This is a genomic window from Lacticaseibacillus thailandensis DSM 22698 = JCM 13996 (genome assembly GCF_001436135.1).
Taxonomy (GTDB): domain Bacteria; phylum Bacillota; class Bacilli; order Lactobacillales; family Lactobacillaceae; genus Lacticaseibacillus; species Lacticaseibacillus thailandensis.
This window is the reverse complement of record NZ_AYZK01000002.1, coordinates 1-57671: the sequence shown is the minus strand read 5'-3', so window position 1 is coordinate 57671 and position 57671 is coordinate 1. Positions and strand designations below refer to the sequence as shown.

Genomic DNA, 57671 nt, shown 5'->3' with positions numbered 1-57671 from the left:
TGACCGCGCTGGCGCAAACGTATTTCCACTTCAACGCCAGCATGTACTGGTTCCTAGCACTTCTGTTTACGGTCCGTTACACGTTGCAGGGCCTGGGTCAGACGTTGGTGCCAACGCTGGCAGGGGTCTTCGAACTGGTGATGCGGATCTTTGCGGGTGTGATTTTGGTTACGAGTCTCGGCTTCACGGGGGCGGCGATGGCCAACCCGTTGGCCTGGATTGGCTCGGTGTCCGTTCTGATTGCCAGTTATCTGCGGACGATGCGGCGGTTGAAAGAGCAGGAGTTGGCGAAGGCCGCAGCACAATAAGTAAATTACGGCGAGAGTTGCTCACTAATTAGGTGGGCAACTTTTTGGCTCCTAAAGGATATGGAGAGATATGCTGCCTTAGTCACGAGAGTGTCAGTAGGTGGATTGTCGTGGAGCCAGTTCGGTGTCTCTTTGTGGCAGCCGGCGTTCCCGTGCATTGGGCAGGCGTCGCCAACTAACGACGCATACCACTAATCATCCAGTGGTCGGTGTGCAGATGATGCGGTATGATGGTAGCAATGAATAACATCGAGGAGGCACCATCATGCTGGAACAAGCATACCTAGATTTGGCCCGCCACATTCTTGACGATGGCCATTATAAAGATGATCGGACCGGGACTGGCACCTATAGCATCTTTGGCTACCAAATGCGGTTCAACCTGCAGGAAGGGTTCCCGCTGCTGACCACCAAGAAGGTACCTCTCGGGCTGATTAAAAGTGAATTGCTGTGGTTCCTGCACGGTGATACCAACATTCGCTTCCTCCTCCAACACAAAAATCACATCTGGGATGAGTGGGCCTTTAAAAAGTGGATCGAGTCGCCGGAGTACCACGGTCCGGACATGACTGATTTTGGCCGGCGGCACCTGGTGGACGCGGATTTTAACGCCCAGTACCAGGAACAAAAGCGTGCCTTTGACGACCGTATCTTGCACGACGACGACTTTGCCGCCCACTATGGGGATCTGGGTAATGTGTATGGCAGTCAGTGGCGTGCTTGGCGTACCAGTACTGGTGGAACAATCGACCAGCTTGGGCATGTAATCGAACAAATTAAGCACAACCCCGATTCTCGGCGGCTGATCGTGTCCGCATGGAACCCGGAGGACGTGCCGACGATGGCGCTGCCACCATGCCACACCATGTTCCAGTTCTACGTGAATGATGGCAAGCTGTCACTACAGTTGTATCAACGTTCGGGAGACGTCTTCCTGGGCGTTCCATTTAACATTGCCAGCTACGCGCTGTTGCTCTCGATGGTGGCGCGAGCAACGGATCTGCAGGTGGGCGACTTTGTCCACACGCTAGGGGATGCCCATATTTATAAGAACCATTTAGACCAGGTGCGTGAACAGTTGAGCCGGACGCCGCGGCCAGCACCGCAGTTGTGGTTGAACCCCGACAAGCATGACCTCGATGAGTTTGGCATGGATGATATTAAAGCGGTCAACTATGACCCGCTACCGGCCATCAAGGCTCCGGTAGCAGTATAATTAACGGCGATAACGCGACCAACGGAGTACGAGGAGATGACGGGGTATGGAAACAGCCTTTATTTGGGCGCAGGACCGCAACCGGGTAATTGGGCGTGACGGCAAACTGCCGTGGCGGTTAGCCGATGACCTCAAATTTTTTAAGGCAACAACGTTAAACCAGGCGGTGATCATGGGCCGCCGCACCTTTGCCGGTATGGGCAGTCGGGCCCTCCCGCAGCGGCAAAACATTGTGTTGACTCACCAAGCTGATTTTCAGGCTCCGGATGGGGTCGTCGTGGTGCACTCTATGGAGGCCGCGCTCAATGCCGCTAACACGGGCGACCACGATGTCGCCTTTGTTATCGGCGGGGCGGGGGTGTTCACCAGCTTTTTAACCGCGGTTGGCAACCCCGACAAGCTCTACGTGACGCGGATACATGGGGCGTTTGAGGGGGATACCAAGATGGTCCTCCTCCCGTGGTCGCAGTACCGGCGTGACTCGGCGCGGACGGTTATAGCGGCGGACCCCAAGTTGACCCATACGTTCGAGCAGTGGGTGTACGCACCGCAGCCACCACATACCAGTGAGGGCTAGTCACAAAACATGTGTTTTAGTAAAGAAACAGGGGTGGGCGGCCGGCCTGCCCCCGTGCTGGTAAAATTATGGTAGCGTCATAACTCCGATAATAAAGGATGGTCAACAACATGAAGAAGCTTTTTTGGGCCCTGGCGGCAGTGGTCGTGGCCGTAATTGGTTTGGGTACGCAGCACGTAGCGGCTGCCACCGATAGCGCCTGGGATAAGCCAGTGGTGACGTTAGGGTCATCACTCACAAGTAGTCAGCGGCAGGGTGTCATTGACACCCTGACCGACGCCGCAGGGACGGGTGACAGTTACAACACGCTGACCGTTGACGGGGCGACATTGGTGAAATACCTGAACCCGAGTGGTGATAACTTCACCACCAGTTCAGGGGTCTGGTCGTCCGCGTTGGTACAAAAAACCAGTAGCGGCGGTATTAACGTCAAGATCGTCAACTATAACGGGGCGAACAACATCACCACCATTACCGCTGACCAGTACCGTAATGCGGCCGTTACGGCGGGGGTCACTAACGCCAATATTTACATCACGAGTCCGGTCTCAATCGACGGGTCCGGCGCGTTGGCGGGGGTGTACGCTGCCTTTGCAGCTAATGGCAGTACGTTGAGCCAGTCACAGGTGACGGCTGCCCAAGACGAGGTCAACACTCTGAGTAGTATTACCCAGGCCAACAAGAACAAAGACGGTTATAGTGACAAACAACTGAATAACGCCATTGCGGGCATCAAAAAGCAAATGGCGACTGACAGCAACAACGGTCAACAGACGCTCTCCTCAAATCAGATTGGGAACATTGTGGACAGTCAGTTGAAAAATAATAATTTAGGCACAATTATCAACAACAACCAGCGGACCCAGATTATTAACCTGATGGTCAAGATCCAAAATTCGGGGGCCTTGAAGGGTAGCGGTTTTAAGCAACAAGCCAGCGACCTGGCCAACAGTATCCAGAGTTCCGCCAAGGGCTTGTTCAATAAGATCAAGGGGTCGGTTGGCAATCACGATAGTAGCTGGTGGAGTAGCCTCTGGCAGCGCATCGTCAACTTTTTTACCAGCATTTACAATTGGGTATTGAGTTTGTTCTAACTCGATACCGGTACCAACCAAAAGCCACCAACGCAATCAACGCGTTGGTGGCTTTTTGGTATTGGCTCAGATTCAGCCGATTTTTACCAAAGTTTTACGGACTGCATACAAAGGTTACCCAAAGGTTGTGTGGGTCTTTACACGTGCTAGCTACACTAACAGTGTAGTCAATCGACGGGTTGGGTTTCCCGAAAGGATGTGGGTCGATGAGTATGGGGATGGATGATGACGACGTGAACGCAGCGCTCATCCGGATGGCGGCGCGGGCTAGCCACCAATTGGTGCTGGCCGGCGGTGCGTTTTTACGGCAAGACCCCGCGGCGGCGCGGTTGGTTTTCAATACTGATGCGGAACTTAACGCGGTGGAGGCCCGGATCGACCGTGCGGCGTTACGGGCGGCGCTGAGCGATATGCGGCAGGACTGGCAGGACGTGGCCACTTTACTCAAAGTTACGGATGCGCTCGAACGGGTAGGCGACCACGCCGTCGTGCTGGCCGCAATCACCACCAGTAGCTTTACCCAGCCGGGACACCCCACGGACAGCCAAGCGGATGTGTGGTTGACGGCGATGTTGAACCGCGTAGGCAAGACGCTGGGGATGGCAGTTCATGCTTTCGTGCGCCGTGATGCTAGCGTGGCACAAGAGGTCGCGTTGAGTGATCGCGAGGTAGACCGGCTGAACGTCCGCATTCAGGCGTTGCTGGGGCCAATCACGCCGGGTGAACCGGCACTGGCAGTGGCCCGCCTGTTGGCCCAAAGCGGTGATTGCGCCGTTAGTATCGCGGAACTGACGGTGTTACGGGCTACCGGCAAGTTGATTTCGTTACAACCCGGCGACGACCCGGCTGGAGAATAGAACCACACGTAGGGATGGGGTGGTGATGTTGATCTGGATGTGGATAATTGGGGCCATATTCGTGATGGTGCTCACTGGCTGGGCCATGTGGGGCACCGCTGACGGGTTGATCGACCGGCACGCGGTCACCCGCCAACTGGACCGACCGCCCCGGCGCCACGGACCACACGGGGGGAACAATTGTAGCCAGTGATAGTGGGTAAACGTGGATGAAATTGTAGATAAAAATCACCATGTCGATCAAACGTCGACATGGTGATTTTGGTGTAGGTGACGTCACCGTACCGTCTTTGTGCAAACCAGCTCTGGCTATACGCGGCTAGTAATCTCAAGACTAGCCTGCGCCAGTACGTGTCCTGGCAGGGCGTGACGAAGTTCGTTCATCCAGAAGCCTTCAGGCAGGTCTAACGTGGCGTTCAGCGCGTACATGGTAAACGTGTAGTCGTGGTCAGCGTTAGGTGGCGTTGGTCCAGTGTAGCGCTGGTAGATCTCGGGGTCGGTATTATTCACGTACCGCCCAGCGTTCGAATTGCGGCCCTGGACGAACTGTCCGGCGAGGTCGCGGCTCGCGTTGGCGGGTATGTTGGCCAAACTTAACGGAATGTCGGCGGCAATCCAGTGAATCCACATGAAGCCAGAGACCGGGATGGCATCATAGTCTGTCAGGGTCAAGGCTAGCGCCACAGTGTCGGCCGGAATATCGGTGACTTGGAACGGAAAACTGGTTACGGGAAAGCCGTTACGCATATCATCGCCCGTAGCGTACTTACCGTACTTGTCTGGTAGGTAGCCGTTAGGTGTATCAACAGCAATGTGCATTATGTGCACCTCCTTTACTCGGTACCTTTATTATACCCGTTTTTAGCATGCGAACGCGCCCTTGCCGAGCACGTTAATCGGCGCTGGGGCGGGGGATGACGCTGACTAAATTGTTGCCACGGTAAGTGGCGACTAGGTCTAGATTATGGCCGTGCAGCATCTGCGGCAATAGTGGTTTCAGGTCGGGCACGATGCCCTGATTGTCGGTGAGGGTGACCCAGTCCGGGTCCAGTGCGGCCAGAATGCCTTCCCGCGTATCGCAGGGCAGGTGCAAGCGCTCATCGGTGTCAACGACGTAGAGGTACATGATGCCAATACGGTCACCGTCGACGACCCAGTCGAGGGTACCCACAAAGTCAAAGGTGGGTTCGGGGAGTTCCGCGCCGGTTTCTTCAAAGGTCTCACGCATGGCGCCATGCCGCTCCGTTTCCCCTGGTTCAATTTTGCCGCCGATGAGGTTCCACATCCCCCGAAATGGTGGTTGACGCCGGTTAATGCCAACGACACCTTGAGGAGTCCGTAACGCAATGACAGTGTAACGTTTCATTTTTGGTTGTCCTTTCGTAATAGCAGGCGGTCCGGCAACAGCCAATTGGTTAGAATCAGTACGTCGATAATCAAGGTGAGTGGTGGCCAAATCCATCCGACGCCGATAGCGACCACGTTGCCGGTGATGGACCATTCACTTTTGCGTAGGGTCGTGGTTAGGATCGGGTTAGCGCCATTACGGAGTATGCTGGCCACCATGAGGGTGAAGACCACGTCGGCGATGAGGAGCACTACGCCGTAGAGCTGTTCGGGTACCAGCGCGATCAGGTTGGTGTCACCAACCCAGGCCGTGGCAAACGGAAAGAACGATAGCGCTAATAAGAACATGGTGTTGAGCCACAGCGTTGCGCGGGAAACCGTTTGTACACGGCTGAAGAGGTAATGGTGACTGTGCCAATAAACGGCGACGGTGACAAAGCTGGCCAAGTACACGACAAACTGGTGCCAGGTACCGAGTAACGCGTGCAGGTCATCGCCGTGCGGAACGTGGAGTTCCAAGACCATGACGGTAATAATGATGGCAATGACGCCATCCGTGAAGGCTTCCAAACGTGATTTGTCCATACGCACACCTCACTGGTAGCGGTGCTTACCGCTCGCTATAGGTAATATCGAACTGATCGAGGACGTCCTTAACGGGCCGCTGGTAGAGGGCTTGTAACGCCTCACTGGACGCCGCATCTTTGGGTAATGACAATACAAAGGCGGTTTGATGGTCGGTGTTACCCTGAGCGATAAAGCCGGTCAGGTCGTCGCCGTCGACGCTTAACGAGGTCTCGCTCAGCGTGTAGAGCTGGGTCAGTTCGAGGCGCAACTGGCGCTTGGACAGCACTGGTGGCAAGACCACAAAGTCGGGCAGGCTCAGCTGGGCGTACCCCTGGTCGATCAGGAATTGTTCAAAGCTAGCGAGAAGTTTGACCTCGACCCCCCGTAACCGCCGCGGGGTGTCAGTTTCATGTTCGCTGATCAAGCCAAAGAGATGCTCCGCTGCAGCCATCGCCGCCGGGTACCGGTTTCGCCAAGCACGCAGTGTGTTGTCTGGTTGCGGCATCTGGTGCACGTAAACGAGGCCGTCAAGCAACAACAGGGTACGGAAGGCAATCATGTCGTCAGGGTGTTGCGGATCCTCATCATCGAGTTGTTGTTCAAAGCCGGCGATGACCGATTGGTCCACGCCGTCGTTGAGCAGGCCATTTTCACGCTGCCAGGCCACGACCATCACGTGTTGTGCGGCCATTTCGAGTAGCTTAGCGGTGGAGATGCGCATGGCGTCGTATTCCTGGTCGTCGCTGTGGAGGGGCATTTCCATCATTAGGTAGCCCTTCATGTTCATCATGAAGTGAACGAGTTCGTGGCTCAAGGTGTAGTCCACGTCGGTGGTGTCGGTAATGTGCACGACCACTTGGCCGTCCTTGTTGACGGTCAGGTCACCCTGGTCGTGGTTCAGGACACCACTGCTGGGGCCTTCCGCGTTGACCTGGACTTGGTGCCCGAGGACGCGGCTGAGTTCATCTAATAATCCTTGTACTGGTTCTGCGTAATCCGCCATTATGTTACCCCTCATCTTTGCATTCTTTGTTACGACCATTGTACTGCAACACCCCAGCCACCTCCATCACACCAACCCAGCTACCACCGGTGAGGCCTGCATAGAACGTGCTGGGTATGCGTGGTATACTGGTCACAATTACGACTGTGCGCATTCGCTTGCGGCACAGAGCGTTACAATTACATCTCTGGAGGCTAGGCTCATATGTCTACAAAACCAACGTACTACATCACAACACCAATTTATTATCCGTCCGGCAAACTGACCATCGGGAACGCCTATACGACCATCGTGGCCGACGTTTTGGCCCGCTACAAGCGGCAGACCGGCTACGACGTCTTCTTCCTGACTGGGACCGACGAGCACGGATTGAAGATTGAGCAGAAGGCGGAAAAGCTGCACCAGTCACCGCAGGAGTACGTCGACGGGATGGTCGTGGGGATCAAGCAGCTATGGCAGACCCTCCACATTACCAACGATAAATTTATTCGCACCACGGACCCGGAGCACGTCAAAGCCGTGCAAAAGATCGTCCAGCGTCTGATCGATCAGGGTGACGTTTACCTCGGTGAATACACCGGCTGGTACTCCGTGGAGGATGAAGAATACTTTACTGAGACCCAGTTGGCCGAAGTTTACCGTGACGATAACGGTAAGGTTATCGGCGGCAAAGCACCGTCGGGCCACGAAGTACAGCTAGTCAAGGAAGAAAGTTACTTCTTCCGTATGAGCAAGTATGCTGACCGGCTGCTCAAGTACTACGAGGATCACCCCGACTTTATCCAGCCGGAGTCCCGTAAGAACGAAATGATCAACAACTTCATTAAGCCGGGCCTGGAAGACCTCGCCATGAGCCGAACCAGTTTCAACTGGGGCGTGCCCGTGCCGGGTAACCCCAAGCACGTGGTCTACGTCTGGGTGGACGCCCTGCTCAACTATATTACGGCGTTGGGTTACGGTAGTGACGATGACAGCCTGTTCAAGAAGTACTGGCCGGCAAACGTCCAGTTTGTCGGCAAAGAAATTGTGCGGTTCCACACCATCTATTGGCCCATCATCCTGATGGCGTTGGGTATTCCGATCCCACGGAAGGTATACGGGCATGGATGGCTACTGATGAAGGATGGCAAGATGAGTAAGTCCAAGGGCAACGCTGTGTACCCCGAGACTTTGATCAACCGCTACGGTTTGGACGCGCTACGGTACTACATGATTCGCGCGATTCCGTTTGGCCGCGACGGGGTGTTCACGCCGGAAGACTTTGTTGATCGGATCAACTTTGATCTGGCAAACGACCTCGGAAACCTGCTGAACCGGACCGTTGCCATGATCAACAAGTACTGTGATGGCCACATTCCTGCGTTGAGTGCCGGTCGGACTGATTTTGATGATAGCCTAGAGGCCACCGCCAAGCAGACGGTAGCGGATTACGCCACCCAGATGGACAACTTGCAATTCTCTGACGCGATGGATACCGCGTGGAAGCTGGTGGCACGGGCCAATAAGTACATTGACGAGACGGAGCCATGGGTACTGGCTAAAGATGACAGCAAACGCGACCAGTTGGCGTCCGTCATGGCGCACCTGGCTGAAAGTCTGCGCGTGATCGCGGTCCTGGCTAAGCCGGTGCTGGTTAAGGCCTCAGGTGACATCTTTGACCAGTTGGGATTGGACCAGAGCGCGGCTGACCAGCAGCTGCCGGAGTTTGGTCACTTACCAGCGGATGCCACCGTTGTGAAGAAGGGGCAGCCCATCTTCCCCCGGCTAGATGTGGAGACCGAGGTGGCCTACATCAAGGGCGCCATGGCCAAGAGTAAGGACAAGAAGGTTGAGGGCAACAAGAAGAAGGCGGCCGTTGCGGCTGCTGGGACCCGCAAACCGGAAATCAGCTTTGATGACTTTGATAAAACCGAGATTCGGGTGGTTGAAATTTTGGCCGTGGAACCAGTCAAAGGCTCCAGCAAATTGCTCCAGTTCACGCTGGACGCTGGTGACGAGGGCAAACGGACGATTCTGAGCGGTATTCACAAGTACTATCCGCACTACCAGGACCTCGTGGGAAAGAAAGTCATGGCCGTCGTCAACATGAAGCCACGCAAGATGCTGGGCATCGAGAGTCAGGGGATGTTACTGTCGAGTGAGGACTCGGCGGGGAAGATCACCTTACTGACGATCGACCCGAGCGTTGCCAACGGGGCACTGTTAGGCTAATTGTGTAGGCAAACAAAAATCCTGTGCGTAAGCACGGGATTTTTTCGTGGCCGATTGACTATTTATCCGCATCCGGTTTACAAAGCAATCTGGCGGGTGTCGATCAAGTGGCGCAAGTCGTTATCAATATTGGTCAGTGTTTGCCGTGGGTTGGCCTTGAAGGCCTCTGCGTACGAGGCGGCTGGCGTCCTGATAGTGGCCACCTGCTTACCGTTCATGTCGTCAATGGTAATCTGGTTACCGCTGAGGTGTGCGCTAAAGTAGCTGCCTTCAGTGGCTTCGTCCATGTAGTCCTGGGCGGATTGCTGTAAACCCTTGTTGATGACGTCGGTTGCCGTAGTCGGGTGGCCCGCTGCAGCTGCGGCCTGCACCATGCTGGCGACTTGATCCATATCTGTCGGAATATTATTCACAGTGATCATCCTTTCACTCGTTCGAACCCAACGTTTAACACGCTTAGTTTACCACGCAGAACGACGAGTTTTTCACCAAGTTGCTGTCACCGTAGTTGGTAGGTTTCGGGGAATGCTGTACAATGGGTCAAGATGAACGGAGCGGGGTACAAAGAAGCGGAGTAACTATGCAAATTTTTGATTCCCATACACATTTAAATGATCCGGCTTACGCCAGGAAGGAGGACGCCTGCGTAGCGGCAGCCCACGCACTGGGGGTCGACGAAATGGCCATTGTGGGGTCGGACACGACGCTTAACGCTGGGGCAGTGCAGTTAGCGGCCCGTTACCCGGGGTTAGTCGCCATCGTGGGCTGGCACCCTGAATCGGCGAAGGACTATACGCCGGCTGCTGCAGCGGAGTTGCGAACCCAGCTGGCGCTACCCCAAACGGTAGCGATTGGCGAAATTGGCCTCGACTACCACTGGGATACATCGCCCCGGGCGGTGCAACGCCGCGTCTTTGTCCAGCAGTTGGCGCTGGCGGACGAACTCGACATGCCAGTATCAATTCATAGTCGTGACGCCTTTATGGATACGTACACGCTACTGAATAACAGCCAGATTCGCCGCTTTGGCGGGGTGATGCATAGTTTTACCGGTGACGCGGTGTGGGCCCGGCGGTTTTTGGCGCTGGGGATGTACGTCTCGTTTTCCGGCATTGTCAGCTTCAAAAATGCGGCGCCAGAGCATGACGCGGTACGGGTAGTGCCCGATGACCGGCTGCTGGTCGAAACCGACGCGCCGTACCTGACACCGGAGCCATACCGCGGCCAGACCAACCAGCCCGGGTTTACCCGTTACGTCGTGGAGGCGGTGGCCCGGTTGCGGGGCACGACACCAGAACACATTGCCGCGGTCACGCAGGCCAACGCCCACCGGTTGTTTGGTTTAGGTAATTAGGAGATTGAATGAAACGTATACAACAAATCATCGTCGTTGAGGGTCGGGACGACACCAAGCGGTTGCGCGAGGCATTCGGCGACGTTGATACGATTGAAACGCACGGTAGTGCCATTGACGACGCTACGTTGCGGCGGATTCAGCACGCCCAGGCTACCCGTGGCGTGATCGTGCTGACGGACCCCGACTTTCAGGGGCAGCGGATCCGCAAGAAGATCATGGCCGCCGTGCCGGATGCCCAGCACGCTTTTTTACCGCGTGAGCAGGCCGTACCGGCACGCAGCGGTGGGTCACTAGGCGTGGAACACGCGCGGGTAGCTGACCTGCAGGCGGTGTTGGGGCACCTATTTACCCTGAGCACCGCGGCCCCCGAGGTCATTACGCGTGAGGATCTATGGACGGCCGGATTGTTGGGCGGCCGGGATGCGCAGCGGCGGCGTGAGCTGTTGGGTGACGAACTCAACATTGGTTATGCCAACGGTAAACAGCTGTTGCGGCGACTGCGGGCCTTTGGCATTACCACCAACGAGTTTGCGGCGGCCCTCCGTCGCGTTAATGAAAGGATCAAGCATGACTGATATTCCCCGTATTGCTACTCCGGCACGCACCCATGCCATCATGGAGCGTTTCGGCTTCCACACTAAAAAACACCTGGGGCAAAACTTTTTAACGAACCTGGACGTGTTGAGTGGCATCGTGCGCGCGGCGGCCATCGATGACCATAGCGACGTGATTGAAATTGGCCCCGGCATCGGCTCGCTCACTCAGTACTTGGCCGAAGCGGCTCACCAAGTGTTAGCGTTGGAGATTGACGCAGCGTTGTTGCCGGTACTGGCTGACACAATGGCACCGTACCCCAACGTGACGGTGGTGAATCAGGACGTGTTGGCGGCGAACCTGCAGGAGTTGATCAACACCCACTTTGATGGTCAGCACGACGTCAAAGTGGTGGCTAACCTGCCGTACTACATCACTACACCCATTTTGATGCACCTGATGCGCACGACGGTGGACTTTAGTTCGATTACCGTGATGATGCAGGGGGAGGTTGCCGACCGCTTGACCGCCCAACCCGGAAGTAAGGATTATAGTAGCCTGTCCATCGCGATTCAGAATCAGATGACGGTGCGTGTGGCCATGACGGTCAATCGACATTCCTTTGTGCCGGCGCCCAACGTGGATTCGGCCATCATTGTGCTCCAACGGCGGCCGCAACCCCTCGCGATGGTTAATGATCCGGCCGGTTTTGACCGGCTGGTCCGGGGCAGCTTTGCTTCACGGCGCAAGACGCTGTGGAACAACCTCCAGCAGCTGTACGGCAAGGCGCCAGACGTAAAGGCAGCCATGACCGCGGCCCTGGCGGATAGTGGTATTGAACCGGGGGTGCGAGCGGAGCGGCTGACCATCACCGACTTTGCGCTACTCTTCAATAATTTACAGAAACACCATGTTGCGTGAGCAGAAAAAAATCAGACCAATTTTGTAATCTTTCAGTGAAACCCACTCATACCGGGATGCACCGGGCCCTTGCCACACTTGCAATTAGGGCCTTTTTGTGCTATCATAACTAACCGAAGGGGTGAGCACATGCCAATAACACTTGCTAGTATCAAGAACAAACTTGACTCTAAAATCGGTGAGCCAATCACCGTGGTTGCCCAGGCAGGGCGGAAGAAAGTCACCCGGCGCAACGGTATTTTGCGCGAAACTTTCCCAGCCATTTTCGTGGTGGAACTGAATCAAGAAGAAAACGACTTTGAGCGGGTTTCGTACAGTTATGCAGATCTGTTGACTAAGTCAATTGAAATTTCGTTTGATGAGGCTGCTTCGGCTTAGGTAGGATGACTACCTGGCGTGGTGAAGCCAGCAACAACATGCATTACGGCTGAGGGCCGACACCAACATTCTCGTTGGTGTCGGCCCTTTGTGTTAACCGAATGTGTGCAACGGTGCGCCCACATGGTGGCGCGAAAGGAGCGAATACAACATGGTAACGGTAACGGGACAGCGGGTGCTGGTGATTGGTGGCACGTCGGGTTTTGGCCAGGCGGTTGCCCAACTTGCCCTCAATGAGGGTGCCCAGGTGACAATCATTGGCCGTACGCAGCAACACCTAACGGCCGCACTGGGCAAACTCACGGGAGCGCAAGGTGTCTGTCTGGATGTAGCTGATGGGAACCAGTTACAAAGTTGGCTGGCTGATCAGGCCAACTTTGACCACGTGGTGTCGACTCTCGGTGGCGCCATGGGTGGCGGCTTTTTGGATCACACCGACGACGAAGAGGTTGCGGCAGTGGCGGGTAAGTTTACGACGGGGATGCGGGTCGCGCGGCGCGTGTTGCCCCACCTGAACGAGCAGGGCAGTTTAACGCTGACCGCCGGCGCTGGTGGTCGCCCGTATAATGCCTCGGGCGCCGTGGTGGGCAACCAGGCGCTGATGACTTTGGTGCAAGGACTGGCCGTGGAGGTTGCGCCGCACCAACGCGTTAACGCCGTGGCGCCGTACTGGACGCCAACGGGTTTGTGGCGGAACCTGAGCGACGCCGAGGTCGCCGCGCAGGTAGAGGCCCAAGCGCAGCAAATTCCGCTGGGGCGCGTGGGCACACCGACCGAGGTGGCAACGGCCTACCTATTCTTGATGCACAATCACTTCATCACCGGCCAGACCATCTTTGTGGATGGTGGGGTGTCCGCACTGTAAACCCCGTCAGTGGGCCAGCACTTGGTTCGTGCAAAGTTGTGCATAATTGCGTATACTAATGCTAACAAGCACGACAATGAACAGGTAAAGACTGGTGAGGGTTATGGAAATTACCCAGAAAGCTCCGGCCAAAATCAATCTTAGTCTCGACGCGCTGTACCGCCATGGCGATGGTGAGCACGAGTGGCGCATGGTCATGACGAGCATCGACCTGGCGGATTACGTGTCCATACGCCCGGGTGCCCGTAAAATCAGGGTCAGCACGGACAGCGGCTTTGTCCCTGAGGATGCGCGCAACCTCGCGTTCCAGGCGGCCCGTATTTTGCGTCAAGAGGCTGGTATTAATGCCGGTGCATCAATCTACATTGAAAAACACATTCCCGTAGCGGCGGGCCTGGGCGGTGGCTCCGCGGACGCCGCGGCGGTTTTGCGCGGCCTGAACGAACTGTGGGGGCTGCACTACAGCCAGGAACAACTTGCACGGATCGGTCTCAAAGTGGACTCGGACGTGCCCTTTTGTGTGTATTCGCAACCGGCACTGGTTACGGGTCGTGGCGAGCAGGTGACGCCGCTAGGCACCCTGCCCAGCTTTTGGGTGGTTCTGGTAAAGCCGGCTATTTCGGTCACTACGGCCCGTATTTTAAGCATGGTGGACTACGACCAGGTTCTGCACCGGCCGCAAACTGACCGCGTGCTTAAGGGTATCACCCAGCGCAACTTTGACCTGATGGTGTCCGGGATGGGCAACGCACTCGAAGACGTGACTGCCACCCGGTTCCCGGTGATCAAAGAACTTGAACAGCGTCTGGTTAAGTATGGGGCCAGTGTGGCACAGATGAGCGGCACCGGGCCGACCGTCTTTGGCTTGTGCCCCACCCGTTCGCGGGCGGAGCGCGTCTACAACAGTATGCGTGGTTTCTGCAAGGAGGTGTATTTAGTGCGGCCATTGAGACTGGGTTAGCACGCCCAGCGCTGATGGACCAGTAATGCGGCCACGACGGCGCGTTCGTTTGAATGATGCAGGTGGTGGGGGACTACCAACGTATCATTGAGATTAACGCCCGACCGGCGCGGTCGTGCCGAAGAAGTGGAGGAGAAGATGAATAAAGAATCTTCAGGGCGGCACGCGACCGCTGACCATTTTGCCTGGGGCACCTTTTTGAACACGGGTTACACCATCGTGGAGTTGGTATTGGGAGCCATGGTGGGCTCCGTGGCGTTGATTGCGGACGCGTTGCACAATTTGAGTGACGTGCTGGGCCTCGTGTTGGCGTGGGGCGCGGAGCTGTTGACGCGGCGGCACCCCACGTTACGACGGACATACGGCTTGAAGGGTACCACCATCCTGGCGGCGTTGGTCAACGCACTCATGTTGGTGATTGCCATGGTGTTGATCGTGGCGGAAGCTGTCAATAAACTGCATCATCCAGCCCCGGTCGCGGGGTGGTCCGTGGTGCTGATCGCGGGCGCGGGGGTCCTCGTCAACGGGGCCACGGCGCTGCTGTTTGGTCGGGGCAACAAGGACCTCAACGTGCGGGGGGCCTTTTTGCACATGGCTGCAGATGCCGGCGTGTCGCTAGCCGTGGTCGTCGCCGGTATCATCATGATCGTCACCGGGTGGCGCTGGGTGGACCCGGTAGCCTCGTTAGTAGTGGCGGGCGCAGTGCTCGGATTAACGTGGGGATTGTTACGTGATGCCCTCAACATGGCGTTGGCGGCGGTTCCCCGTAGTATCGACACCCGGCAGGTGGAGGCAGTCATTGCGCATTGCCCGAGCGTGGTGAGCTACCACGACCTGCACATCTGGGCCATTAGCACGGCCGACACGGCACTGACGGTACACGTGCGGCGGAACACCCACGAACATAACGACGCGTTCTTGGACGAACTCGCTGCACGAATCCGGGAACAGTGCGGCATCACCCACATCACCATCCAGGTCGAGTACGGCAATAATGACGGTGATAACGACTACTAGTCTACTAGTCACTACACCGGGTGCCAGTGGGAAAAAACCGTCGACGATAGGCGAACATTGTTGAATAATGGGTGGAAATGGCTAGCGTAAAGACGGATATTCGGTTATAATCGATTGATAAAATACGTAAAACATTGAAACTCAGAGGAGATAACAACATGAAAACCCGTCGTAGTGATCGACTGATTGATATGACCCGCTACTTGTTAGAGCGGCCCCACACGCTGGTGCCCCTAACCTTTTTTTCGCAGCGCTATGAATCAGCTAAATCGTCCATCAGTGAAGACCTGGCCATCATTCGCCGTACTTTTAAGCAGCGGCAAACTGGCATTTTGGAGACCGTCCCTGGGGCCGCTGGTGGCGTGCGCTACATTCCCATGATTGGCATCGACGAAGCTAACGAGTTTATCAGCGAGATGGCTGGTCGCTTGGCGGACACTGACCGGTTACTACCTGGTGGGTACGTGTACCTCAGTGACCTTCTCGGCACGCCGGAAGTTTTGCGCCAAATCGGTCGCCTAATTGCGACCCAGTACCTGGATTCCCGCGTGGATGCCGTCATGACGGTGGCCACTAAGGGAATTCCGATTGCCCAAAGTGTCAGTCAGTACTTGAACGTACCGTTTGTGATCGTGCGGCGTGATTCTAAGGTGACGGAAGGCTCCACCGTATCCGTCAACTACGTCTCGGGTTCGTCGGACCGTGTCCAGAAGATGGAACTCAGCAAGCGTTCCTTGCGTGCCGGCGAAGGCGTCCTGATCGTGGACGACTTCATGAAGGGCGGCGGCACCGTTAACGGGATGAAGAGTCTGATTGAAGAATTTGATGCTGAAACGGTCGGCGTTTCCGTCTTTGCCGAAGGGACGTTCAACGGTGACCACATGGTCGATGATTACACCTCGCTATTGAAAGTTGACACGGTCGACGGTAAGGAAAAGAGCATCCACGCGGCGGCCGGGAACTACCTGCAGCGCAACGAGGATCTGCTCAAGGAGTTGGGTAATTAATGTCATCCTACTTGGAACCCATCAAGACGGCCATCTTCGTCTTTCCGTTCCTGGCTGCTTTGCTGAGTTTACCGTTCGTCATTTTGCAGTACCGACGCTACGGCAGCTTTTTGTGGAGCCGTACTATCGTCCTGTTTTTCTTCGTGTTTTACATGCTGTGTGCATACTTCCTGATTATTTTGCCGTTGCCACCCATCCACGTGGTGGCGGCATTGCAAACGCCGCGGTACAACCTCGTACCGTTGATGTTTGTGCGGGAATTCATGAAGTATTCTGGGTTTGAGCTCACTAATTGGCACACCTGGTTGGCGACGCTTAAGCAGCCGTCGTTCCTGCAACCTGCGTTTAACCTAATGCTGACCGTGCCGTTTGGCTTCTACATGCGCTACTACTTTAGGCGCTCGTGGTGGCAGGCAGTGTTATTGACGTTTGGCCTGAGCCTCTTCTTTGAACTGACCCAGTTGTCGGGGTTGTACCTGATCTACCCCCGGCCTTACCGCTTGTTCGATGTGGACGACTTGTTGATCAACACCACCGGCGGGGTCCTCGGTTTTGGGTTGACGCCCCTGATTGCGGTGGCCTTTCCCAACCGGGCCCGGATGGATGCTCAAAGTTTTGCCCAGGCTGACCGGGTCGGGCCACTGCGGCGTTTTGCGGCGTGGCTGGTCGACTTTGTGATTATTCGGGGTCTGGTGGCGTTCTTGTTGAGTGCCGTACTCCGGTGGTTGGGTCACGCCGGGCTGGCGGCAAGCTGGCTGGTGACGTACCTGGTGCCAGTCCTGTGCTTAATGTACCTGACTCCGCTGTGGTTGCACGGCCAGACGCTGGGCAAAAAGTTGTTACGGATACGCATCGTGGGCGTGAATGGGACGTCACTGTCGTGGTGGCGGCTGGGGTTACGTCAGGGTGTACTGTACCTGATTACGCTGCCGCTGTTGCGGGTCTGGACGCACGAACTAACTGGTGTATTGGCTAATGTGGGTGCCCGGACGCAGCTCAACTTGCTAGCGTTGGGCCTACTCAGCGTGGGCGTGCTGTTCGTGGTCTGGAACCTTTGCTGGCAGTTGTTGCGGCGTCGGGAGCGGTTGTTCTACGAAGCGTGGGCGGGTACCGAACAAGTGGCGCTCAAACCACGCACCGCGGTACCAACACCAGTTGCGCTAACGCCAGACGCGCGGCAAAGTGATGGTAGTAAATGATACTCAGCAACGATAATTGAAATGTACTGTGAGGGACCACCTGGGCGGGGTCCCTTTTGTTGTGTGGTTGGGACGTTAGAACGGAGATGGCAGGGCCTATACCAATTACGGCAAGTGCGCGGTGACTATGCTATCATTACAGGTGACACCAAAACCAAAACTTACAGGAGCGAGAGTATACATGACAGCAAAATACACGATTATTTTAGCCGCGGGTAAGGGTACGCGGATGAAGAGCAAGCTACACAAGGTGTTGCACCGTGTTGCGGGCAAGTCGATGGTCGACCACGTGTTGACCCAGGTAGAGCAAATTCATCCCGAAGCCGTGGTCACTGTGGTTGGTCACGACGCTGAGGCGGTCAAAGCTGAGTTGGGGGACCGTACGCAGTTTGCTGAACAGAAGGAACAGTTGGGGACTGGGCACGCTGTTTTGCAGGCTGAAAGCATTTTGGGTGGTCGCGACGGGGTGACAATGATTGTCAGTGGTGACACACCGCTGTTGACTGCCGCCACGTTTGAGAAGTTGTTCGCCTACCACGCGGACAAGGGCGCCAAGGCCACAATTTTGACGGCGGCAGCGCCAGATCCGACTGGCTATGGGCGCATCATCCGTGGCGATTTGGGTACCGTCCAGAAAATCGTGGAACAAAAGGACGCCACGCCGGAAGAAGCCAAAATCAACGAAATTAACACCGGCGTGTTCTGCTTTGACAACAAGGCTTTGTTCTCGGCCTTGCACGAAGTGACGAATGATAACGCGCAGGGTGAGTATTACCTGACGGACGTGATTGAAATCCTGAAGCGGCGCGGTGATGTGGTGGCCGCATACAAAATGCCAGACTTCAACGAAAGTATGGGCGTGAACGACCGGGTGGCTTTGGCCGCCGCGGCGAGTGTGATGCGCGACCGGATCAACGAGGAGCACATGCGTGACGGGGTGACCCTGATTGACCCTGAGCGGACGTACATTGATGCGGACGTGCAGATCGGCAACGATACGGTCATTGAGCCGGGCGTTTACCTGAAGGGTCAGACCGTGATTGGTAATGATTGCCACATCAGGTCGGGTTCGACCATCGTCAACAGTACCATTGAAGACGGCGTGACCGTCACGAGTTCGACGATTGAGGACAGTATTATGCACAAGAACAGTGATATTGGTCCGAACAGCCACCTACGTCCACAGAGTGATATTGGTGAGGGCGTCCACATCGGGAATTTCTGTGAAGTGAAGAAGGCCACGATTGGCGCTGGCACCAAGGTGGGGCACTTGACGTACGTGGGTGACGCGACCCTGGGCAAGAACATCAACGTTGGCTGTGGCGTGGTCTTTGTCAACTACGATGGGGTCAAGAAGTGGCATACGAACGTGGGCGATGACGCCTTTATCGGCAGCAACTCCAACATCGTGGCACCGGTGGACGTGGCGGATCACAGTTTCATTGCGGCGGGTTCGACAATCACGAACGACGTGCCGTTCCACGCCATGGCGATTGCCCGGTCACGGCAGACGACGAAGCCAGATTATTGGGACCGGCTGCCATTGTCCGACTCGGAGGACTGGCAGTAGCGAGCGCAACGCAGGCCGTTGTGGTTACGGTAGTGTGTAGCGCGGTTAAATCAAATAAGTACAGGGTGGCCCTTAAGCATTGTGGCCACCCTTTCTTATCTACGCCAGTTGGTTGATGGTAAAGAAAACAATAGTTTGATCACTAAATGTCCGTACTGGCGCCACTAATCGCATTAATTGGGCGCGTTTGCTGTGGGGGCGGTCTTCGTCCTGACACTCTGATTGTCACACCTCAGTTGGTGGTGTACTTTCATGTCTTGCCGGCCCGTTCCTAACCAACTTTTTATGGCATTTGCGGTGTTGAACCAAGGAACTTTCAGAAATAATTTCATGAGAGCCAGTCAACGTCACTTGCTTTTTGTGATTAATCGTCTAGACTTAATACGTAAGCAGAATCCGAACAAATACACATATGGAGGCCACCATGTCTGCGCATTACGCTGACCCGAAATTAAAAATTTTTGCCCTGAACTCCAACAAGCCGTTGGCGGAAAAGATTGCCGCTGAGGTTGGTGTTGAGTTGGGTAAGTCGTCCGTGAACCGTTTCTCTGATGGGGAAATTCAGATTAACATCGAGGAAAGTATCCGTGGGGATGATATTTACTTGATCCAGTCCACCTCGGCGCCGGTTAACGACAACCTGATGGAATTGCTCATCATGATCGATGCCCTGCGGCGTGCGTCCGCCCACACCATTAACGTGGTGATGCCGTACTACGGGTACGCCCGTCAAGACCGCAAGGCGCGGAGCCGTGAACCGATTACCGCCAAGTTGGTGGCTAACATGCTCGAACGTGCCGGTGCCGACCGGGCGTTATTGCTGGACCTCCATGCGGCACAAATCCAGGGTTTCTTTGATATCCCAGTTGACCACTTGATGGGGGCGCCGCTGCTGGCGGACTACTTCCTCAGCAACCACTTTGTTGGTGACGATACCGTGGTCGTTTCTCCTGACCATGGTGGGGTGACGCGTGCCCGGAAGCTGGCCGAGTTCCTGAAGTCGCCGATTGCTATCATCGACAAGCGGCGGCCACGGCCAAACGTGGCTGAGGTCATGAACATTGTCGGTAACGTCAAGGACAAGCACTGTATCATTATCGATGATATGATTGACACCGCGGGGACTATCACCTTGGCTTCGGCGGCGTTGAAAGAAGCCGGCGCCAAGTCCGTGCTGGTTTCCGCAACCCACGCCGTGTTCTCTGGCCCAGCCGTTGAGCGGTTGAAGAATTCTCCGATTGAGCAGGTCGTGGTGACCGACTCGATCCAGCAGCCGGAGGACAAGAAGTTCGACAAGTTGGTGACCGTTTCAGTTGGTCCACTGATTGGCCGGGCCATCAAGCACATTCACGAAAACCGGCCAGTGTCCCCATTGTTCCAGAATCGGTTCCGTCGGGACGCTGAGTAGTACGTATAGATAGCAAAGGAGCAACCACGATCGCGTGGTTGCTCCTTTTTGATTGTGTGGTTTTTTGTCAGTCATTTTGGTGGGTCTGCGCGGCGAGCATATCCCGAATTTCTTTGAGGTAGGTTTCTTCTGCCGACGGGGCCGCGGGCGCAGGTTTAGCACGGTGGGTGAGTCGGTTGATGATTTTGACCAACAGGAACACGACGAACGCCATAATGATGAAGTTGATCACATCACTGATGAACGTCCCGACAGTGAACTTAGCGCTGAACACGGTGAAGTACAATCCGTCTAAGTTTGCTTTACCCATAAACAATGACAGTAATGGGCTGATCAAATTAGTGGTGAGGGATTTCACCAGGCTGGTGAAAGCACCGCCAATGATAACGCCCACAGCTAGGTCGACCATGTTGCCACGACTAATAAATTCTCGAAACTCTTTCAGCATAGTACTCCTCCTCCTGGATGCTCAGTCAGCGTAACCATTACAAGGAATATTTTAGCATGGTTAGAAGGCTATCGTGTGGGTAGCGCCCAAAATCATGGTGAGGATGGTGTAGGCTAGGATGAGGCCGCCGGCGACAAAATGGCGGCGTTTGTTCATGACCATCATGGCAACGTATTCACGGATGGTGGCGTTGGGCAGGAAGTACAGACGGGTCTTGGCCCCGATTCCGTTCGCGTCGATACCAGCACGGCGGGCAAAAATACCAGCACGCAGTAAGTGATAATTATTCGTGCAAAACATCGCGTGATAAGGCCGTCCCTGTTGGTGTTGATCGATGATGCGGCGTGAAAAGCGCATGTTCTCCAGGGTCGTGCGGCTTTGATCCTCGAGGAGGGTCGCTGTAGCCGGAATGCCGTGGGCCACCGCATACGCTTGCATGGCTTGGGCTTCGCTGACCTGTTCATCGGGGCCCTGGCCGCCAGACAAGATGATGGTCGGTGCTGGCAGTCCCTGCGCCACTTGCCGCTGGTAGCGGGCAATGGCTACGTCAATGCGGGCGCCCAGCAGACGGGATACCCGGTGGCCGTCCAGTAGTCCGGCCCCGAGGACGATCAGGTACTGGAGCGGCTGACGGGTCCGCCAGCAATTGTAAGCGATGAGGGCGGTGAGAAAGTTCAGGCCGGTAATGGCAATGTACAACCAGCAACAGTTTACCAAGACCGTCAGTGAGTAGGCCAACCAGGCTGGCAACAGTTGGTGGCCGACGGTATCCAAAATACTGAGTAGCACCAAACCCGCGGCAATCATTAAAGTGAGCATGTTGCCCAGACTATGGCCTTCACGGCGCCACACGAGCAAAGCGTTCCATAATAACCACACTAGGTGGAAGGCCACCAGCATGATCACGGGCACACCGACGATTACGAGGGCGATGAGAGCCACGACGAGGAGCGTGGTACTATTGGCCACCATGACGATTACGGCGGCGAGGGTGAGCAGGCTGAACAAAGCTAGGTTGATCAGCAACCCGTTGACGAGCCGGCGAGGTTCACTGAGGTAACTGTACGTAGCCAGGCCGCAACAACCCGCAGCAATCAGGAAGACGCCAAAAAGAAACCAGTTCATGTGCATTCCGCCTTTCAGTCGAGTGCCGAATAGATTATAATGAGAGCAAATTAGAAAGTGGTGATAAAAATGACCGACCCAGTTTTTGGTACTAAGGATCCCAAGTTGGACTACGTCGAGCGCCGCGGCGTGTACGCCGTTATTCCGGATGCGTCGGGCCAGCGGCTACTCATGTTGGGCGCACCTAACTCGGCAATTTTCCTGCCGGGGGGCGGCGTTGAGGCTGGCGAAGATGACCAGGCGACTTTGCAACGGGAACTGCTTGAAGAATTTGGCGTGCGGGTCACAATTGATGACAAACTGGGCGCGGCGGCGGAGTACTTTTACTCCCATCACCGGCAAACGGCCTATTACCACCCCGCAACGTTTTACGCGTGTCATGGGATCGAACAGGTGGCGCCACCACTGGAAAACTTCAACACGTTGATGTTGATGCCCATTAGCGTGGCAGCTGGCCAGTTGAAGCGGCCGACCCACCGGTGGGCGGTCGCACGCTGGTTGGAACTGCAGGCGCATATTCACGAGGGTTAACGCAATACATACCGTTCGATGGCCTGAGCGACGCCGTCTTCGGCGTTGGTGCCGGTCACGGCATTGGCCTGGGCTTTGACGGCGGGGATGGCGTTACCCATCGCCACGCCCCAGCCGGCATAATTGAACATGGACAGGTCATTGGCCTGGTCACCTAGCACCATCACTTCGTCGGGTTGAACATGCAGTTTGGCCGCTAAGCCAGCGAGGGCGCGCCCCTTGCTGGCTCTTTGGTTCAGCACTTCCAGAAAGTAGGGTTCACTGCGCACGATGGTGTAAGCAGCGCGGGTGGCGGGGGCTAGGTGGGCTTGTAACCGGTCAATCTGTGCGGGTTGGTCAATGAACATAATTTTGGCAAAGCGGGTGTCCGGTGCAAAGTCGTCCGGGGTACGCACCACCAAGTTAATAAACGTCAGGCGTGCTTCCGTCCGGGTGAGGGCGGATGTTGGTGACTGTCCCGCGTACAATGTCTGGTTGTCTTCAGCGTGAATGTCTACGTGGAAGCGTTGGCTCAGGGTGTAGAACCGGGCGTAGTCAGCAAGGGTCACCTCGTGTTGTAGCAGCACGGTTCCACTCGCGCAACTTTGTACCAACGCGCCGTTGTAGGCGATGGCGTAATCATCGTCGGTGGTCAGACCCAGCGGCTCGAGGTAGGTGGCAATGCCGGGTAGGGGCCGGCCGGTACACAGCACGACTCGGACTCCCGCGGCCCGGGCGGCGCGAATAGCCTCACGGTTGCGCTGGCTAACTGCGTTGTCGTGGTTGAGCAAGGTGCCATCCATATCGGTTGCGATGAGTTTGATCGTCATGTTACTACCTCCCGTTACAGTAGTCGGTTGATACGCGGATCAATGATCTGTCCGTGGGCAAGGTACTGCTGAAATTCGCCGTACGCGGGCTGCCAATCCGGGTCGTCTTTGCTCGTCAGCATGACTTTGGGGAAGAAGAACCGCTGGTCGCCGCTGACCTTACCGGTAATGGCCGCTACCAGCGGGCTCAATGTGGATAATTCCTCTAGTGAGCCGTCGAGTTGCATAATCTCGATTTGGGTCTTGGGACTCGCGCTGGTCGGGTCGTACTGGTCGTATGGCAAGTCAAAGCTGTTGTTGATGGCCGTGTAGTACGCGGGATCAAAGCCGGCATCCGCAACGGCCTGGCGCATTGCGGGCAGGAGGTCCGCCGTCCCGGTCGAAAACGGTAATGACTTCAGCGGCCGGCGGTTCAGGAACCGGTCAGCTAGGTCACTCAAAATCGGATCGGGGTACCGCTGCCAGTAGTGAAAGTAGGTGGTGAGCACGCCGTCGTCCAGCTGGAGGTAGTCATCCAGATTAAAGTCTTGGCCAAAGAACGGAATCAGTAGCCGCGGCCGGAATTCCTTTTTGACGCTGCCGGCTTCGTACAGTTCCTTGGCGCGCTTGAGGACGCCAGTGAGAACTACTTCCATCCCGCGGGACACGGGGTGGAAATAAACTTGCTGGTACATTTGGAAGCGACTCACGATGTAGTCCTCCACCGCGTGCATCCCGCTGGGTTCAAAGGCGATGCCACCCGCGTAGGGCCGCATTACGCGCAGGATCCGGGTGAGGTCAAAGAGACCGTAGTTGGTCCCGGTGTTGTACGCGTCCCGCAGCAGGTAGTCCATTCGGTCGGCATCGATTTGGCTGCTGATCATTTGGACCACTTGGGGATTAGGGTACTGGTGGTCAATCACGCTAGCCACTTGGTCAGGGAACTCGGGGCTCACACCACGCAGGATGGCGTTCACGCGGGTATCTGGACTAGTAATAATTTCCCGGGTAATATCTTCGTGGTTGGTATGGAAGATGTGTTCAAAGGTGTGCGAATAAGCGCCGTGGCCGATGTCGTGGAGTAGCGCAGCACACAGGGTGAGCAGCCGTTCGGAATTGTCCCACAGGCCATCTCCGGGTGTGCGGCTGGGGTAATTAGCGGCAAAGTTGTCACAGATCTCACGCGCAATTTCGTATACGCCCAGTGAGTGGGTGAAGCGTGTGTGCTCGGCACCCTGGAAGACAATGCTACTGACACCGAGCTGATGAATGCGGCGTAAGCGTTGCATTTCGGGTGAGTTGATCAAATCGAGAATAACGCTGTCTTGCACGTGGATATAATTGTGGACCGGGTCGCGAAAGACTTTTTCGCGCGGTAATTTTTTATTTGCCATGTAGTCCCCTCCTGGAAACGTTTCTACTACTTTAAGTATAGCCAAACTAGCAGTCTGCGTCACCATGCAGGGTGTTGTGCCTCATAGCTGGTGAGCGGATGGGTGGCGGAGGCAGTTGTCGGGGTCACACCATCCCCCGGTAGCCGTTGCGGCGGCTTTGGCATATAATACAGGGCAGAGAGGATGACAAGTATGGACATGACACGCGGCGTCCCGGTTCAAATTCACCTTGAAACGTGGGTCAACCAGGACGGAAACAATGAACACCATGAATTTAATGAACCCGGACAACTCGTCCAAATGGGGGACACATTATATATACGCTACCGTGAACAGGCGGACGATGATTCCACCATCCCCGTTACTTTTAAGATCGCTGGGGCTGACTCCGTGATGCTCACCCGTGGTAACGCGGAAACCGACACCCGGCTGCAGCTACAGTTCGAAGCCGAAAAAGCCGTGGTGGCACGGTACACGACCCCGTACGGTATAATTCCCGTGCAGACCATTACGCCACGGATGGATGTGGCCTATACCAGCGCACCACTGAATGGTGAGGTGTACATCGAGTACCGGCTTGATGCGAACAAGCAACACTTGGGTGATTACCGCCTGCACCTGAACTTTACTGGAGCCAATTAAATTAACGTGAACGCGCAGCTAAATGTCACAAATGTGGTATGCTACTATTGATATGTAGATGGTTCGCTGGTATCATTGAACCTATCTGCGAAAACGGGAAAGGGGCGCGACTAACTTGAAACTGGAAGTATTCCAAGACGCCGACAAAAGCGAGCTGTCCTTAATTGAGGTTGCACGCGCAATCTTAAATGAAAAGGGCGAACCAATTGCGTTTGCTGATCTGGTCAATCAAATTCAGACCTACTTGGGCCGGAGTGACGAAGAAATTCGTGAACGCTTGCCACAGTTTTATACTGATGTGAACGAAGATGGTGAGTTTATCTCGCTGGGTGAGAACGTCTGGGGGCTGCGCTCCTGGTATCCATACGAATCCGTCGACGAAGAGGTTAACCACCCCGAAGACGAAGAAGGGGCGCCCCAGCGCAAGAAGCGTAAGAAGGTCAACGCCTTCTTGGCTGACGTTGCTGATGACGATGACGTCATTGATTACAACGCCGATGATCCTGAAGACGATGATCTTGACGATACTGACGATGACTACGATGACGGTGAAGCTGGTTATGCGGACGACGACGATGCGGCTGTCGATGATGATGCCGACGAAACGGACGACACGCCAGACAAGCTGCCAGATGGTATCGAAGGTCAGTTAGCTGAGTTTAGCGATGACGATGATGATACTGATTATGATGATTAGATAGTATGACTGTGGGGCCGCGTAATGGACGTGGCCCTATTATTATGCGCAGGTTAGGCGTTATTGGTGCTGTGAGTCTGCAGCAGGCGACCAACCCGGTATGGGGTTGACCGTCCTTGATATCCCTGCCGGTAATCCCTTGACTTTGGCATGTCATCCCGGTAATATACTTATTGGGCACTCTGCAGAACCTATGTAGAGTCAATCGGTTACAAGCTCCCTATTCCATTGTGAATGGGGAGCTTGTTTTTTGTTTTTGTTTTTCCCCGCGGTAAAGTCGTTGTTGGCTGTCGTGGCGACACGCAGTCTAGGATAGGAGAGTTGATATGACCAAGTATATTTTTGTCACTGGTGGCGTTGTTAGTTCCCTGGGCAAGGGGATTGTTGCCGCATCACTTGGCCGCCTGTTGAAGAGTCGCGGTCTCAAAGTTACCATTCAGAAGTTTGATCCATATTTGAACGTCGATCCCGGTACCATGAACCCTTACCAGCATGGTGAAGTGTTCGTGACCGACGATGGCGCCGAAACGGACCTGGATTTGGGTCACTACGAGCGGTTTATCGATATCAACTTGAACAAATACAGTAACTTCACGGCTGGTAAAATTTATTCGGAAGTTTTGCAGCGTGAACGTCACGGTGAATACCTGGGCGGGACGGTGCAGGTAATCCCACACGTCACTAACATGATTAAGGAAAAGATTATGCGTGCCGCGAAGCACACTGATTCGGATGTTATCATCACCGAAATCGGTGGTACCGTGGGTGACATTGAAAGTGAACCATTCTTGGAAGCTATTCGTCAGATGAAGGCGGATGTGGGCGCTGAAAACACCTTCTACATCCACGCTTCCTTGGTACCATACTTGCGGGCTGCCGCTGAACTCAAGACCAAGCCAACGCAGCACACCGTCAAGGAACTGCGTAGCATCGGGATTCAGCCGAACATGTTGGTTTTGCGGACGGAAAAGCCCGTCACCGACGAAATGAAGCAGAAGATTGCCATGTTTACGGACGTGCCGACGGAAGCCGTTATTGAGTCGCGGGATGTGCCCACCATTTACTCAATCGTGCGCAAGCTGAACGAACAGGGCATGGACCAATACGTGGTTGACCACCTGGGCTTGAAGACGAAGCCGGCTGACATTAGCGACTTTGTTGAGTTGGAGCACCGGGTGCAGAACTTGCAGGGGAGCGTTAAGATTGCCCTCGTCGGTAAGTATGTTTCCCTCAAAGGCGCCTACATTTCCGTGGCTGAAGCGCTGCGGGCTGCCGGATACAGCTTCAACACCAAGATTGAGCTCAACTCCCTCCAGGCTGAAGACGTGACCGATGAAAACGCGGACGAGTTGCTGGGGGATGCGGATGGCATTCTAGTTCCTGGTGGCTTTGGTGACCGGGGTCTGGAAGGCAAAATTGCTGCTATTCGCTACGCACGTGAGCATGACGTCCCGTTCCTGGGCATTTGCTTGGGGATGCAGATGGCGTCGATCGAATTTGCCCGGGATGTGGTTGGAATCAAGGATGCCATCAGCACCGAAACTGCGGATCACGGTACCCCAATTATTGATATTCTGCCTGACCAGGAAAACGTGGAAAACATGGGCGGTACCTTGCGTTTGGGGCTGTATCCATGTGACCTGAAGCCGGGTTCAGTTGCCGCCGCTGCATACGGCAACGTTAAGGAAGTACAGAAGCGTCATCGTCACCGTTACGAGTTCAACACGAAGTACCGCGCTCAGCTTGAGGCCAAAGGGTTGGTGTTCTCCGGTACGAGTCCTGATAACCGGCTGATGGAAGTCATCGAGTTGCCGACCAACAAGTTCTTTGTTGCTAGTCAGTACCACCCAGAATTCCAGTCTCGGCCAACGAAGCCAGAACCACTATTCAAGGCGTTCATCAAGGCCGCGGGGAACTTCTAAAGAAAGTTAAATAATTAATCTGTAGTTTTGTTTAAGAGGGGCGGCGCTTGCTTTTAGCGCCGCCCTTCTATAAACTGGAATAATGAGTGAAGTTGGTAACCTGACATTAAAGAACGGCCACAGGTAAACGCTTGCAGGCCGCCCAGGGTGGCGAATCGTCATCTTGCTCATTTGGTTATCGCGCCCGTCAGCGGGTTCACGGATAAATTCAACAATTAAACGTTACGAAATGATTTTCAACGAGGAATTTTTTGATGGAAAAAATGCTGATTCATGGGGGGAAGAGACTGTCTGGCGAGGTCACAATTGGTGGCGCTAAAAACAGCACTGTTGCGCTGATTCCCGCTGCCATCCTGTCCCGGACACCAGTACTGCTAACTGGGGTGCCACATATCCAGGATGTTTACAACTTGATGAGTATCCTGGCTGAGATGAATGTGACCTCTGACTTCAGTGGTAATGACCTACGCATTGACCCGACGCAGATCGTGATGACCGATCTCCCCAGTGGGAAAATCAAGAGCCTGCGGGCGTCTTATTACTTTATGGGCGCCATGTTGGGCCGCTTTGGACATGCGGTCGTGGGGTTGCCTGGTGGTGATGACATTGGGCCGCGGCCAATTGACCAACACATTAAGGGGTTCGAGGCCCTGGGTGCCAAAGTGGCGGACCATAACGGGGCCATTGTTTTAAATGCGCCTGAAGACGGCCTGCATGGAGCACATATTTTCCTCGACATGGTGTCGGTGGGGGCAACCATCAATATCATTCTTGCGGCGGTCACTGCCCACGGACAGACGGTTATTGAGAACGTTGCACGGGAGCCGGAAATTATTGACCTCGCTACGTACCTCAACAATATGGGCGCGACGATTCGTGGTGCCGGTACTGACGTGATTCGCATTGAAGGTGCCAGTCGGTTGGCGGCGAACAACGCGCATACCATCATTCCTGACCGTATTGAGGCGGGCACGTACTTGTCCATTGCGGCAGCCCAGGGTGACGGTATCCTGGTCAAGAACATCATTGCGGAACACCTGGATTCTTTTTTGGCCAAGTTAGAGGAAATGGGTGTGGTCATGGATGTAGGGGAAGATTCCATCTTTGTATACCCTTCCGGTGAGCTTCACGGCGTGACGATTAAGACTGCGCCATACCCCGGCTTTGCCACTGACCTCCAGCAACCGTTGACTCCGTTATTGATGAAAGCCGACGGGGAGGCGATGGTGATCGACACCATCTATCCCAAACGGACCCGGCACGTGCCGGAACTCCTCAAGATGGGAGCTAACATCAGGGTGGAGGATGATCACATCAAGATTCGTCACTGCGACCAACTGACCGGCGCGACGGTTGCGGCTGAAGAGATTCGGGCCGGCGCGTGCTTAATGCTGGCCGGGTTGATGGCGCAGGGCGAAACGACCATCACCAAAGTCGATAACATTCTCCGCGGTTATGACCGTGTGGTAATGAAGTTGCAAGGCTTGGGCGCGGACGTTCAGCTAGTGGACAGCGCCAGCTGAAAATTGCCAAAAGTGCGCATTCGTGTTAACATACTACAGTTAAGATAATAAGAATCTCTGGGTCAGGCAATGGCTCAGGGCGAAGGAGAAATGATCATGAAGCAAGGAATTCACCCAGATTATCACCAGGTCGTATTCATGGACTCAACGACTGGTTACAAGTTTATTGCTGGCTCCACTAAGACCAGCAGCGAGACTGTCACCATGGACGATGGTAAGGAATACCCATTGGTTCGTGTTGAAACGACGTCTGACTCCCACCCGTTCTACACTGGCAAGCAGAAGTTTGCTAAGGCGGATGGCCGTGTTGAGCGGTTCAACAAGAAGTACGGTTTTACGAGCAAGTAATGATGTACTTATAAAATCCCGGTTAGCGCCGGGGTTTTTGTTTGGGCAAAAAAGGTAGCGCGTCTGGCTATTAAATCACGTTTAGCTTTACTTATATGTCAATAAGCTCTTGCTAATGAACGGCCAAAAAATAAAAATTATCCTGTGATAAATTGGCGCGTTCACGGATAATAATTTGGTATTATAAGTTGCGTAGAGAGGCGCAAGCCAAACTCAAACCTAAACTTACACTCCCCAAAAAAGTTCCCCCAAACTTTTCCTCCGCTAGCGGAGGTTTTTTTTACTCTCAGTTAGGACTTTGTCCTTACTGAGAGTTAACTCGGAGCAATGGCCAAGCCATTGCGAGAGACTGTAGCATTGGCTGGCTTGAGCGCAGATGGCGAAGAACTAGCGGAGTGTCGATGGTCAGTTAGGACTTTGTCCTCACTGAGAGTTAACTCGGAGTAATGGCCAAGCCATTGCGAGAGATTGTAGCATTGGCTGGCTTGACCGCTGATGGCTGAAAGCTAGCGGAATGGCGATGCCCAGTACGGACATTGTCCTTACTAGGAAAATTATCTGTGATCGCTCGGTGAGGTGAGGATAAGTTTGAATCCCTGCCACGCACCCCAAGGACTGATGATGATGCCCCCCGCTGTGGGTGGGTGACACAAGATTGTAGGATTGTTAGGTTGTCGTTAAAGACAGTCAGTGCGCTGTTTGTCGGGGTATTAATGGTGTGACTACTTTTATGTGTGAAGTAAATCACATAAATTTACGTTTATTATAACTAGCCAGATGTGTCAATGTTGTGGTATCGTTTACGGACGGATGGCCGTCACGAATATGATTTCTTGGTGGCGCTGTCGACGTTACACAGGGATAATCGTTGTATTTGCAACGTTTATTGACAAGGGTGACAGAAGTGTCCGCCACAGCATTATTTAACTAATGGTACTATAAATAAATTATTATAAAGTTCGCCAAAATAAAAAATATATTTATTGATGTTGCTGAGCACAGCTTGTTAGATTTGGTACTATATAACTTGTAGAGAGGCATCAGCCTATCTCAAACCTAAACTTACACTCCCCAAAAAAGTTCCCCCAAACTTTCCTCCGCTTGCGGAGGTTTTTTTTTACTCCCAGTTAGGACATTGTCCTTACTGAGAGTTAACTCGGAGCAATGGCTAAGCCATTGCGAGAGACTGTAGCATTGGCTGGTTTGACCGCTGATGGCGAAAAGCTAGCGGAATGGCGATGCCTGGTAAGGACATTGTCTTTATGTCCCTACTGGGAGCTAACTCGGAACAATGGCCGAGACTGTAGCGTTGGCTGACTAGATGGCTGATGATGGAAAAGAATAGGAATACCGATGGCCATTAGGGACATTGTCCTTACTGGGAGACATCTCGGTGCCAGGACAGCTAACTACACAATCAGCGACCTTTCCCGGCGCGAAACTAAATGCATTTTGCCATTTGCGCGCCAAAATCCTCACGGTGAGGAAATGCTTCTGTTAAACTGTTCATGTTAGTCGATTTGCGCGGGGCTGAAACTGCCAGGTACCGAGCTGGAATGTCGAGGCCAAAGTGGGTCCTGGGCATCCCAGCCCGTCCCATTCTGTCTCTGAACGCTCCGCTCTGCTGATTGGAGGGCAGAATATGCGTAAATTTAGCCAGTACCTATATTACCTGAATATTATCGGCATGCTGTTGTACGTCATTATCTGTGGGACGTTGCTAGCTATGGGCCATCCGTGGCGCAGTAGCCAGCTGGGCCTGATTGGGCAGGTTGCCGCTGGGCTGGTGTTGGCCTCCGTGCCGCTTGCACTGACCAAGTGGTTGCACGTGCAGTTGCCACCGTTATTGGTGGCGCTGTACGAGTTGTTTATCCTAATGTCGATCCTGTTAGGTACCGGGATGGGGATGTACTCGGTGCCGTACTGGGACAAAGTTGAGCACGCCTTCTCTGCGGCCATGTTAGCCGGACTCGGGTACATGATCTTTGCGGCCCTGACGCCCGCCGACCAGCGTGACCAGGTCAGCCCGCTATTACTGAGCATCTTTGCGGTGGCATTCGGGACAATGGTCGGTGTCTGCTGGGAGTTTTACGAGTTTACCGGTGATGGTTTGTTCGGCCTCGACATGCAGCGGTACATGAGCGGTGGACACTTGTTGGCTGGTCGGGCCGCGCTCATGGACACCATGGGCGACCTGTGCATGGACTTTGTGGGGAGCCTGGCGCTGGGCATCGTCGGGTACTTTGGTATTCGGCGGAATCGGCACTGGCTCGACACTTACATGCTGCGGCGGATAAAGTAGTGGCATCGGGGCCCGATTCGCGGTAAAATTGATGGGTTCAAATCAGTTGTGGGTAGTAACACGTTGCTACCTGATCGTGGTGCGGATCACGATCTAATCAAAAACGGGTACGTGCAGTTGATGTGCCTACCCGTTTTTATATAGGGGAGATACTGTCATGAAAATGACTCTGGATACAATTGCCAGCGTGGTGGGTGCCACAGCACCAGCTAACGCTGACCAGGTGACGGTGACTGGCGTGTGTTTTGACGCCCGGAAGGTGCAACAGGGCGACCTGTTTGTACCATTGAAGGGTCACCGTGATGGTCATGAGTTTATTGAGCAGGCCTTTGCCGGTGGCGCGGTCGCTAGTTTCTGTGACCACGCGCATGCAGAGAGTACGCAAAGCCGCGTGGGTACTGCGCCGCTACTGGTGGTGGATGATCCACTCAAGGCGCTACACGCGTGGGCACGTTACTATCTGCTGATTAAAGTGAACCCCAAAGTGGTTGCCATTACGGGTAGTAACGGGAAAACGACCACCAAGGACATGACGGCCGCAATTTTGGCCAGCCAGTACCGGGTGGTTAAGACCCAGGATAACTTTAACAATGCTATCGGGGTCCCCATCACGATTCTGTCGATGGAACCAAATACCGAGGTGCTAGTGGTCGAGATGGGTATGGATCACTTTGGTGAACTTGAAGCCCTCAGCACCCTGGCGGAACCGGATGTGGCGGTTATTACCATGATTGGCGAAGCACACATTGAGTTTTTTAAGACGCGCGACCGGATTGCGGATGCCAAGATGGAAATCGTGTCGGGGCTCAAAGACGATGGCCTGTTCGTTTATAATGGGGATGAACCGTTATTGCGGGAGCGGGCCGCCAAAGTGACGCAGGACCAGGTCACCTTTGGCCTAGCACCAAATAACGACCTGGCGGCGGAACACGTGCAGCCGTTCCGTGACCACACGGAGTTTGATGTTTCCCGCTGGCCAGACGTGCACTTCTCCATTCCGATGATGGGGGAGTACAACGTTAACAACGCCCTTGCGGCGATTTTAGTTGGGCGGCGCTTCCATGTGAAGCCGGAAGCCATGCGTGATGCGTTGGCGCACTTCAAGGCCACGCATAACCGGACGGAGTGGTTGAAGGGTGACGCCGGGGAGTCCATCCTCAGTGACGTCTATAACTCTAACCCGACCGCTGTGCGTGCCGTGTTGCACGACTTTGTGAAGGTGCCCACCAAGGGGCGCCGCATTGCCGTGCTGGGTGACATGCTGGAACTAGGCACGGCGAGCCATGACCTACACGCGGGTTTGGCCGATGCCTTGGATCCTGACCAAGTTAACTGTGTCTACCTATACGGGCCGGAAATGCATGCGCTGTATACCGCCCTGCAGGCTAAGTATGACGGCCAGCACCTGTTCTACTTTGCCGAGGATGATCAAAGTCACCTGGAGTCGCAGCTACTGGATGGGGTGTACTCGGATGATCTCGTTTTGATCAAGGGTAGCCACGGGATGCACCTAGAAAACGTGTTGAGCGCGTTACTGAACGGTTCACGAGAATAACGTTATGACAATTTTTGGGAGTGGTGCTACCGCACACACTCCCTTTCTTTATGGGCAGATGTTAATGAAGATAACCATTGCGGTCACGTGGCCGCGAACCCGAGGAGACGCAATTTCTGGTCGTTGAGCATGTTGCAATTATGAAAACTGGCTGTGAAACCCTAGGGCGTCTGGGCCTTTCTTTGCGTTTTGACCCGATTCACGCTATAATAGTAAGAACGCATTTTTGATAACACATTGTGCACGTTACAAAACGGTACCTTCATGGGTGGATTTACTCCGGTTTTGTGGTGTGCATATGCACACACTAGGAGGACTCATTTGAAGTTTACAGAATTAGGTTTGGACCAAGATTTGCTCAAGGCGATTGACCGTGCCGGGTTTGAAGAAGCAACCCCAATCCAGGCAGCCACCATCCCGCTGGTCTTAGCGGGTAAGGACGTTATTGGGCAGGCCCAAACGGGTACTGGTAAGACCGCGGCTTTTGGTCTGCCATTACTGCAACACATTGATTTTAGTGACCGTTCCGTTCAGGCGTTGGTCATTTCACCAACCCGGGAACTGGCGATTCAGACCCAGGAAGAACTTTACCGGTTGGGTCGCGACAAGCATGCACGGGTCCAAGCCGTGTACGGTGGTTCCGACATTCGGCGCCAGATTCGTGGCTTAGCAGATCATCCACAAATCGTTGTGGGTACGCCAGGTCGTTTACTTGACCACATCAACCGTCACACGTTGAAGCTGGCTAACCTCCGGACTTTGGTCCTGGACGAAGCCGACGAGATGTTGGACATGGGGTTCATTGATGACATTGAGAGCATCGTGCAGAACGCACCGGAGGGTCGTCAGACCTTGCTGTTCTCCGCGACGATGCCTAAGCCCATCATGAACATTGCCAACAAGTTCATGCACAATCCTGAGACTGTGCAGATCAAGAGCAAAGAGCTGACTGCCGACAATATCGATCAGTACTACGTTCGCGCTAAGGACTTTGAAAAGTTTGACATCATGACCCGCATCTTTGACGTGCAGGGTCCTGAACTGGCCCTGATCTTCGGGCGGACGAAGCGCCGTGTCGACGAACTGACTAAGGGTCTCCAGGCCCGCGGTTACAAAGCCGAAGGAATTCACGGTGACCTCACCCAGCAGAAGCGCTCGCAGGTGCTGAAGCAGTTTAAGAGTGGCGAGCTGGACTTCCTGGTTGCCACCGACGTTGCCGCTCGTGGACTTGACGTTTCGGGTGTGACCCACGTTTACAACTACGACATTCCCCAGGACCCCGACAGCTACGTGCACCGTATTGGCCGTACTGGCCGTGCCGGTCACTCCGGGGTGTCCGTAACCTTCGTCACGCCGGGTGAAATTGACTACCTGCGGACGATTGAAGACCTGACGAAGAAGCGGATGCTACCAATGAAGCCACCAACTGCCGACGAGGCGTTCCGTGGTCAGTTGAATACAGCGTTGGCCAACGTTAAGGAAATCATGGACGGTGACCTCAGCAAGTTTGAGGATGACGCTGCAGCCCTGTTGAAGGAATACACGCCAGAACAGATTGCGGCTGCCCTGCTGAAGAGCGTTGCACCAGATGACGCGTCCTCCGTACCGGTTAAGATCACACCAGAACGTCCATTACCACGGCGCGGTCACGGTGGTGGCCGGAGCCGTAATGGCGGTCGTGGTGGTTACCGTGGGAATAACCGCGGTGGCTACCGTGGTAACCGTGGTGGCGAACGCCGTGGCGGTTATCGGGGTTCACGCGACCGTAATGGTGCTGACCACCGTAACGGCGGCCGGCGGGATGATCACCGTCGCGATGACCGTAACCGTTCCGGTGCCGGCAAGAAGCGTAATAGCTTCACAATTCGGACTAAAGACTAAAATTAACGACAAGGAGCTCACCACGTTGGTGGTTGGCTCCTTTTTGTTTGGGGTAACAAAGTCGTTGTTCCTGACTTGTCCGGTAGCAGTATAATGGTGAGTAAATTTAGTGTAGTGGGGTGACAACATGCAGATTCGACCAATACGGGCGGGGGATAACGCGGCGGTGGCCCACCTGATTCGCGATAGTTTGGCACATTTTGGCTTGGATGTGCCCGGGACGGCGTACTTTGATCCGCAACTGGATGATCTGGCGACGTTTTACGCACAACCCCAGCGTGGGTACTTTGTCTTGGTGAACGACGCGGATGAGGTCGTCGGCGGCTGCGGCTTTGGTGAGTATTGTGACGATACAGCCGAACTGCAAAAGCTGTACATTGCGCCTGCCGCGCAAGGCCAGGGCGCTAGTCGCCGGTTGGTGGCCTGCGCGGAGGCTGGTGCGCGCGTGGCGGGATACCGGCGGATTTATTTGGAGACCCACCACGTCCTGACTGTGGCTTGTCTGTTGTACCCTAAACTGGGGTACAAGGCGCTATCAGCGCCGCTGGCCGCGGGGCCGCATACTGAGATGGATCGGTTCTTTATCAAAGCGCTGTGATATTGTGAGCATTAGGGGTAGCTTACGCTCACGCTTTCTACCCGTGGGGCTTCGCTCTGTGATACACTTAACCCATTGCCTTTCCCACAATTTAGATTGGAGCCCTAAGATGACAATTGACAATAATCAACTCGTATCCCGCTACATGAAACTACAGGCTGCCCACAAAACTTACTTTGCCGCAATTGGCGAATACGTTGATCAGCAACTCGATGTTTTGTACGACCGCCTGAACACCACCTTTCATGATTCCCTGACCCTCTCCGTGCAGGGTGCCATTGATTACGCGAAGTCCCAGGGTGTTGAAATCACCTCGGGGATCAACCTGACCCTGGCCACCCAGAACTTCATGGTCAAAATGCTCGATAACCAGGGTCTCCTGGTTGAAGGTGGGGCGCATTCTAGCGACGTCGTCATCGGTAAACTGAACTTTGAAAACCGGGCCCGTTACGTTTAAGGGCCTCGCACCAATAACACGATAATACAGTCAAGCCGGTTACCCACAGTTTTTGGGTAACCGGCTTTTTTTAACTACTGCTGTGCAATGGTTGTGGATAGTTGTTCAATGCGCCGTTCTGTCCCGTCGAGGAAGTCCACCATGTGTTGTAACGGTGCATCGGTGGTTACATCCACGCCGGCCACGGCCGCTGCCGCCACGGGATCGGCACTGTCACCCAGGGCCAAGAACTTTCGCCAGCGTTGCACCGTGCTACTTTGGTCGTGTTCCAGATCTTGCCACACCTGCGTGGCAATGGTCAGGCTGGCCGAATAGCTGTACGAGTACAGGCCGAGGTAGTAGTGATCCTGGCGCATCCAGGTGGTTTCCGCGCCCGTTAAGTCTACAGTGTCGCCCCAGAATTGGCGTAATACTTGCAACTTTAGCTTGTCGAGGCGGGCGGCGTCAAAGCTTTCACCACGGTCGATCAGCGTGTAAACTTCCCGCTGGAAGGCTGCTTCTAGTAGGTGAGTGACACAGTTGTGGAAGTAGGTGTCACTCAGCAACCGTGACAGTGCAAAACGTTGTAGGCGCGGATTATCCGTTGCCTGCTGGGTCAGGTAGCGAGTGAGTAGTAACTCGTTAAAGGTTGAGGGTGCCTCACAATGGTAAATGGGCATGACCCATGTTAACGCCGGATTGGCGTCAGCCGAGTAGTGCATTTGCCCCACATGGCCGAGCTCGTGGATGAGGGTGTCCAGCGCCGGCAACGTGTCGGTCCACGTCATCATGATGTAGGGGTGCACACCGTAAGGCATTTCCGTGTAGGCCCCGGAATCTTTACCAACGTTAGGTGCGCAGTCGACCCACCGCTGGGTCAAGGCCTGGTGCATCAGCTGCTGGTAGTCCGGTCCTAGCACCGCGGTCGCCTGTTCCACAATGGTGGTCGCATCAGCCCGTGTGTATTGAGGTGCAAAGTCGGGGTCGATGTCGATTTGCAGGTCGGTGTACTCCAAGTGGTCAAGCCCGCGCACCTGGGCCACGTGCCGGACGTAGCGGCGCATCACGGGTGCCAGCCGGTTCATGAGAACGTCGATTTGGCGGTCAAACAGCGGCCGCGGTACCTCCTGGTCGGCCAGCAAGAAGTCGATGACAGAATCATAACCCCGCAATGTGGCTGCGGCTTTTTCACGGGTCACCTGGCCGAGGTAGGCGGTGGCAAAGGTGTGTTGGTACCGTGCGAGGGTCGCACTAAATTGCCGGAATGCGGCTCGCCGCACCGCCGGATCGGGGTGTTTTTGGTATGTTTCCTCATAGCTCACAAAGTCGAGCGGGTAAGTGTGCCCGTGTGCGGTGAAGGTGCCGAAGTCCATGTCTGCCGCAATGCCTGTCGCCGGATGTTACGGAAGGTATTGAGTGCTGGCGCCAAGGTAGCCAGGGTGCTTTCTAACTCCGGACTGAGGACGTGGGCTTGGGTGGCAACTAGGTGGCGTATGTAACCGGCGTATTGGGGTCGTTCCCGGACCACCGTATCCAGGACGGTGGTGGGCAACTGGGCCAGTGCTGGGTGCAAGAAACTGAGGGCACTATCAACGTTGGCTTGGACAGTCGCGTTGGTGGCAACGCGCGCGTTTAGTTCGGGATTGGTACTGTCGGCACTTTGCGGAAATTCCGTGTAACAAGCGACTTGTTCGCGTAACGTTTCAATACCATTGAGGTCGTCAAGTGCGGCGACCACGTTCGTAGTTGTGTCGAGGTGGTGTGCGTACCGGTGACTAAATTGGCGGGCTTGATCCACCAATTGGTGCGTGGCGGCACGCCACGCATTAGCGTCACTAAAAATGGCGGTAAGATCCCACGTATTGGCTGGATCAACGGCACTGCGTGGTGGTAAGGCTGATGACATAATGTACCTCCTTGATCAAAAAACATTGAACACCCACCGCATGGCTCCCGGTGGGTGTTCAATGTGGATTATTTGTGGGTAACTGACTGTTTGGCATCTGGTTTTGACTCCTGCTTGTGCGTTACTTGTGCATTTGGTGCTCCCGTTTGTGGCAACGATGACTTAGTCGGGACAACGTCCGGGATGGGCTTGATACCGGTCAACAACCCGAACAGCAGGGCCTCATCATCGTACTCACGACGCCAGTTTGCTGACATTGCAATCACTTCCCTCATACGTTGGCGGTCCCTGTATCCGCCTACATTGAGTGTAAATTAAAATTAAACAAAAAGCCAGTTAAATTTAACTGGCTTTTTTCACATTTGGTTTTAGAATTGCAAAATATTGTCCCAATCCGTGATGGTATTGAGGGTGCGTAGTGCTTGTGGCTGGCCGGCCACCCGGCGAATGAGTTGGGCGAGTAGCGTGTACGTGTGCATTAGTAACGCCGGTTGCTGGTGCTGGGCGGCGAGCTGTAAAGTTGCGACGGCTAACTCCGCGCTCCGGGACACATCCTGAGCTTGGAAGTAAGCAAGTGCCCCGACGTAGTTGACTGCGTTAACGTCACCGTTAAAGGGAACTGTATCCGCCATTTGGGTCGCGTTCGTCACCGCGTCGGTGAGCGGTGCGACTTTGCGTGCTTGCGCAGCGACCAAGCCGACGTAGGCGTAACACAATGCGGTCAGCACCGAGCGTTGGTGGTTCACGGCTAACGCCATGTGCAGGTTGTAGCGTGCCCCATCCAAGTTAGCGTCGACGGCTAGGTCAGCTAGGCCCAGGTAGAAGTAGTACGCTTGCGCCTGTACGTCTGACATGGCGGCATCCGCGTAAGCTGCGGAGTTGAGCATCTTCTTGACGGCGCCATAGTCGTGATCAGCGATATGACTGCTGAGTTCCAGGTTCCGGCGCGCATTTTTGCCCACGGGGTAGTTGGCGGCCAGGTCAAAGCGGTTAAGGCGGATACCTAGACGCTGGCTGATGCCAATAATGGTCTCGATGCTCGGTACGTGAGTATTGGCCTCAATCGCCGCAAGGGTGGTCGCGGGACAGACGCCCGCGGCTAGGTCGTCGACCGACCAGCCTTGAGCAGTACGTAGTTTGTGGATCACGGAACCAATTTGTGGGTGCATAAGGGTTTGTTCGCTTCTTTCTAATCATTACCTACCACCCATTATAACAGTATCGGGCGGTTCGACCGCGCGGCGTTACGACCGCCAGTTGATCCGTCCGAGTACGCGGCGGCCCAGGAATTCCTGCAGGATGATGTAGACCGGGTACGTGGATACAGCTAGGGGCGCGTAAAGTAGTAGCAACTGCCAGTGCCACAGCGAGACCAACGAGAAGGCGCGGTTGGTGACAAAGAAGACACCGAACATGACCACGGCAATTAGGGCCAGCATGCCCACTTTGAGCCGGTTAAAGGGACGCGAGACGCGAAACAGCACGTTGTAGCACACGCAGGTAATCAGCAACGCGACGATGGTACCGGTCGCGTAGAACGAAAGGTGTAAGAAGGACTCCAGCCAGGTCATCAGCAGGGTGTACAGGACGACTTCCGTCGCGGCCGGGGCCGCAAAGGTCATGACCTTCTTCATAAACTGACCGGTCACCCGCGCAAAGTTGGGTTCCAGTGACAGGAAGAACGACGGGATGGCGACCGTGACCGCCGACACGGGGGTCAGGTTGATGGGGATGATCGGGTAGTCGGCGTTCAGGAAGATAAAGATGATGATGAGCGCCACGGAGTACATGGTTTTGATGAGGAACAGCGAGGCGACACTTTCAATGTTGTTAATGACGCGCCGGCCTTCATTCAACACGCCGGTCATGGCGTCAAAGTTGGCGTCGAGAAGCACAAAATCGGCAATGGCACTCGCCGCCTCACTGCCGCTCGCCATGGCGATGGCACAGTCAGATTGGCGTAGGGCCAGGACGTCGTTGACGCCGTCACCGGTCATGGCGACGGTGTGCCCGGCTGCCTGGTAAGCGGCGATGAGGTGCTGCTTCTGGTCAGGGGTGACGCGGCCAAAGACGTTGTAATCCCGCACTAGGGCGGCGTAGTCGGGTGTATTGCCGACGGTACTCATGTTGATCAACCGGTCAGTACCCGCAATGCCGGCACGCCGGGCAACGCTGGCTACGGTCACGGGGTTATCCCCAGAAATCACTTTGAGTTGCACATCTTGGCCGGCAAAGTAAGCGAAGGTTTCCGCCGCGGCTGGCCGGATTTCGTCGGCGATGAGGACAAAACCGATGAGCTCGGGGTGGATGAGTGGGGTGGTTAACGCACCCGTGGTTCGACCCACCGCGAGCATGCGCAGTCCTGCCGTGGCGGCTTTATCAATGGCTGTGGTGGCGGTCGTGTCGAGTTGGTTGCCAAAGGTGAATTCGGGGGCACCCATAAAGTAGCTCACGCCATCACTGAAGGTGGCGCCAGACCACTTGCGGGCTGAACTAAACGGTACCGTGTGCGTGACCGCCCACTGGGGTGGCTGCGGGTAGTATTCCTTAATGGCAAGGGCGGTTTCGTTGTCGTCGTTTAAGGCGAAGGTGACGGCACTAACAGCGGTGGCCAAGTCGTCTTCATCGTGACCCGGCGCTGGCACTACCTGGTTGACTTTGAGACGGCCGGTCGTGATGGTCCCCGTCTTGTCAAGACAGATGGTATCGACGCGCGCTAACGCCTCGATGGCGGTGAGGGAGCGTACCAAGACGCGGCGCTGGCCGAGGTTGCGGGCGCCTACTGCCAGCGCGACGTTAGTCATGAGCACCAGGCCTTCGGGAATCATGCCAATGACTGCAGCACTAGTGGTCAAGATGGCCCGGTTGTACGCCCCTCGCCGGATCATCGAGACGGTGAAGAGGGCTAATCCCAACGGAATGAGGACGTAGGTCAGCACCTTGATGATGCGGTTAATGGTGTTGAGGAGCTGGCTACTGCTATCTTTGTTGGGACGTTCAGCTTTAGCAGTGGCGGCGAGGCGAGCGGCAAAGGTGTCCCCCGCGACTTTGGTGACCATGACGGTGGCACTGCCGGCAACGATGAAGCTTCCTGAGAGTACGGCATCATCCGGTTGCTTGACGATATTGTTTGGTTCCCCAGTCAGCGCACTTTCGTCGACCTCGAGGCCACCATGGGTCAACACGACACCGTCAACGGGTACCTGGTCACCACGGTGCAGTTGTAGGGCGTCACCCACCACTAACTGATCAGCGGGGATGGTGGTGACGTGGCCGTCACGGACGACCGTTGCTTGCGGGGCGCTGATGATGGTCAGGGAATCCAGCTGGTGTTTGGCGCGAATTTCCTGGAAGGTCCCGATGGCGGTGTTCACGATGGCAACACCGAGAAAGAGCAGGTTACTGTACGAACCCGTGGTGATAATGAAGGCGGCGATGACGACGTTGATCAAATTGAAGAGGGTCAAGGTGTTGCCGGCGACAATTTGCCCCACGGTGCGGGTCAGCGGGGCTTGTTCCACGTTATGGGCGCCCGCGGCGATTTGCGCATCAACGTAGCTCTGTTTTAATCCAATTTTGGGGTCAGTTCGCATGGTCTCGCCTCGAATCAGTCAGATTACGGTTACTTTGTTCTTATTGTAACGATTCCTTAGAGGATTGTCGTCAGACTGGGGGCGGACTTCACACAAACTTCGGAAAAGATGGTCATCGGGGAATGACTCACCAAACCGCTGTCCACCCGACTCGAGTAGGCTGGTCCACCATATAGTCCAGGTAGCTTAAACTTTGTGGCGGTGAGTGCGATAATGGTAGTAACGCTATAGACGAAGGAGAAAAATCATGCCGAAAACAAATCCTAACGGAACGCGCTTTATCACGTTAAGTAACGGTTACCACCTTTGGACCCAGACCCAGGGTGAGGGCGATATTCAACTCTTGTGCCTGCACGGTGGTCCTGGTGGTACCAATGAAGTGTTTGAAAACTTTGCTGAGCGACTGGCACCTTATCACGTCCGGGTCAGTCGGTATGACCAGCTGGGTTCATTCTTCTCAGACCAACCCGATTTTAATGACCCGGAGAACCGCAAGCGTTTCTTCAACATTGAATATTACGTTGACGAAGTTGAAGAGGTCCGCCAGCAACTCGGCCTCGAGCACTTCTTCTTACTCGGACAGTCCTGGGGTGGCGTGCTTGCCATCGAGTATGCACTCAAGTACGGTGAGCACCTGGCCGGCGTGATTTTGAGTTCCATGATCGATAACCTCGAGGAATACATCGACAGTGTCAACCAGATTCGTGAGTCAATGTTTAGTGCTGACGAGGTGGCCTACATGCACGATGTGGAAGCCCGCCATGACTTTAGCGATGCGCATTACCAGGAACTGGTTGCCCAGCTCGGGGAGCAGTATCTGCACCACGCGAGTGATCCCCAGCCGCGGCACCTGATCAACACGTTGGCCACGCCGGTATACAATTATTTCCAGGGCGACAACGAGTTTGTTATGGTGGGAGCGCTGAAGAACTGGGATCGGCGCGGGTACATTCAGAAGATCAACGTGCCAATGTACCTGACCTTTGGTGGGCACGAGACCATGCCACTGGGTGCTGCTTCACGGATGGCGGCGGAAGCCCAGCACGCCCGGTTGCACATCACGCCGCATGCGGGCCACGGGCAAATGTTGGACAACCCCGATGACTACTTTGCCGGTTTGGGCGAGTACCTGACCGACGTGCACACGGGTCACTTTGACGATTAATGGCGGTTGACGAAAGCGCTTGCGTGTGCATTATGTTATGTACTGCTGTATACTAGTTAGTAATTTTGTTAAACGGAGGATCCTATGTTAGAGAAGAAATTGTACCAGACAATGTTTGCCCACTCGTTTAACATTCCGGTGACGGTAAACTACTGGGATGGTACTAGTGAGACCTACGGTGATGGCGCCGCCCAGGCAACCATCGATATCAAAAAGGCCATTTCATTAAAGGAACTTTCCAAAAACGCGTCCCTGGCGTTGGGCGAGGCCTACATGGCCGGCGACATTGACGTGACCGGGACGAGCGAGCGTCCAATTCAGCAAGTGTTGACTGCGGCGTATGAGAGTGCGGGCAGCTTCATGCGGAACAAGAAGTTCATCAAGTTCCTGCCCAAGCAGTCGCACACCAAGTCCAAGAGTAAGCAGGATGTGCAGAGCCACTACGACATCAGTAATGACTTTTACAAGGCTTGGCTGGACCCCACGATGACGTACTCCTGTGCCTACTTTGAACACGACACGGACACGCTGGAACAAGCACAAATCAACAAGGTCCACCACATCATCAACAAGTTGCACCCACAAGCGGGCAAAACCCTATTGGATATCGGTTGTGGCTGGGGTACGTTGATGCTGACGGCGGCCAAGGAGTACGGATTGAAGGTTGCTGGGATCACGCTCAGCAAGGAACAGTACAAGTACGTTCAGCAGCAGATTAAGGACCAAGGTCTCGAAGACGTGGCGGAAGTCATCCTGGAAGACTACCGTGAGTTGGACCGGAAGTTTGATTACGTGACCTCCGTGGGGATGTTCGAACACGTGGGTCAGGAAAACTTGGGTCTATACACGCAGAAGGTTGCGGACTTGCTTACGGATAACGGTGTGGCTTTGATCCACGGTATCACCCGGCAGCAAGGTGGCGCGACTAACGCGTGGTTGACTAAGTACATTTTCCCCGGTGGGTACATTCCTGGTTTGACGGAAATGACTCAGCACTTTGTGGATGCTGGTTTGCAGCTGAACGACCTTGAGCCGTTGCGCCGTCACTACCAGAAGACTACCGAAATTTGGGACGAGAACTTCAACGCCAAGCGTGGTGAGGTTCGTGCCAAGATGGGCAAGGAATTCGTCCGGATGTGGGATTTGTACCTGCAGGCCGCCGCTGCTTCCTTTGAATCGGGTAACATTGACGTGATCCAGTACCTGGTTTCGAAGGGACCATCGGGTAAGACTTTGCCAATGACGCGTGAATACATTTACGCGCACGAACAGTAATCACAAAGAGTGGTACAAAAAACGGGCCGTGGGGCCCGTTTTTTTGCGGTTGGCGTATCCGTTACACCTGGACATTGTCTGTCACGGGTGGCTTGCGGGATAATGGTAACGTACTTATGCGGATGCGGTCGCTTCTAGCGCGGCGTTGAGTTGGCCCAGTAAGGTCGTTAGCTCGGCGAGGGGTGTGGCACCCATGTGGCGCGTGATGGCTTGAAACCGCCGGCGCGCACTGGTCGTGATGGTTTGTTCCACGTTAGCGCCCGTGTGGGTGAGGGCGAGGAGCCGCCGCCGGTGATCAGCCTGCGCGGTTTTTTGCTGCACGTAGCCCAGCCGGAGCAACGAACCAATTTGGCGGGCAATTGCTGGTTTGGTGACGCCCCGGAGCTTGACGATGTCCGTCAGGGTCTCGATCCGCCCCGTCGCGATATCCCGCATGATTTGATATTGTTCAAACGAAATTTTGTAGGGACTGACCGCCGCTTGTAGTGCTGCCGTGAATCCCTTCACGGCGTGAAAGTAACTGTCGATGAAGGCGGTCATAGCTTGATCAGTGTTCATAATGATGCCTCCTAAAGTGAGTGGCGCCACACTTTGTGGCCGTCACGGCGTTAACGACGGTGGCAAAGATGGAGGAACTTAGCAATGAAGCAATGGTTTAAACGACACAAACGACTCTGTTGGTGGTTAGGTGGCCTGATTGTGTTCATCCTCGCCGCCTACTGTGCTGCGTGCCTGTACTTCTATAATTACGCGTTTGTGCCTAGCAAGAAGAGTTTTCTTGGTAGTGGGGATACCCGGCAGGAGCGGGTGGACAAAGCGTGGTTACAACGCGTCCACAAGCAGACCTGGCACGAAACGGCGACGGGTCACCGCAGCTGGCAGTTGGTAGCCGACTACGTGCCCGCCGCACACCATACGAACAAAACGGTGGTGGTTGCGCACGGCTATATGAACACCAAGGAGGATATGGCCAGCTATATTCGCATGTTCCATGCAGCGGGCTATAACGTGTTGGCACCCGACGACCGGGGTCACGGCCAATCTGATGGTAATTATATTGGTTACGGTTGGCCCGACCGCCTTGACTACCGCCGGTGGATCAAGCAGGTGATTGCCCGTGACGGGCAGAGCAGCAAGATTGCCATGTTCGGGGTTTCCATGGGTGGGGCCACCACCATGTACACGGCGGGACTCAAGCTACCACACCAGGTCAAGGCCTTCATTGAGGATTGTGGCTACACGAGTATTAGCGATGAGTTAGCCGCAAAGGCCAAGTCGATGTATCACCTACCGCGGTGGCCGCTGGTACCCGGGGTCATCGCGACGGCCAGCCTGATTACCCACAACAACTTTGCTGCCGCCCGGACTAGTGCCACATTGGCACACAACCATCGACCAATGCTGTTCATTCACGGCAACAAGGACAACTTTGTGCCGACACGGATGGTGTACGCGAACTACCGGGCCGCCAAGGGACCCAAGCAGCTGTGGGTGGTGCCAGGCGCCGCCCACGCGAAGAGCCTGGCCACCCATCCCGTTGCCTATCGCCGGCACGTACTGAAATTCTTACACCGATACCTGCAATGATGCCTATCCGGTTCACTCCATCTATATTGTAGGCGTGCAACGGTTGCGACCTGTACGTTTTTGGAGTAAAACGGCCGTCACAAGGTGCTGGCCAGGCAGGGAGTGCAAAGAACATTCGCAGGGCGCATTAATGTGGTTGGTCAACTAAACATTTTGACGTCAAATAACCCCGGACGGACCAATTATTGGTTTGTCCGGGGTTTATTTATGCCTGCACTTGGGTATTTGTGGACAAGATGCCGGCTGCTTTGGTGTGTGGTCCAATAGTGCCGTGCGTAATTGCGGGGCAGTGTTGCCGCGTCGGGAGGCGCCAGCAGGCTCGCGATTCACCCAACAAAAAAGCCTCGAGTCATTGCTCGGGGCCGTTTGGGTACGTACTTGATTAATCAGCTTCGTCGGCATCGGCGGCCGCCGCTGATGCCGCGGCGGCTTTGGTACCGTCCGGATCATGGTCGGTCACTTCAAACCAGTCGAAGAAACCAGGGTCGTAATCAATGACCTTGAAGGTGAACCGCCCCAGCTCGACCTCGTCGTTTTGTTTGAGGTTCGGGTACAGTTCAATGATGGATCCACCAACCGTTACAACGTCGGAGTTTTCAAAGTCGGGGATGTCGGTGTGGAAGAAACGCTCAAAGTCGTACATCGTGGTCTTACCACTAACCTTGTAAACGTTGTCCTGGTCGGTGGCCAGGATGTATTCATCAGACACGTCGTCGATTTCATCCTTAACGGTGCCGAACAGTTCCTCGTAAATATCTTTGTCCGTGACAATCCCGCTCGTACCACCGTATTCGTCGGCCACCACCACAATCGGGGCTTGACGCCGAATCATTTGTTGCAGAATGTCATGGATGGGTGTTGATTCTGGTACGGTGACGATGGCCCGCAAGACTTTGGACATTGTGATGCTGTCGTCCGCCAGTGATTGCCGAATCAAGTCATACACGTACACGTAACCGAGAATTTTATCCTTGTCACCATTGGCTACGACGGGGAAGCGACTGAAACCTTCTTTGAGGTACAGCCGCAAGACGTCGTGTACCGTGTCGGTGACGTCCACGACGATCAGCCGGGTACGGTCAACCATGATGTCGCGGGCGGTCTTATCGTTCAGGTCAAACGCGCGTTCCATGTAGACCACGTCGTTTTTGTCCATGTCACCGGTTGTAATTGCGTTTTTACTAAGATTCAGGATTTCCGCCTGTGAGAAGGCTTCGTTGCTTTCGTCGGCGGGTTTGATCCCCATCATTTTGACGATTCCGACGGACGACTTGTTTAGTAACCAGACGAACGGGTAGAAGAGGATGTGGAAGTAGTGCAGCGGTGTGACCACAAACATGAGCACCTTAATGGAAAAGTCGATGGCGATATTTTTGGGCACGATTTCGGTCAGGACCACTTCAAAGTAGGTCAGGATGATGACACCAAGCACCGCCCCGACCGCACGGAGGCCACCTTCAGGTAATTGAAGGTGTACCAACCCCATGAGGTCGATCAGTAGGAACTCAACGGTTTCCTCACCGATCCAACCAACAATGATGCCCGCCAGTGAGACCCCGACCTGCGTGGTCGAGAGGTACTCGTTGAGGTTGTGCACCATCTTTAGGGCGCGGGTCAGGCGCCGCTTGTTGCCCTGACCACTTTGTAATAATTCCTCCAGCGCGCTGGGACGACTTTGTACCAACGCAAACTCACTCGCAACGAAAAACGCCGCGAAGACGAAGGTAACGACCATCACCAGTAAATTCGCGGCGACTTGGCCACTATCCATATGTTCATTCCCCATTTCTTATTTTGGTAAACTGGCACTATTCTATCATGAATTAAGTGTTGACGTTCTATTAAGTTATAAAAACAGCTCAATTATTAGTTTAATTACGGCGCTAGCCGTTATCTGGTCACCGTTGCGGCCGGAATGCTAACAGTGAACCCGTAGTCTGGGTGTTGTTCCAGGCCCGGCCGTTACATTCGAGGGGATCGGTCAGTACCCGGCGGATAGTTGCCACGTTGAGGCCCTCATTGATGATGATGACACAACCATGCTTGGCGTCGATAATGCCGCTGGCCGCCGCGGCACCGGTCAGTTCAGTGTTGCTGGTGACGCGGGCAACCAAAATATCGTAGGTGCCCCCCAGCAGGGCCCAGCGGTTAGGTGGCAATAACTGGTAGCGCAGTTGCGCACTATCCGCTTGGTGGCGGGCTGTGTCAATCTGGTGGCGATGCTGACTGATGCCGATGACTGCATCCGCCCCGGCGTTGACTGCGTATTGAGTCAGCCAGGGTGTGGTCGCGTTAATGACGGCGACCCGTTTGTTACGCAGACTGGGTGCGGTTTTAATGACGGCAGTCTCGATGGCGGTAGGGGCAGTGAGGCCGCTGGTGGGCCGCTTCGGTAAAACCCGGTTGCGCATGGCGGGATACTGGTGTTGACTGTGTTTCTGATTCATGAGGTTTCACTTTCCTGTGTGTAAGCTGTTAATAAACAAATTGGGCCGTGAAGCTCCATGGGAGTGTTCAGGCCCAAACAGACGGTGGCTATTAATCCACGAAAATAATGACAAAATGGTGGCTGGCAGTATCCACGTTAATGGAAACGTGCCGGTTGAGGTCATCGACCAGGGCCCGGGCCACCTTCATTTTACCTTCGAAGGTCGTGACGTTTGTGTCAGGCGGAAAGGCTTTAAAGTCGTAGTTTTCCGCGATGAAGGGCGCGTCAGTGACGTAACGCAGGTTGTTTTCGTCGTGGCGACTGCCTGGTCGCAACACCGAGTCGATGTAGTGGTACAGTTCGCTGGGCGTGTAGTGCAATGGGGCCACCAAATCGGTGGTGATATCAAAGTTAGGAGCGTCGTCAATCATTGCGTCGTTGACGGTTACTTGTGTAAGTCCTTGGTATAGTTTCATACTTATTCCTTCCCGCTGTGTTAGTTAATAGCGTAATCATAGTGACGGCTTCAGCTGGCATCTTCCAGGTACAACTCTTGAAGGTCACGCCGGTCTGAATTAGATAGCCCGATAACGTCGTGCAGGTAGACGTCCATACTGCCGTATTCCGACTGGATGGTGTTGAGGGCGCTGTCCAAGAAGGCCCCGTGCACCGTCCATAGGTCGTGGATACTTTGCAATAGGTTAGCGTTACCGCCGTGCGCCCGTGTTTCCTGCATGATGTCATCTAGTGGTGTCTGGATGAACTGATTGGCCGCCAGGTAATCGGCCCGAATGGTGTGGGCGTCTACCCCTAGGGCGCTGAGTAGGTATACAGCACCCATCCCGGTGCGGTCCTTGCCGGCGGTGCAGTGGAACAACGTAACGTGGTCCGGACTCGTTAGGAGGATCCGGAAGAATTCCTGGTAAGCGTGCTGGGCCGGTTTTTGCATCACCAAATTACGGTAGGTTATCACCATGTTTTTGAACCCACCCCGTGGGTCTTGTGAAAACTCCGCCTGCTCTTCCTCCCAGGTTTTAGACACCTGGGTCTGGTCGGTGATGAACACTGGTAAGGAGTGGTAGTGTGCCGCTGGCAATGGCCGGTCCGGAGCTTTAGTTTGTTCGTCTGGGGACCGGAAGTCGACGTCGTGGCGCACGCCGTATTCCCCGAGAAAGTGGACGTCCCGATCAGACAGTTGGTCCAGTTTGCCGGAGCGCACCAACCGGTGGCTACGGATACGCCGACCATCGGTGGTGGTGTAACCGCCTAGGTCGCGAAAATTAAAACCATGATGAATGTTAAGTAGGTTTGGTTGCATGCAAGCGCCGCCCTTCATGACTGTTTTTTGTACTAGCTCTAGTTTACAACGTGTTGGCGGGCAGGCCAAATATAATTGTGCGTGACGACCTAATTAAGTTTGTGGGGTGACTAGGCCTCGTCTGCACGGCGGCGTTTTTGGATGAGGTTCCCATCACTCGGCCACCTTAACCCTTGAAAACCGCGAATTTCAATACTGAGTTGGGTGTGGTGGCGAATCGCCGTCAGGGTAGCTTCAAGGCGAGCTAGGTCACCACTAGGCAACGAGTGCAGCGGGATGGACCGGTGCCGCTGTTTTTGCGGAATGATGTTGAAGAAGAAGTTGTAGCTGTGGTTATAGCGGTCATCAACTAGCGTGATCCAGTAGCGGGTATGACTGCGCCGAAGGAAGAGTTGATCGATCCGCGCGTTAATAATGTCGCCATCTTTACTCATAACTATTACCCCCATTGTGTCCGCCGACCAGATTGGCGCGGTTAATGGCCGTGCCTCCGGTCAGCTTGCTTTTAGCGTAAACGAGCGCGGTAAACCCAAAACGTGAGCGGATGGCATCGACCGTGCGTTCCAGCGTGTAGTCCTGAATTTGTTGTTTTACTGGTTGGAATAACTCGAGTTGTTGGCCGTTATCCGGTCCCAATTGGCCGCAACTAACGGCAATGTTGCGGACTCCTTCACCGTCCCAGTAGTGGTCAAAGATGCGCAGAAGGGCCGCCGCAATGGCGTGGTTACTGTTAGTGGCACTGACGGTGATCTCCGCCCCGAAACCGCCGCGGTTGGTGGCCGTAGCAGTTGCATAGTTAAAGCCGATGCCCAGGCTGACCTTGTGGCACAGTAAGTGGCGGTGGCGCAACCGGGCGGCCACTTGCTCACCAATTTCTTTGACGACCAGGCGAATTTCGTCCCGATGGATATAGTCCCGTGGTAGTACTTGAGAATTGCTGATACTCGGTGATTTGATTGGTTCCACCTGTCCGGGGTGGGCGCGGTCGATACCCCACGCCAGGGCGTAGAGTTGCTCGCCAATCAGGCCAAATTCGGCGCGCAGGGCGTACGGATTGGCGTGTGCCAGTTCCCACATATTATTAATGCCGATGCGGCGTAAGTGGTTCGCCGTTCGTTTGCCGATACTCCAGACGTCCTCCATGTTGGTGATGGTCCACAGCTGCTGGGGAATGTTCTGGTAGTTGATCTCCGCAATTAAGTCGTACTGGTGCTTGGCGTAAATATCGAGCGCAATTTTGGCTTGGAGCGGGTTGTTGCCGATCCCCACGGCTGTATAAATGCCGGTTTCATCATGAATGGTACGTTGGATTTGCCGTGCGACGGCCCACGGGTTGGGGCCAAAGAGGCGCCAGGAATGGGTCAGGTTGAGAATTGATTCATCGATGGAGTATGGCCAAATATCGGCGGGAGCCACATACCGCTGAAAAATTTGGTTGATTTGGAGATTCTTTTGAATGTACATGTTCATCCGTGGGGGCACGACGATCAAATCTTCGCTTTGCGGGAGGTCGCGCTGGCGGGATACGTTGGCTTGCAGGTGGAACTCCTCTTTGGCGCGGGGCGATGTTGCTAAAATTAGCCCACCATTGGTGTTTTCCTGTTCTGACATGACGACGAGGGCAGTTTTGAGGGGATGCAGGTCACGGACAACGCACTCGGCCGAGGCATAAAAGGAGCGGCTATCAATCAGAAAAAAGACGCCGTGTGGTTCGTATTGGTAATCCAAGAGTTACGCCCCCTTTGCTCTTCATTATACGAACATGTGTTCGTAGAGGCAAGCAAAAAAAGTTGTGCAAATCGGTCTCAGGTCCAGTGTGGTGGGCCCCGTTCTTAGTGATAATAAACATGGTTGATTACGTAGCACAAAAATGGAGGAGCGCAATATGAAGAAGATCATCTGGGCGGTCATTGCCGTAGTGATTATTGGCGGTGCCGGTGCGGTCGGGCTCAGCGAGTACTTAAACGTTTATCGGGCGCAGACGGCGTACGCGGTGGTACCACCCACACCACGCAAGACGATTACGCGGGGCAGTGACGGCAAAAAGATCACTGATAGCCAGGGACGCCAAGAGTATTCATATAATCACACCTTTAAGTGGGTGATGGTAGACGGACAAAAGCGCACGGTTGCCTTTGAACAATCCGGGGTACATCCCACTCCCTTCAAGCCGGGCAGTTACGTGAAGGCAGAGGTCAGCAAAACGCGGGTCACGAAGGGTCCCTTCAGTGTCGGCTGGCAGAAGATTCCGGCTAAGGTACGCGCACAACTTAAATAGTGGTAATAGTGTGGGGTCGGTGATTACCCATGTTAAAATAGGGCAGTGAACGGGAGGAAGACAGACATGGAATTTACGTTTCGGGTCACCGCGACGGCGGCCACAACCACTAAGCGCCTCCTGGACCGTTTCGGGGTGAGTCACCGGTTGTTTAAACGACTGGTGACGGCGCACGCCATTATCGTGGGCGATCGCCCCGTAGGCAATATTCCCCTGGTGACTGGAGATCAAGTAACGTTTACGCTGCCTACCGATAAGCCCGTTGCGCCAGCGCCTGGTCAGTTGGATGTGCTGTATGAGGATGCCAACTGGCTGGTGGTCAATAAGCCGGCGAATTGTGCGAGCGTGCCGGGGCCGAGTCATCCGGGTGCAAGTCTGTTGAACATGGCGGCGGGGTACCTTGTGCAGCAAGGCTACGGGGCCGTCCAGCCGGCAATCATTACGCGGTTGGACCGCGATACCATGGGCGTCGTCTTGATTGCTAAGCACCCGCTAGCGCAGGCCCGCTTGGACCGCGCGGGTGTGGATCAGGTGGTGCACAAAGAGTATTTGGCGGTGGTCGACGGTGTGCTGATCCAAAATTGGGGCCGCGTCGAGGTGCCGCTCGGGCGGGCCGATGACGGCATTCATCGGCGGGTAGACGTGGACGGCCAGTATGCCCGTACGGATTATCGGGTGGTTCGTCGCGGACAACGAGCAACAATGGTTCGTTGCGTACTTCGGACCGGCCGGACCCACCAGATTCGGGTACACATGGCGTACTTGGGGCATCCGTTAGTGGGGGATGCGTTGTATGGGGGCAGTGCCCGTGCACACGGCGGGCAAATGCTGCTCGCCCAACGCCTCACGTTCACCGATCCGTTTACGCGGCAACACATCGACGTACAGGCACCAGTGCCAGACAGTTTTAACCGGCGACTGGGTCAGATGACTTCATCTTCGTCAAGGCAGGCCACTTGACTTTTGCCCCGGATTCGGTAAACTTAATGAGTTACTAAAACACAATGAGGTGAACGAAATGCGGAACAACATTTTACTCGCATGCGCCGAAACCGGCGAACGTATCTACCTGACTTCTAAGAATAAGCGCAACACACCAGAAAAACTGCAGCTGAAGAAGTACTCTCCAAAGCTGCGTAAGCGCGTGGTTTTCACTGAAGTTAAGTAATTGATACTTACGAACAAGGGCCGTCCAGATCAATTTCCGGGCGGCTCTTTGTTTGGCTGGTGGATGGTTTGAACGGGGGAGCGATGGTACCGTTTGCGAAAATGCCGCGAGAAATCCTGAAAGAATGGTATAATGAACGTAAATAGCGACATGGAGGGAATTATAATGACCACGCAGGCAGAATATACGGAGTTATACCAAAAGCGGTTAGCCATGATTGAAGGCAACCCGCAATATACGGTATTGGCGAGCATGAATCAGCCGATGTCCGATGGCGATCAACGTGTAACCCAGTATATCGTGTATACCGACATCAAGCGTGATGACCAGAAGCACAAAACAGCGTCCATCTTTGTCTACACGCCGTACAAGAACGTCGATAAGTATGGCCACTCCAAAGCCGATTACCAGTCACAGCTGTTGTTCGAGTTGAACGGTTGGGACCACGCGGTGCACATCACGGTGCTGGAAACGTTAGGCAGTGAGAGCCGGCTGGCCTTCTTTGACTACCAGAACCTGGGCCTCGCACAGTTGGCGTTGACGGCGCTCATGAACTTGATCAAAAAGTTCGATGTGCAATCCGTAGACGGTAACATTAGTTCCTTCGATCGAGACAAGTTTGCCAAGACTAAGCATATTTTTGAAAAGTTTGGTTTCACCGTGACCGTGATGGATGCGGAACACGGTATTGGCAGGATTTACAAAGCCGTACAAGCTGATTAATAGCTAAATGGTCCCATTACCGGTGTGTGGTAATGGGACCATTTTTGGTTGCAATTATAGAATCTGGTGGGCGGAAAACTTGACGCCCAGCTTGTTGAACATCAGTTCTTCGACGGTCAGGAACAAACGGTAAAAGTCCGAGCTGCTCACGTCGGTGCTCCACACAAAGACGCGCGGGTGCGTATGGCCTGGTTGCTGGAATAATTTGGCGTCGTCCACCCCGGTAATGATGAGGTCGGCCGGATGCTGGGCGGCCTCGGTTTCCGGCATAATATGGACAAAGCTCATGTTGCCGACAAAGGTGGCGAGCCGGCGACTATTGAAGTCGTTGTTGGTGAGCAGGATGCGGCAGTTAACCAGCTGGTGCCATTCAAAGTCGGCTAGGTGTGGCGCCAGCAGGTAGCACAGTTGGGTGGCTATTTGTTGGTAAGCGCGGTCGCCGAACCGGCCCGCCACCCCTAGATCCTGCATAATTTGGGGTTGGGCGCTCAAGAGCATTTGATAAAGCTTGCTATGCATGTACAAGTCCTGTTCGGGGTCATCCAAACTGGTAATGCTAGGGAAGCAGGCGCCACCGCAGAGGTTGGCCAGGGCCACGCGTACCATGTTGGTCACTAACAGCGGATCATCTTTGAAACGTAACCCCGCACCCGGCCGCTGGTGTTGTTCCAGACGGATAGCCAGCTGGTCGATGTAGCGGTGGATGATGTTGTCGCTACGCATTGTGGCATCATACAGAGGCGCCCAGACCCGATAGTCCTGGGTAAAGTTGTACTCTATGAGCCGTTGGAAAACGAAAAAGTGATTTTCGCGGGCCAACTGCCGTGTACTGAGGCGCGGGTACCACTGATGGCTAATTAATTTAGTATCCAGCAGGGGGATGACACCGTGTAGCCGCTCAAGGGTAGGCATAGCGCCGAGAGCGTCCCCATGGTTGATGCGGAGGTCATTGACGGCCAGCATCAGCAAGTTGTGGAGGTGACTGACCGTGTTGACACCTGGCTCCTGGATCTGGGCGTAGCGTTCGGCAATACGTTCTTTAGGAACAGTAGTAAACGGCCACTCCACCCCGCGAAAACTCAGCCAGTAGAAAATATACAGGAACTGGCGGATGGTTGGTTCCGCGCCGGTAATACCTGGCTTGGTGAACGACAGCTTGAGGCCATGGTTTTCCAGCAATGTCCGTAGCAAAGTGGTTTTCCGAGTCAGCGTGGAACGGGAAATGAAGTGATCCTGGCAGAAGCGGTCGGTGTTTGCAGTGCGGTTTTGCGTAATGTAGTCGAGGTACTGAAACTGAATGGAGCTCTGTAATAGGTAGAGACGGTATTGGTCGATGGTCACAGGGAGGTTGTCACCAGCCAGAACGTTCTTTTTGACGGCGGGACCGGAACGACCCGTGATGGTCTCGAGGTCGTTAAGCAGTTCTTGAAAAACATTGTAACTTTGCTGGTACGAAATATGTAGGTGGTTACCCAGGTCGGTGATGGTAAAACCAAAGGCGTCCATGGTCTTGAGTACGCGGAACATGCGGAGCTTTTGGATGTCTGCATTTTCTAGAAAGGCGTCTTCAAACAGCATGGCTTTACTTCCCCCAATTAATGATTCGTTGACACGGATTATACAACAGCAATTATATCAGAAAAGCTTGGTGGGTGTTATCATTACGCCTCAGGTTCACACTTTGGCGGGCGGTTGGGGCCAGGACTTGAAATTTCAGGATGTTTGCGGTACTTTAAGTGCAATAAGCAAACACGTGATTAAGCGCATATAGGCAATTCAGAGAGCGGACAGGTGCTGTGACGTCCGTATTGCTAGGTCCAGCGTGATAGTGGGTGGTGAGAGCCACACGGATACGTCCGTTAACCGTACAGAGCGTGCTGGTCGCTGTGATCAGTGAATCTGGGTGGTACCGCGGAAAAAGCCTTTCGTCCCAATCAACGAGGGGCTTTTTGTATACAAAGGTATCGGCCAGGCAGGCGTTTCTTTCTATAATAAGAGTGAGGACGACTGGAGCGGTATGCAATGTTAGCAGGTCGTACCTGTGGGAAAGAACATTTGTACCTGTTGGTGTGATGGTAAACGTGGAGGAACGAACATGCTAGATATTAAGTTGTTGCGGCAGAAAACAGATTGGGCTAAGTCGGAGTTGGCTAAGCGCGGTATCAAGGCAGAAGAGATTGACGAGTTGTTGTCTTATGACCAGCAGCGGCGCACGGCGCTTACCAAAGTTGAGGAACTGAAGGCAGAACGAAACCGGGTCTCGGCTGCCATCGCGCAGATGAAGCGGCAACATGAAGACGCTGACGAGCAGATTGCTGCTATGCGCAAGGTGGGTCAAGAGATTAGTGCTCAGGACAAAGCCGTGGCGGAGTTGGAAGAGAAGGCTAACTACATCTTGGTACGGTTGCCCAATATTCCTGATGACTCGGCGCCAGCTAGCTTGAATGAGGATGACGCCCGTGAGGAACGTAAGTGGGGCCACATCCGAGACTTTGGTTTCACCCCGAAGGCCCACTGGGATATTGGTGAAGATCTGGGCATCCTTGATTTTGAGAATGCCGCCAAGGTCTCCGGTAGTCGGTTTGTGTATTACCGTGGTTCCGGTGCCCGGTTGGAACGAGCGGTGTATAACTTCTTCCTGGATGAACACAACAAGGAAGGTTACACGGAAGTCTTGCCACCATACCTTGTCAACAATGAGTCGATGTTCGGTACGGGCCAGTTCCCTAAGTTTGTGGGGGATAGCTACACGGTTACCAACGAAGATAGTGACCTCACGTTAATTCCGACCGCTGAAGTACCACTGGTCAACTACTATCGTGATTCAGTTGTTGATGCGGACCAGCTACCGATTAACGTTACGGCGTTGACGCCGGCGTTTCGGTCCGAGGCGGGCAGTGCCGGTCGTGACACACGTGGTTTGATTCGGATGCACCAGTTTAATAAGGTGGAAATGGTCAAGGTGACGAAGCCGGAAGATTCCTGGCAGGAACTCGAAAACTTGACGCACGACGCGGAAGATTTGCTGCAAAAGTTGAACTTGCCGTATCACGTCATTACGTTGGCGACGGGCGATGCTAGTTTCACGTCGGCGAAGACCTACGACCTTGAAGTTTGGATTCCTGCGCAAAATACTTACCGGGAAATTTCTAGCTGCAGTAACTGTACCGATTTCCAAGCACGGCGTGCGCACATCCAGTACCGTGATGACCAGGGTCGCCTGCAATTTGTGCACACCTTAAATGGATCTGGATTGGCTGTTGGGCGGACGGTGGCCGCCATTTTGGAAAATTATCAAAATGAAGATGGCACGGTGACAATTCCCGATGTGCTGGTTCCGTACATGGGTGGACAAACGATTATTGAAAAAGAAAATTAAAAGCGGCACTTTTATGCAGATAATCGAATGATTATCTGTTTTTTTAGTTCCCCGTTCGGCTTTGCGCTAAAGTTCAAATAAGTGCGTAAGAGTGCTTGACGGTCCGCCTGGTGGCTGGTAAGATATTTTATGTTGTTCAGGGCGAGCGACTTCGGTCGCGCCCTGGACGGTGGTTTCCTGAACTGCTGATGCAGGTTGTCGAATATTTATTCGTAATAATGTGTTGACAGTAACAACAACGGATGATAAGATATCTAAGTTGCC

57 protein-coding genes and 1 pseudogene (1 of these 58 running past the window's edge) are annotated in these 57671 nt (G+C 54.5%); 36 read left to right on the top strand and 22 right to left on the bottom strand.

Features of this window, described 5'->3' with window-relative positions; genetic code table 11:
* The 5 genes from FD19_RS03920 to FD19_RS03900 all read left to right on the top strand — a co-directional run.
* Positions 1 to 308, top strand: partial view of an MATE family efflux transporter gene (locus FD19_RS03920; RefSeq protein WP_056969174.1) — the final stretch only. The gene continues 1045 nt to the left of window position 1, outside the view; 308 of the gene's 1353 nt are visible here — the last part of the coding sequence; its start codon lies beyond the left edge, outside the window; its stop codon occupies positions 306 to 308.
* 265 nt (positions 309 to 573) lie between these two features.
* Positions 574 to 1524, top strand: coding sequence for a thymidylate synthase (locus FD19_RS03915; RefSeq protein ID WP_054750118.1), 951 nt, complete (start codon positions 574 to 576; stop codon positions 1522 to 1524).
* Between the two features lie 46 nt (positions 1525 to 1570).
* A complete protein-coding gene (locus tag FD19_RS03910; RefSeq protein ID WP_056969173.1) occupies positions 1571 to 2101 on the top strand; it encodes a dihydrofolate reductase in 531 nt (176 codons plus the stop codon).
* A gap of 110 nt (positions 2102 to 2211) precedes the next feature.
* Positions 2212 to 3195 (top strand): DUF1002 domain-containing protein, encoded by a 984-nt coding sequence (locus tag FD19_RS03905; RefSeq protein ID WP_056969172.1) that lies wholly within the window; start codon positions 2212 to 2214, stop codon positions 3193 to 3195.
* 206 nt (positions 3196 to 3401) lie between these two features.
* A complete protein-coding gene (locus tag FD19_RS03900) occupies positions 3402 to 4052 on the top strand; it encodes a phosphate signaling complex PhoU family protein (RefSeq protein ID WP_054750121.1) in 651 nt (216 codons plus the stop codon).
* 309 nt (positions 4053 to 4361) lie between these two features.
* Here FD19_RS03900 and FD19_RS03895 read toward each other — a convergent pair whose 3' ends face one another.
* The 4 genes from FD19_RS03895 to FD19_RS03880 form a co-directional block, all read right to left on the bottom strand.
* Positions 4362 to 4871, bottom strand: a complete 510-nt coding sequence (locus tag FD19_RS03895; RefSeq protein WP_054750123.1) for a YbhB/YbcL family Raf kinase inhibitor-like protein — start codon at positions 4869 to 4871, stop codon at positions 4362 to 4364.
* Between the two features lie 73 nt (positions 4872 to 4944).
* A complete protein-coding gene (locus FD19_RS03890; RefSeq protein WP_054750125.1) occupies positions 4945 to 5418 on the bottom strand; it encodes an NUDIX domain-containing protein in 474 nt (157 codons plus the stop codon).
* Positions 5415 to 5984 carry a TMEM175 family protein gene (locus tag FD19_RS03885; RefSeq protein ID WP_054750127.1) on the bottom strand — a complete coding sequence of 190 codons (570 nt, stop codon included), beginning with the start codon at positions 5982 to 5984 and terminating at the stop codon, positions 5415 to 5417. Before FD19_RS03885 ends, FD19_RS03890 begins: the two co-directional genes overlap by 4 nt.
* Positions 5985 to 6009: 25 nt before the next feature.
* Positions 6010 to 6969, bottom strand: coding sequence for a hypothetical protein (locus FD19_RS03880; protein WP_056969171.1), 960 nt, complete (start codon positions 6967 to 6969; stop codon positions 6010 to 6012).
* Positions 6970 to 7173: 204 nt separating this feature from the next.
* On the opposite strand from FD19_RS03880, the gene metG reads away from it, so the two are divergent.
* Entirely contained in the window at positions 7174 to 9180 is a 2007-nt protein-coding gene (metG, locus tag FD19_RS03875) for a methionine--tRNA ligase (RefSeq protein WP_056969170.1), read from the top strand.
* 77 nt (positions 9181 to 9257) lie between these two features.
* Here the strand turns inward: metG and FD19_RS03870 are convergent, their stop codons facing one another.
* Entirely contained in the window at positions 9258 to 9593 is a 336-nt protein-coding gene (locus tag FD19_RS03870; RefSeq protein WP_156639609.1) for a hypothetical protein, read from the bottom strand.
* Positions 9594 to 9760: 167 nt separating this feature from the next.
* Here FD19_RS03870 and FD19_RS03865 point away from each other — a divergent pair, with 167 nt between their 5' ends.
* From FD19_RS03865 to FD19_RS03815, 11 genes are all read left to right on the top strand, one after another.
* On the top strand, positions 9761 to 10534 hold the full coding sequence (locus tag FD19_RS03865; RefSeq protein WP_054750135.1) for a TatD family hydrolase: 774 nt from the start codon (positions 9761 to 9763) through the stop codon (positions 10532 to 10534).
* An 8-nt stretch (positions 10535 to 10542) separates the two neighbouring features.
* On the top strand, positions 10543 to 11112 hold the full coding sequence (rnmV, locus tag FD19_RS03860) for a ribonuclease M5 (RefSeq protein WP_056969169.1): 570 nt from the start codon (positions 10543 to 10545) through the stop codon (positions 11110 to 11112).
* Positions 11105 to 11992, top strand: a complete 888-nt coding sequence (rsmA, locus tag FD19_RS03855; RefSeq protein WP_056969168.1) for a 16S rRNA (adenine(1518)-N(6)/adenine(1519)-N(6))-dimethyltransferase RsmA — start codon at positions 11105 to 11107, stop codon at positions 11990 to 11992. The genes rnmV and rsmA overlap by 8 nt, the downstream gene beginning before the upstream one ends.
* 129 nt (positions 11993 to 12121) lie before the next feature.
* On the top strand, positions 12122 to 12370 hold the full coding sequence (locus FD19_RS03850; protein ID WP_054750137.1) for a Veg family protein: 249 nt from the start codon (positions 12122 to 12124) through the stop codon (positions 12368 to 12370).
* 151 nt (positions 12371 to 12521) lie between these two features.
* Positions 12522 to 13235, top strand: coding sequence for an SDR family oxidoreductase (locus FD19_RS03845; RefSeq protein WP_056969167.1), 714 nt, complete (start codon positions 12522 to 12524; stop codon positions 13233 to 13235).
* Positions 13236 to 13338: 103 nt separating this feature from the next.
* On the top strand, positions 13339 to 14196 hold the full coding sequence (gene ispE / locus FD19_RS03840; protein ID WP_054750139.1) for a 4-(cytidine 5'-diphospho)-2-C-methyl-D-erythritol kinase: 858 nt from the start codon (positions 13339 to 13341) through the stop codon (positions 14194 to 14196).
* Positions 14197 to 14334: 138 nt separating this feature from the next.
* Entirely contained in the window at positions 14335 to 15213 is an 879-nt protein-coding gene (locus FD19_RS03835) for a cation diffusion facilitator family transporter (protein ID WP_054750141.1), read from the top strand.
* A gap of 158 nt (positions 15214 to 15371) precedes the next feature.
* Entirely contained in the window at positions 15372 to 16220 is an 849-nt protein-coding gene (gene purR, locus FD19_RS03830) for a pur operon repressor (protein ID WP_056969166.1), read from the top strand.
* Positions 16220 to 17419, top strand: coding sequence for a VanZ family protein (locus FD19_RS03825; protein WP_082619494.1), 1200 nt, complete (start codon positions 16220 to 16222; stop codon positions 17417 to 17419). The genes purR and FD19_RS03825 overlap by 1 nt, the downstream gene beginning before the upstream one ends.
* A gap of 181 nt (positions 17420 to 17600) precedes the next feature.
* Positions 17601 to 18989, top strand: coding sequence for a bifunctional UDP-N-acetylglucosamine diphosphorylase/glucosamine-1-phosphate N-acetyltransferase GlmU (glmU, locus tag FD19_RS03820; protein WP_054750143.1), 1389 nt, complete (start codon positions 17601 to 17603; stop codon positions 18987 to 18989).
* A gap of 424 nt (positions 18990 to 19413) precedes the next feature.
* Complete coding sequence (locus FD19_RS03815; RefSeq protein WP_054750145.1) at positions 19414 to 20397, top strand: ribose-phosphate diphosphokinase; 984 nt, start codon at positions 19414 to 19416, stop codon at positions 20395 to 20397.
* A gap of 67 nt (positions 20398 to 20464) precedes the next feature.
* On the opposite strand, the gene mscL is transcribed toward FD19_RS03815, so the two are convergent.
* Positions 20465 to 20845, bottom strand: coding sequence for a large-conductance mechanosensitive channel protein MscL (mscL, locus tag FD19_RS03810; RefSeq protein WP_056969165.1), 381 nt, complete (start codon positions 20843 to 20845; stop codon positions 20465 to 20467).
* A 60-nt stretch (positions 20846 to 20905) separates the two neighbouring features.
* Positions 20906 to 21970 carry a YdcF family protein gene (locus FD19_RS03805; protein WP_225353476.1) on the bottom strand — a complete coding sequence of 355 codons (1065 nt, stop codon included), beginning with the start codon at positions 21968 to 21970 and terminating at the stop codon, positions 20906 to 20908.
* Between the two features lie 69 nt (positions 21971 to 22039).
* On the opposite strand from FD19_RS03805, the gene FD19_RS03800 reads away from it, so the two are divergent.
* The gene (locus FD19_RS03800; protein WP_054750150.1) at positions 22040 to 22501 is read left to right on the top strand and encodes an NUDIX hydrolase; all 462 of its coding nucleotides are present in this window, start codon (positions 22040 to 22042) and stop codon (positions 22499 to 22501) included.
* On the opposite strand, the gene yidA is transcribed toward FD19_RS03800, so the two are convergent.
* Positions 22498 to 23310 (bottom strand): sugar-phosphatase, encoded by an 813-nt coding sequence (gene yidA, locus FD19_RS03795; RefSeq protein ID WP_056969164.1) that lies wholly within the window; start codon positions 23308 to 23310, stop codon positions 22498 to 22500. The two genes, FD19_RS03800 and yidA, sit on opposite strands and share 4 nt — an antisense overlap.
* Positions 23311 to 23324: 14 nt before the next feature.
* Positions 23325 to 24683 carry an HD domain-containing protein gene (locus FD19_RS03790; RefSeq protein ID WP_056969163.1) on the bottom strand — a complete coding sequence of 453 codons (1359 nt, stop codon included), beginning with the start codon at positions 24681 to 24683 and terminating at the stop codon, positions 23325 to 23327.
* Between the two features lie 192 nt (positions 24684 to 24875).
* Here FD19_RS03790 and FD19_RS03785 point away from each other — a divergent pair, with 192 nt between their 5' ends.
* From FD19_RS03785 to FD19_RS03740, 10 genes are all read left to right on the top strand, one after another.
* Entirely contained in the window at positions 24876 to 25325 is a 450-nt protein-coding gene (locus FD19_RS03785) for a YwiB family protein (RefSeq protein ID WP_056969162.1), read from the top strand.
* Positions 25326 to 25440: 115 nt separating this feature from the next.
* Positions 25441 to 26022, top strand: a complete 582-nt coding sequence (gene rpoE / locus FD19_RS03780) for a DNA-directed RNA polymerase subunit delta (RefSeq protein ID WP_054750155.1) — start codon at positions 25441 to 25443, stop codon at positions 26020 to 26022.
* Between the two features lie 326 nt (positions 26023 to 26348).
* Positions 26349 to 27944 carry a CTP synthase gene (locus FD19_RS03775; RefSeq protein WP_054750157.1) on the top strand — a complete coding sequence of 532 codons (1596 nt, stop codon included), beginning with the start codon at positions 26349 to 26351 and terminating at the stop codon, positions 27942 to 27944.
* Positions 27945 to 28198: 254 nt separating this feature from the next.
* Positions 28199 to 29467, top strand: a complete 1269-nt coding sequence (locus tag FD19_RS03770) for a UDP-N-acetylglucosamine 1-carboxyvinyltransferase (RefSeq protein ID WP_056969161.1) — start codon at positions 28199 to 28201, stop codon at positions 29465 to 29467.
* A 96-nt stretch (positions 29468 to 29563) separates the two neighbouring features.
* On the top strand, positions 29564 to 29815 hold the full coding sequence (locus tag FD19_RS03765) for a type B 50S ribosomal protein L31 (RefSeq protein WP_054750159.1): 252 nt from the start codon (positions 29564 to 29566) through the stop codon (positions 29813 to 29815).
* 1642 nt (positions 29816 to 31457) lie between these two features.
* Positions 31458 to 32117, top strand: a complete 660-nt coding sequence (locus FD19_RS03760) for a DUF2238 domain-containing protein (RefSeq protein ID WP_054750161.1) — start codon at positions 31458 to 31460, stop codon at positions 32115 to 32117.
* A 157-nt stretch (positions 32118 to 32274) separates the two neighbouring features.
* On the top strand, positions 32275 to 33672 hold the full coding sequence (locus FD19_RS03755; protein WP_056969160.1) for a UDP-N-acetylmuramoyl-tripeptide--D-alanyl-D-alanine ligase: 1398 nt from the start codon (positions 32275 to 32277) through the stop codon (positions 33670 to 33672).
* A gap of 321 nt (positions 33673 to 33993) precedes the next feature.
* A complete protein-coding gene (cshA, locus tag FD19_RS03750) occupies positions 33994 to 35553 on the top strand; it encodes a degradosome RNA helicase CshA (RefSeq protein WP_056969159.1) in 1560 nt (519 codons plus the stop codon).
* A 127-nt stretch (positions 35554 to 35680) separates the two neighbouring features.
* Positions 35681 to 36151, top strand: a complete 471-nt coding sequence (locus FD19_RS03745) for a GNAT family N-acetyltransferase (protein ID WP_056969158.1) — start codon at positions 35681 to 35683, stop codon at positions 36149 to 36151.
* A 109-nt stretch (positions 36152 to 36260) separates the two neighbouring features.
* Positions 36261 to 36608 carry a hypothetical protein gene (locus FD19_RS03740; RefSeq protein ID WP_054750163.1) on the top strand — a complete coding sequence of 116 codons (348 nt, stop codon included), beginning with the start codon at positions 36261 to 36263 and terminating at the stop codon, positions 36606 to 36608.
* A 74-nt stretch (positions 36609 to 36682) separates the two neighbouring features.
* On the opposite strand, the pseudogene pepF reads toward FD19_RS03740, so the two are convergent.
* From pepF to FD19_RS03720, 4 genes and pseudogenes are all read right to left on the bottom strand, one after another.
* Positions 36683 to 38496, bottom strand: a pseudogene (gene pepF / locus FD19_RS03735) (oligoendopeptidase F).
* Between the two features lie 65 nt (positions 38497 to 38561).
* Entirely contained in the window at positions 38562 to 38750 is a 189-nt protein-coding gene (locus FD19_RS03730) for a hypothetical protein (protein WP_054750165.1), read from the bottom strand.
* A gap of 111 nt (positions 38751 to 38861) precedes the next feature.
* Positions 38862 to 39662 carry a helix-turn-helix domain-containing protein gene (locus tag FD19_RS03725; protein ID WP_054750168.1) on the bottom strand — a complete coding sequence of 267 codons (801 nt, stop codon included), beginning with the start codon at positions 39660 to 39662 and terminating at the stop codon, positions 38862 to 38864.
* Between the two features lie 75 nt (positions 39663 to 39737).
* Positions 39738 to 42086, bottom strand: coding sequence for an HAD-IC family P-type ATPase (locus FD19_RS03720; protein ID WP_054750170.1), 2349 nt, complete (start codon positions 42084 to 42086; stop codon positions 39738 to 39740).
* A gap of 247 nt (positions 42087 to 42333) precedes the next feature.
* Between FD19_RS03720 and FD19_RS03715 the strand changes: the two genes are divergently transcribed.
* Entirely contained in the window at positions 42334 to 43251 is a 918-nt protein-coding gene (locus FD19_RS03715; protein WP_054750173.1) for a proline iminopeptidase-family hydrolase, read from the top strand.
* 84 nt (positions 43252 to 43335) lie between these two features.
* Complete coding sequence (locus tag FD19_RS03710) at positions 43336 to 44526, top strand: SAM-dependent methyltransferase (RefSeq protein ID WP_054750175.1); 1191 nt, start codon at positions 43336 to 43338, stop codon at positions 44524 to 44526.
* A 114-nt stretch (positions 44527 to 44640) separates the two neighbouring features.
* Here the strand turns inward: FD19_RS03710 and FD19_RS03705 are convergent, their stop codons facing one another.
* On the bottom strand, positions 44641 to 45084 hold the full coding sequence (locus tag FD19_RS03705; protein ID WP_056969157.1) for a MarR family winged helix-turn-helix transcriptional regulator: 444 nt from the start codon (positions 45082 to 45084) through the stop codon (positions 44641 to 44643).
* A gap of 84 nt (positions 45085 to 45168) precedes the next feature.
* On the opposite strand from FD19_RS03705, the gene FD19_RS03700 reads away from it, so the two are divergent.
* Positions 45169 to 46113, top strand: a complete 945-nt coding sequence (locus tag FD19_RS03700; RefSeq protein WP_054750180.1) for an alpha/beta hydrolase — start codon at positions 45169 to 45171, stop codon at positions 46111 to 46113.
* Between the two features lie 382 nt (positions 46114 to 46495).
* Here the strand turns inward: FD19_RS03700 and FD19_RS03695 are convergent, their stop codons facing one another.
* The 6 genes from FD19_RS03695 to FD19_RS03670 form a co-directional block, all read right to left on the bottom strand.
* The gene (locus FD19_RS03695) at positions 46496 to 47884 is read right to left on the bottom strand and encodes a hemolysin family protein (protein WP_056969156.1); all 1389 of its coding nucleotides are present in this window, start codon (positions 47882 to 47884) and stop codon (positions 46496 to 46498) included.
* Positions 47885 to 48011: 127 nt separating this feature from the next.
* Positions 48012 to 48560 (bottom strand): hypothetical protein, encoded by a 549-nt coding sequence (locus FD19_RS03690; protein ID WP_054750182.1) that lies wholly within the window; start codon positions 48558 to 48560, stop codon positions 48012 to 48014.
* A 91-nt stretch (positions 48561 to 48651) separates the two neighbouring features.
* Positions 48652 to 49017 (bottom strand): hypothetical protein, encoded by a 366-nt coding sequence (locus tag FD19_RS03685; RefSeq protein ID WP_054750184.1) that lies wholly within the window; start codon positions 49015 to 49017, stop codon positions 48652 to 48654.
* Between the two features lie 50 nt (positions 49018 to 49067).
* Positions 49068 to 49859 (bottom strand): tyrosine-protein phosphatase, encoded by a 792-nt coding sequence (locus FD19_RS03680; RefSeq protein ID WP_054750186.1) that lies wholly within the window; start codon positions 49857 to 49859, stop codon positions 49068 to 49070.
* Between the two features lie 110 nt (positions 49860 to 49969).
* The gene (locus tag FD19_RS03675; RefSeq protein WP_156321873.1) at positions 49970 to 50293 is read right to left on the bottom strand and encodes an acetyl-CoA carboxylase; all 324 of its coding nucleotides are present in this window, start codon (positions 50291 to 50293) and stop codon (positions 49970 to 49972) included.
* Complete coding sequence (locus FD19_RS03670; protein WP_056969155.1) at positions 50286 to 51587, bottom strand: Y-family DNA polymerase; 1302 nt, start codon at positions 51585 to 51587, stop codon at positions 50286 to 50288. The genes FD19_RS03675 and FD19_RS03670 overlap by 8 nt, the downstream gene beginning before the upstream one ends.
* A 157-nt stretch (positions 51588 to 51744) precedes the next feature.
* Here FD19_RS03670 and FD19_RS03665 point away from each other — a divergent pair, with 157 nt between their 5' ends.
* The 4 genes from FD19_RS03665 to FD19_RS03650 all read left to right on the top strand — a co-directional run bounded on the left by FD19_RS03665 (position 51745) and on the right by FD19_RS03650 (position 54028).
* Positions 51745 to 52137, top strand: a complete 393-nt coding sequence (locus FD19_RS03665) for a DUF1093 domain-containing protein (RefSeq protein ID WP_054750192.1) — start codon at positions 51745 to 51747, stop codon at positions 52135 to 52137.
* A gap of 66 nt (positions 52138 to 52203) precedes the next feature.
* On the top strand, positions 52204 to 53097 hold the full coding sequence (locus FD19_RS03660) for an RluA family pseudouridine synthase (protein WP_054750194.1): 894 nt from the start codon (positions 52204 to 52206) through the stop codon (positions 53095 to 53097).
* Between the two features lie 58 nt (positions 53098 to 53155).
* Positions 53156 to 53305, top strand: a complete 150-nt coding sequence (rpmG, locus tag FD19_RS03655) for a 50S ribosomal protein L33 (RefSeq protein ID WP_054650238.1) — start codon at positions 53156 to 53158, stop codon at positions 53303 to 53305.
* A 165-nt stretch (positions 53306 to 53470) separates the two neighbouring features.
* Positions 53471 to 54028, top strand: a complete 558-nt coding sequence (locus FD19_RS03650) for a hypothetical protein (protein ID WP_054750196.1) — start codon at positions 53471 to 53473, stop codon at positions 54026 to 54028.
* A 54-nt stretch (positions 54029 to 54082) separates the two neighbouring features.
* Here FD19_RS03650 and FD19_RS03645 read toward each other — a convergent pair whose 3' ends face one another.
* Positions 54083 to 55606 carry a helix-turn-helix domain-containing protein gene (locus FD19_RS03645; RefSeq protein WP_054750198.1) on the bottom strand — a complete coding sequence of 508 codons (1524 nt, stop codon included), beginning with the start codon at positions 55604 to 55606 and terminating at the stop codon, positions 54083 to 54085.
* Between the two features lie 517 nt (positions 55607 to 56123).
* On the opposite strand from FD19_RS03645, the gene serS reads away from it, so the two are divergent.
* Complete coding sequence (gene serS, locus FD19_RS03640; protein WP_054750202.1) at positions 56124 to 57407, top strand: serine--tRNA ligase; 1284 nt, start codon at positions 56124 to 56126, stop codon at positions 57405 to 57407.
* Between the two features lie 66 nt (positions 57408 to 57473).
* Here the strand turns inward: serS and FD19_RS09855 are convergent.
* Positions 57474 to 57671 (bottom strand): hypothetical protein (locus FD19_RS09855; protein WP_235804139.1); only part of this gene is annotated, 198 nt, incomplete at its 5' end.

Bases quoted from the DNA above. Each gene is read 5' to 3' on its own strand.
- FD19_RS03915 (WP_054750118.1), top strand. From the start codon at position 574: ATGCTGGAACAAGCATACCTAGATTTGGCCCGCCACATTCTTGACGAT.
- FD19_RS03910 (WP_056969173.1), top strand. From the start codon at position 1,571: ATGGAAACAGCCTTTATTTGGGCGCAGGACCGCAACCGGGTAATTGGG.
- FD19_RS03905 (WP_056969172.1), top strand. From the start codon at position 2,212: ATGAAGAAGCTTTTTTGGGCCCTGGCGGCAGTGGTCGTGGCCGTAATT.
- FD19_RS03900 (WP_054750121.1), top strand. From the start codon at position 3,402: ATGAGTATGGGGATGGATGATGACGACGTGAACGCAGCGCTCATCCGG.
- FD19_RS03895 (WP_054750123.1), bottom strand. From the start codon at position 4,871: ATGCACATTGCTGTTGATACACCTAACGGCTACCTACCAGACAAGTAC.
- FD19_RS03890 (WP_054750125.1), bottom strand. From the start codon at position 5,418: ATGAAACGTTACACTGTCATTGCGTTACGGACTCCTCAAGGTGTCGTT.
- FD19_RS03885 (WP_054750127.1), bottom strand. From the start codon at position 5,984: ATGGACAAATCACGTTTGGAAGCCTTCACGGATGGCGTCATTGCCATC.
- FD19_RS03880 (WP_056969171.1), bottom strand. From the start codon at position 6,969: ATGGCGGATTACGCAGAACCAGTACAAGGATTATTAGATGAACTCAGC.
- metG (WP_056969170.1), top strand. From the start codon at position 7,174: ATGTCTACAAAACCAACGTACTACATCACAACACCAATTTATTATCCG.
- FD19_RS03865 (WP_054750135.1), top strand. From the start codon at position 9,761: ATGCAAATTTTTGATTCCCATACACATTTAAATGATCCGGCTTACGCC.
- rnmV (WP_056969169.1), top strand. From the start codon at position 10,543: ATGAAACGTATACAACAAATCATCGTCGTTGAGGGTCGGGACGACACC.
- rsmA (WP_056969168.1), top strand. From the start codon at position 11,105: ATGACTGATATTCCCCGTATTGCTACTCCGGCACGCACCCATGCCATC.
- FD19_RS03850 (WP_054750137.1), top strand. From the start codon at position 12,122: ATGCCAATAACACTTGCTAGTATCAAGAACAAACTTGACTCTAAAATC.
- FD19_RS03845 (WP_056969167.1), top strand. From the start codon at position 12,522: ATGGTAACGGTAACGGGACAGCGGGTGCTGGTGATTGGTGGCACGTCG.
- ispE (WP_054750139.1), top strand. From the start codon at position 13,339: ATGGAAATTACCCAGAAAGCTCCGGCCAAAATCAATCTTAGTCTCGAC.
- FD19_RS03835 (WP_054750141.1), top strand. From the start codon at position 14,335: ATGAATAAAGAATCTTCAGGGCGGCACGCGACCGCTGACCATTTTGCC.
- purR (WP_056969166.1), top strand. From the start codon at position 15,372: ATGAAAACCCGTCGTAGTGATCGACTGATTGATATGACCCGCTACTTG.
- FD19_RS03825 (WP_082619494.1), top strand. From the start codon at position 16,220: ATGTCATCCTACTTGGAACCCATCAAGACGGCCATCTTCGTCTTTCCG.
- glmU (WP_054750143.1), top strand. From the start codon at position 17,601: ATGACAGCAAAATACACGATTATTTTAGCCGCGGGTAAGGGTACGCGG.
- FD19_RS03815 (WP_054750145.1), top strand. From the start codon at position 19,414: ATGTCTGCGCATTACGCTGACCCGAAATTAAAAATTTTTGCCCTGAAC.
- mscL (WP_056969165.1), bottom strand. From the start codon at position 20,845: ATGCTGAAAGAGTTTCGAGAATTTATTAGTCGTGGCAACATGGTCGAC.
- FD19_RS03805 (WP_225353476.1), bottom strand. From the start codon at position 21,970: ATGAACTGGTTTCTTTTTGGCGTCTTCCTGATTGCTGCGGGTTGTTGC.
- FD19_RS03800 (WP_054750150.1), top strand. From the start codon at position 22,040: ATGACCGACCCAGTTTTTGGTACTAAGGATCCCAAGTTGGACTACGTC.
- yidA (WP_056969164.1), bottom strand. From the start codon at position 23,310: ATGACGATCAAACTCATCGCAACCGATATGGATGGCACCTTGCTCAAC.
- FD19_RS03790 (WP_056969163.1), bottom strand. From the start codon at position 24,683: ATGGCAAATAAAAAATTACCGCGCGAAAAAGTCTTTCGCGACCCGGTC.
- FD19_RS03785 (WP_056969162.1), top strand. From the start codon at position 24,876: ATGGACATGACACGCGGCGTCCCGGTTCAAATTCACCTTGAAACGTGG.
- FD19_RS03775 (WP_054750157.1), top strand. From the start codon at position 26,349: ATGACCAAGTATATTTTTGTCACTGGTGGCGTTGTTAGTTCCCTGGGC.
- FD19_RS03770 (WP_056969161.1), top strand. From the start codon at position 28,199: ATGGAAAAAATGCTGATTCATGGGGGGAAGAGACTGTCTGGCGAGGTC.
- FD19_RS03765 (WP_054750159.1), top strand. From the start codon at position 29,564: ATGAAGCAAGGAATTCACCCAGATTATCACCAGGTCGTATTCATGGAC.
- FD19_RS03760 (WP_054750161.1), top strand. From the start codon at position 31,458: ATGCGTAAATTTAGCCAGTACCTATATTACCTGAATATTATCGGCATG.
- FD19_RS03755 (WP_056969160.1), top strand. From the start codon at position 32,275: ATGAAAATGACTCTGGATACAATTGCCAGCGTGGTGGGTGCCACAGCA.
- FD19_RS03745 (WP_056969158.1), top strand. From the start codon at position 35,681: ATGCAGATTCGACCAATACGGGCGGGGGATAACGCGGCGGTGGCCCAC.
- FD19_RS03740 (WP_054750163.1), top strand. From the start codon at position 36,261: ATGACAATTGACAATAATCAACTCGTATCCCGCTACATGAAACTACAG.
- FD19_RS03730 (WP_054750165.1), bottom strand. From the start codon at position 38,750: ATGTCAGCAAACTGGCGTCGTGAGTACGATGATGAGGCCCTGCTGTTC.
- FD19_RS03725 (WP_054750168.1), bottom strand. From the start codon at position 39,662: ATGCACCCACAAATTGGTTCCGTGATCCACAAACTACGTACTGCTCAA.
- FD19_RS03720 (WP_054750170.1), bottom strand. From the start codon at position 42,086: ATGCGAACTGACCCCAAAATTGGATTAAAACAGAGCTACGTTGATGCG.
- FD19_RS03715 (WP_054750173.1), top strand. From the start codon at position 42,334: ATGCCGAAAACAAATCCTAACGGAACGCGCTTTATCACGTTAAGTAAC.
- FD19_RS03710 (WP_054750175.1), top strand. From the start codon at position 43,336: ATGTTAGAGAAGAAATTGTACCAGACAATGTTTGCCCACTCGTTTAAC.
- FD19_RS03705 (WP_056969157.1), bottom strand. From the start codon at position 45,084: ATGAACACTGATCAAGCTATGACCGCCTTCATCGACAGTTACTTTCAC.
- FD19_RS03700 (WP_054750180.1), top strand. From the start codon at position 45,169: ATGAAGCAATGGTTTAAACGACACAAACGACTCTGTTGGTGGTTAGGT.
- FD19_RS03695 (WP_056969156.1), bottom strand. From the start codon at position 47,884: ATGGATAGTGGCCAAGTCGCCGCGAATTTACTGGTGATGGTCGTTACC.
- FD19_RS03690 (WP_054750182.1), bottom strand. From the start codon at position 48,560: ATGAATCAGAAACACAGTCAACACCAGTATCCCGCCATGCGCAACCGG.
- FD19_RS03685 (WP_054750184.1), bottom strand. From the start codon at position 49,017: ATGAAACTATACCAAGGACTTACACAAGTAACCGTCAACGACGCAATG.
- FD19_RS03680 (WP_054750186.1), bottom strand. From the start codon at position 49,859: ATGCAACCAAACCTACTTAACATTCATCATGGTTTTAATTTTCGCGAC.
- FD19_RS03675 (WP_156321873.1), bottom strand. From the start codon at position 50,293: ATGAGTAAAGATGGCGACATTATTAACGCGCGGATCGATCAACTCTTC.
- FD19_RS03665 (WP_054750192.1), top strand. From the start codon at position 51,745: ATGAAGAAGATCATCTGGGCGGTCATTGCCGTAGTGATTATTGGCGGT.
- FD19_RS03660 (WP_054750194.1), top strand. From the start codon at position 52,204: ATGGAATTTACGTTTCGGGTCACCGCGACGGCGGCCACAACCACTAAG.
- rpmG (WP_054650238.1), top strand. From the start codon at position 53,156: ATGCGGAACAACATTTTACTCGCATGCGCCGAAACCGGCGAACGTATC.
- FD19_RS03650 (WP_054750196.1), top strand. From the start codon at position 53,471: ATGACCACGCAGGCAGAATATACGGAGTTATACCAAAAGCGGTTAGCC.
- FD19_RS03645 (WP_054750198.1), bottom strand. From the start codon at position 55,606: ATGCTGTTTGAAGACGCCTTTCTAGAAAATGCAGACATCCAAAAGCTC.
- serS (WP_054750202.1), top strand. From the start codon at position 56,124: ATGCTAGATATTAAGTTGTTGCGGCAGAAAACAGATTGGGCTAAGTCG.